Annotated in this window: 52 protein-coding genes (2 of these 52 cut by a window edge); 28 read left to right on the top strand and 24 right to left on the bottom strand. The window is 43.7% G+C overall.

All coding sequences use genetic code 11. From position 1 onward, the window contains the following. Positions 1-373 carry the 5' end (the start) of a Tex family protein gene (locus R7E47_RS10900; RefSeq protein ID WP_005379317.1) on the bottom strand. The gene continues 1,949 nt to the left of window position 1, outside the view, so the window shows 373 of its 2,322 coding nt (coding positions 1-373); the start codon lies at positions 371-373; the stop codon falls past the left edge of the window. A 229-nt stretch (positions 374-602) separates the two neighbouring features. Between R7E47_RS10900 and R7E47_RS10895 the strand changes: the two genes are divergently transcribed. From R7E47_RS10895 to envZ, 5 genes are all read left to right on the top strand, one after another. After that, positions 603-2,483 (top strand): ATP-dependent zinc protease, encoded by a 1,881-nt coding sequence (locus R7E47_RS10895; RefSeq protein ID WP_318084285.1) that lies wholly within the window; start codon positions 603-605, stop codon positions 2,481-2,483. 117 nt (positions 2,484-2,600) lie between these two features. Then, positions 2,601-3,092 carry a transcription elongation factor GreB gene (gene greB / locus R7E47_RS10890; protein ID WP_053307281.1) on the top strand — a complete coding sequence of 164 codons (492 nt, stop codon included), beginning with the start codon at positions 2,601-2,603 and terminating at the stop codon, positions 3,090-3,092. A gap of 105 nt (positions 3,093-3,197) precedes the next feature. Beyond that, the gene (locus tag R7E47_RS10885; RefSeq protein WP_005379332.1) at positions 3,198-3,593 is read left to right on the top strand and encodes a DUF1090 domain-containing protein; all 396 of its coding nucleotides are present in this window, start codon (positions 3,198-3,200) and stop codon (positions 3,591-3,593) included. A gap of 129 nt (positions 3,594-3,722) precedes the next feature. Further along, positions 3,723-4,442, top strand: a complete 720-nt coding sequence (gene ompR / locus R7E47_RS10880) for a two-component system response regulator OmpR (RefSeq protein ID WP_005379333.1) — start codon at positions 3,723-3,725, stop codon at positions 4,440-4,442. Positions 4,443-4,544: 102 nt separating this feature from the next. Next, positions 4,545-5,837, top strand: a complete 1,293-nt coding sequence (gene envZ, locus R7E47_RS10875) for a two-component system sensor histidine kinase EnvZ (RefSeq protein ID WP_025768312.1) — start codon at positions 4,545-4,547, stop codon at positions 5,835-5,837. 72 nt (positions 5,838-5,909) lie between these two features. Here envZ and R7E47_RS10870 read toward each other — a convergent pair whose 3' ends face one another. The 13 genes from R7E47_RS10870 to R7E47_RS10810 form a co-directional block, all read right to left on the bottom strand. Next, a complete protein-coding gene (locus R7E47_RS10870; RefSeq protein WP_025768313.1) occupies positions 5,910-7,298 on the bottom strand; it encodes a uracil-xanthine permease family protein in 1,389 nt (462 codons plus the stop codon). 227 nt (positions 7,299-7,525) lie between these two features. Further along, entirely contained in the window at positions 7,526-9,607 is a 2,082-nt protein-coding gene (gene recG / locus R7E47_RS10865) for an ATP-dependent DNA helicase RecG (RefSeq protein ID WP_318084284.1), read from the bottom strand. A 253-nt stretch (positions 9,608-9,860) separates the two neighbouring features. After that, positions 9,861-10,544: a tRNA (guanosine(18)-2'-O)-methyltransferase TrmH gene (gene trmH, locus R7E47_RS10860; protein ID WP_017820702.1), complete on the bottom strand. Its 684-nt coding sequence runs from the start codon at positions 10,542-10,544 to the stop codon at positions 9,861-9,863. A gap of 52 nt (positions 10,545-10,596) precedes the next feature. Then, positions 10,597-12,717, bottom strand: coding sequence for a bifunctional GTP diphosphokinase/guanosine-3',5'-bis pyrophosphate 3'-pyrophosphohydrolase (spoT, locus tag R7E47_RS10855; protein WP_005379340.1), 2,121 nt, complete (start codon positions 12,715-12,717; stop codon positions 10,597-10,599). 39 nt (positions 12,718-12,756) lie between these two features. Then, the gene (gene rpoZ / locus R7E47_RS10850) at positions 12,757-13,029 is read right to left on the bottom strand and encodes a DNA-directed RNA polymerase subunit omega (RefSeq protein ID WP_005379346.1); all 273 of its coding nucleotides are present in this window, start codon (positions 13,027-13,029) and stop codon (positions 12,757-12,759) included. Between the two features lie 181 nt (positions 13,030-13,210). After that, complete coding sequence (gmk, locus tag R7E47_RS10845; protein WP_005379347.1) at positions 13,211-13,834, bottom strand: guanylate kinase; 624 nt, start codon at positions 13,832-13,834, stop codon at positions 13,211-13,213. Between the two features lie 449 nt (positions 13,835-14,283). Beyond that, positions 14,284-15,507 carry a tetratricopeptide repeat protein gene (locus tag R7E47_RS10840; protein ID WP_054579406.1) on the bottom strand — a complete coding sequence of 408 codons (1,224 nt, stop codon included), beginning with the start codon at positions 15,505-15,507 and terminating at the stop codon, positions 14,284-14,286. Between the two features lie 9 nt (positions 15,508-15,516). Further along, a complete protein-coding gene (locus R7E47_RS10835; protein ID WP_005379353.1) occupies positions 15,517-16,149 on the bottom strand; it encodes an energy transducer TonB in 633 nt (210 codons plus the stop codon). A 4-nt stretch (positions 16,150-16,153) separates the two neighbouring features. Next, entirely contained in the window at positions 16,154-16,561 is a 408-nt protein-coding gene (locus R7E47_RS10830; RefSeq protein WP_005379359.1) for an ExbD/TolR family protein, read from the bottom strand. Between the two features lie 25 nt (positions 16,562-16,586). Then, positions 16,587-17,114, bottom strand: coding sequence for a MotA/TolQ/ExbB proton channel family protein (locus R7E47_RS10825; protein ID WP_005379363.1), 528 nt, complete (start codon positions 17,112-17,114; stop codon positions 16,587-16,589). A 9-nt stretch (positions 17,115-17,123) separates the two neighbouring features. Then, positions 17,124-18,485 (bottom strand): MotA/TolQ/ExbB proton channel family protein, encoded by a 1,362-nt coding sequence (locus R7E47_RS10820; RefSeq protein WP_017634999.1) that lies wholly within the window; start codon positions 18,483-18,485, stop codon positions 17,124-17,126. Positions 18,486-18,488: 3 nt separating this feature from the next. After that, positions 18,489-19,253, bottom strand: coding sequence for a DUF3450 domain-containing protein (locus R7E47_RS10815; RefSeq protein ID WP_005379365.1), 765 nt, complete (start codon positions 19,251-19,253; stop codon positions 18,489-18,491). 65 nt (positions 19,254-19,318) lie between these two features. Then, the gene (locus R7E47_RS10810; protein ID WP_017634998.1) at positions 19,319-21,919 is read right to left on the bottom strand and encodes a TonB-dependent receptor plug domain-containing protein; all 2,601 of its coding nucleotides are present in this window, start codon (positions 21,917-21,919) and stop codon (positions 19,319-19,321) included. A gap of 820 nt (positions 21,920-22,739) precedes the next feature. Here R7E47_RS10810 and R7E47_RS10805 point away from each other — a divergent pair. The 6 genes from R7E47_RS10805 to R7E47_RS10780 all read left to right on the top strand — a co-directional run bounded on the left by R7E47_RS10805 (position 22,740) and on the right by R7E47_RS10780 (position 29,010). Continuing rightward, on the top strand, positions 22,740-23,765 hold the full coding sequence (locus R7E47_RS10805) for an ABC transporter permease subunit (RefSeq protein ID WP_137281642.1): 1,026 nt from the start codon (positions 22,740-22,742) through the stop codon (positions 23,763-23,765). Between the two features lies 1 nt (position 23,766). Continuing rightward, positions 23,767-24,810 carry an ABC transporter permease gene (locus R7E47_RS10800; protein ID WP_005379369.1) on the top strand — a complete coding sequence of 348 codons (1,044 nt, stop codon included), beginning with the start codon at positions 23,767-23,769 and terminating at the stop codon, positions 24,808-24,810. A 37-nt stretch (positions 24,811-24,847) separates the two neighbouring features. After that, positions 24,848-26,674, top strand: a complete 1,827-nt coding sequence (locus R7E47_RS10795; RefSeq protein WP_158157112.1) for an extracellular solute-binding protein — start codon at positions 24,848-24,850, stop codon at positions 26,672-26,674. A 9-nt stretch (positions 26,675-26,683) separates the two neighbouring features. Continuing rightward, entirely contained in the window at positions 26,684-27,541 is an 858-nt protein-coding gene (locus tag R7E47_RS10790; RefSeq protein WP_005379371.1) for an ABC transporter ATP-binding protein, read from the top strand. 35 nt (positions 27,542-27,576) lie between these two features. Beyond that, complete coding sequence (locus tag R7E47_RS10785; RefSeq protein ID WP_005379372.1) at positions 27,577-28,416, top strand: ABC transporter ATP-binding protein; 840 nt, start codon at positions 27,577-27,579, stop codon at positions 28,414-28,416. 168 nt (positions 28,417-28,584) lie between these two features. Then, positions 28,585-29,010 (top strand): phosphate-starvation-inducible protein PsiE, encoded by a 426-nt coding sequence (locus R7E47_RS10780; protein ID WP_025768316.1) that lies wholly within the window; start codon positions 28,585-28,587, stop codon positions 29,008-29,010. Positions 29,011-29,169: 159 nt separating this feature from the next. Here the strand turns inward: R7E47_RS10780 and R7E47_RS10775 are convergent, their stop codons facing one another. Beyond that, positions 29,170-29,859, bottom strand: coding sequence for a GGDEF domain-containing protein (locus R7E47_RS10775; RefSeq protein ID WP_268853807.1), 690 nt, complete (start codon positions 29,857-29,859; stop codon positions 29,170-29,172). A 409-nt stretch (positions 29,860-30,268) separates the two neighbouring features. On the opposite strand from R7E47_RS10775, the gene R7E47_RS10770 reads away from it, so the two are divergent. From R7E47_RS10770 to R7E47_RS25505, 6 genes are all read left to right on the top strand, one after another. Continuing rightward, the gene (locus tag R7E47_RS10770; RefSeq protein ID WP_033905924.1) at positions 30,269-30,598 is read left to right on the top strand and encodes a hypothetical protein; all 330 of its coding nucleotides are present in this window, start codon (positions 30,269-30,271) and stop codon (positions 30,596-30,598) included. Between the two features lie 336 nt (positions 30,599-30,934). Continuing rightward, positions 30,935-31,921, top strand: a complete 987-nt coding sequence (locus R7E47_RS10765) for a WYL domain-containing protein (RefSeq protein ID WP_318084283.1) — start codon at positions 30,935-30,937, stop codon at positions 31,919-31,921. Continuing rightward, a complete protein-coding gene (locus R7E47_RS10760; protein ID WP_318084282.1) occupies positions 31,902-32,294 on the top strand; it encodes a TerB family tellurite resistance protein in 393 nt (130 codons plus the stop codon). The genes R7E47_RS10765 and R7E47_RS10760 overlap by 20 nt, the downstream gene beginning before the upstream one ends. Positions 32,295-32,296: 2 nt before the next feature. Continuing rightward, positions 32,297-33,361, top strand: a complete 1,065-nt coding sequence (locus R7E47_RS10755) for a chemotaxis protein (RefSeq protein ID WP_137281645.1) — start codon at positions 32,297-32,299, stop codon at positions 33,359-33,361. Between the two features lie 61 nt (positions 33,362-33,422). Further along, the gene (locus tag R7E47_RS10750; protein ID WP_318084281.1) at positions 33,423-35,129 is read left to right on the top strand and encodes an ATPase; all 1,707 of its coding nucleotides are present in this window, start codon (positions 33,423-33,425) and stop codon (positions 35,127-35,129) included. Continuing rightward, the gene (locus R7E47_RS25505) at positions 35,126-35,404 is read left to right on the top strand and encodes a YkgJ family cysteine cluster protein (protein ID WP_202640110.1); all 279 of its coding nucleotides are present in this window, start codon (positions 35,126-35,128) and stop codon (positions 35,402-35,404) included. Before R7E47_RS10750 ends, R7E47_RS25505 begins: the two co-directional genes overlap by 4 nt. 44 nt (positions 35,405-35,448) lie before the next feature. On the opposite strand, the gene R7E47_RS10745 is transcribed toward R7E47_RS25505, so the two are convergent. Further along, complete coding sequence (locus R7E47_RS10745) at positions 35,449-36,459, bottom strand: hypothetical protein (RefSeq protein WP_318084280.1); 1,011 nt, start codon at positions 36,457-36,459, stop codon at positions 35,449-35,451. A gap of 432 nt (positions 36,460-36,891) precedes the next feature. Here R7E47_RS10745 and R7E47_RS10740 point away from each other — a divergent pair, with 432 nt between their 5' ends. Continuing rightward, positions 36,892-37,554, top strand: a complete 663-nt coding sequence (locus R7E47_RS10740) for an inovirus Gp2 family protein (protein WP_318084279.1) — start codon at positions 36,892-36,894, stop codon at positions 37,552-37,554. Between the two features lie 50 nt (positions 37,555-37,604). On the opposite strand, the gene R7E47_RS10735 is transcribed toward R7E47_RS10740, so the two are convergent. The 5 genes from R7E47_RS10735 to radC all read right to left on the bottom strand — a co-directional run bounded on the left by R7E47_RS10735 (position 37,605) and on the right by radC (position 40,314). Further along, the gene (locus R7E47_RS10735; RefSeq protein ID WP_318084278.1) at positions 37,605-38,090 is read right to left on the bottom strand and encodes a lecithin retinol acyltransferase family protein; all 486 of its coding nucleotides are present in this window, start codon (positions 38,088-38,090) and stop codon (positions 37,605-37,607) included. Positions 38,091-38,191: 101 nt separating this feature from the next. Next, positions 38,192-38,752, bottom strand: coding sequence for a tyrosine-type recombinase/integrase (locus R7E47_RS10730; protein WP_029834113.1), 561 nt, complete (start codon positions 38,750-38,752; stop codon positions 38,192-38,194). Positions 38,753-38,960: 208 nt separating this feature from the next. Beyond that, on the bottom strand, positions 38,961-39,389 hold the full coding sequence (locus tag R7E47_RS10725) for a DUF2787 family protein (RefSeq protein ID WP_318084277.1): 429 nt from the start codon (positions 39,387-39,389) through the stop codon (positions 38,961-38,963). A gap of 26 nt (positions 39,390-39,415) precedes the next feature. Next, positions 39,416-39,841: a DUF2787 family protein gene (locus R7E47_RS10720; RefSeq protein WP_318084276.1), complete on the bottom strand. Its 426-nt coding sequence runs from the start codon at positions 39,839-39,841 to the stop codon at positions 39,416-39,418. Further along, positions 39,838-40,314: a RadC family protein gene (gene radC / locus R7E47_RS10715; RefSeq protein WP_318084275.1), complete on the bottom strand. Its 477-nt coding sequence runs from the start codon at positions 40,312-40,314 to the stop codon at positions 39,838-39,840. The genes R7E47_RS10720 and radC overlap by 4 nt, the downstream gene beginning before the upstream one ends. Before the next feature lie 225 nt (positions 40,315-40,539). Here radC and R7E47_RS10710 point away from each other — a divergent pair, with 225 nt between their 5' ends. The 9 genes from R7E47_RS10710 (at position 40,540) to R7E47_RS10670 (ending at position 54,163) form a co-directional block, all read left to right on the top strand. Beyond that, complete coding sequence (locus R7E47_RS10710; RefSeq protein WP_318084274.1) at positions 40,540-40,977, top strand: RNase H family protein; 438 nt, start codon at positions 40,540-40,542, stop codon at positions 40,975-40,977. Between the two features lie 160 nt (positions 40,978-41,137). Beyond that, a complete protein-coding gene (locus R7E47_RS10705; protein ID WP_318084273.1) occupies positions 41,138-41,323 on the top strand; it encodes a helix-turn-helix transcriptional regulator in 186 nt (61 codons plus the stop codon). A 219-nt stretch (positions 41,324-41,542) separates the two neighbouring features. Then, positions 41,543-41,737 carry a helix-turn-helix domain-containing protein gene (locus tag R7E47_RS10700; RefSeq protein WP_301660571.1) on the top strand — a complete coding sequence of 65 codons (195 nt, stop codon included), beginning with the start codon at positions 41,543-41,545 and terminating at the stop codon, positions 41,735-41,737. 1 nt (position 41,738) lies between these two features. Further along, a complete protein-coding gene (locus tag R7E47_RS10695) occupies positions 41,739-44,567 on the top strand; it encodes an SNF2-related protein (protein ID WP_318084272.1) in 2,829 nt (942 codons plus the stop codon). 15 nt (positions 44,568-44,582) lie between these two features. Then, positions 44,583-45,830, top strand: coding sequence for an RNA-binding domain-containing protein (locus tag R7E47_RS10690; RefSeq protein WP_318084271.1), 1,248 nt, complete (start codon positions 44,583-44,585; stop codon positions 45,828-45,830). 4 nt (positions 45,831-45,834) lie between these two features. Further along, positions 45,835-47,847, top strand: a complete 2,013-nt coding sequence (locus R7E47_RS10685) for a site-specific DNA-methyltransferase (RefSeq protein WP_318084270.1) — start codon at positions 45,835-45,837, stop codon at positions 47,845-47,847. A gap of 9 nt (positions 47,848-47,856) precedes the next feature. After that, positions 47,857-50,841 (top strand): DEAD/DEAH box helicase family protein, encoded by a 2,985-nt coding sequence (locus tag R7E47_RS10680; protein ID WP_318084269.1) that lies wholly within the window; start codon positions 47,857-47,859, stop codon positions 50,839-50,841. Positions 50,842-50,853: 12 nt separating this feature from the next. Next, positions 50,854-52,827, top strand: coding sequence for an ATP-binding protein (locus R7E47_RS10675; RefSeq protein WP_318084268.1), 1,974 nt, complete (start codon positions 50,854-50,856; stop codon positions 52,825-52,827). A 181-nt stretch (positions 52,828-53,008) separates the two neighbouring features. Beyond that, positions 53,009-54,163 (top strand): hypothetical protein, encoded by a 1,155-nt coding sequence (locus tag R7E47_RS10670; RefSeq protein ID WP_318084267.1) that lies wholly within the window; start codon positions 53,009-53,011, stop codon positions 54,161-54,163. A gap of 78 nt (positions 54,164-54,241) precedes the next feature. Here the strand turns inward: R7E47_RS10670 and R7E47_RS10665 are convergent, their stop codons facing one another. The 3 genes from R7E47_RS10665 to R7E47_RS10655 form a co-directional block, all read right to left on the bottom strand. Continuing rightward, positions 54,242-54,379: a hypothetical protein gene (locus R7E47_RS10665; RefSeq protein WP_318084266.1), complete on the bottom strand. Its 138-nt coding sequence runs from the start codon at positions 54,377-54,379 to the stop codon at positions 54,242-54,244. Between the two features lie 148 nt (positions 54,380-54,527). Further along, positions 54,528-55,751: a tyrosine-type recombinase/integrase gene (locus tag R7E47_RS10660; RefSeq protein ID WP_318084265.1), complete on the bottom strand. Its 1,224-nt coding sequence runs from the start codon at positions 55,749-55,751 to the stop codon at positions 54,528-54,530. A gap of 203 nt (positions 55,752-55,954) precedes the next feature. Beyond that, positions 55,955-56,821 (bottom strand): YicC/YloC family endoribonuclease, encoded by an 867-nt coding sequence (locus tag R7E47_RS10655; RefSeq protein WP_005384776.1) that lies wholly within the window; start codon positions 56,819-56,821, stop codon positions 55,955-55,957. 184 nt (positions 56,822-57,005) lie between these two features. Here R7E47_RS10655 and rph point away from each other — a divergent pair, with 184 nt between their 5' ends. After that, positions 57,006-57,671, top strand: the 5' portion of a protein-coding gene (gene rph, locus R7E47_RS10650; protein ID WP_031780917.1) for a ribonuclease PH. It continues 51 nt past the right edge of the window; the window shows 666 of its 717 coding nt (coding positions 1-666); the start codon lies at positions 57,006-57,008; its stop codon lies beyond the right edge, outside the window.

The following is a 57,671-nucleotide window of genomic DNA, read 5'->3' as shown; positions in this document are numbered from 1 at the left end:
GTGGTTCAAGACCAGCTTCAATCGCGATCTGACCTTTCGTACGACGCTTGGGTTTGTAAGGTAGGTATAAGTCTTCAAGACGAGTTTTGCTGTCTGCCTGCGCGATCTCTTGTTCTAGCTCTGGCGTCAGTTTGCCTTGCTCTTGGATTGATTTGAGGATGGTTTGGCGGCGATCATCCATTTCACGAAGGTAAGACAGACGGCTGTCCAAAGTACGAAGCTGGGTATCATCAAGGCCCCCCGTCACCTCTTTGCGGTAACGTGCAATAAAAGGGACAGTGTTGCCATCATCAATTAGGGTGACAGCGGCGTTGACTTGCTCTGGGCGAACATTCAGTTCTTGAGCAATCATGCGACAGATAGCTTGGCTCATCCGTGTTTTCTCTTTTAATTCAGTTTTGGTTGTATAGAACATTGGGGTCGTTCGAAGAATTTGCAATGTTTTAAATTAACGAGGCAAAAATTTACCGGGCGCTGGTGGACATCAGTCAGATTTATGTCAAAACTGTAATTAAATTGAGAACTTATATCCGCAGTTATCGACTAACCTAATTCCACGGTTGTTGATATCACTAAATGTACCTCGGCTTATACGGATAATCATGATGAAAAAAATGTCTTTGGCGTTAGCGCTTACGAGTGCCTTACTTGTCGCCCCGCTTAGTTGGGCGCAGTCTATCTCAGGAACCACACAAGCTCCCGTTTATCAGCTCGATAACAAATTGGTACTAGGGCGTGTGGAGAGCGTCTACTACAGTGACATTCCGGAACTAAAAGCGGTGCCATTTATTGGCAAGATTGATACTGGTGCAGATACGACATCGATGCATGCGGAGAATATCCATGTCAGTAGCTCACACCCAGATTACCAAGATTTGAAAGATAACGAGTTACTTTGGGCGATTGTCGATGACTTAGGTGGTACGAAGGCAAAGTGGGACGCCGACAGCTTTAAGCCATATCAAGTAAAGGTTAGCTTTACGGTTCCTCACCCTTATACAGGGAAGGAAATACAGATTACCGATGATCTGGAAAGAGTGAGCGCGATTCGCAGTCGAACAAGCAAAAAGCCCATCCTACGCCCGACAATAAAAATGCCGATGACAATCGCTGGTCACACCGTTGATACGGAAGTGAACCTGACCAAGCGTACGCAATTCTCTTCTCCTATCTTGATTGGTAAAACCTATCTCGATGATAACGCATGGGTCTTCGCTGGTTACGATTACCTTCAAGAACAGCCACGCGCAAAAATGATTGGCAAAAAAGAGACGGTTGAAGTCGAAGGTGTGCCATATAAGATCAGCATCTCAACTTCTAGCCGTTATACCAACGTCCATGCACTGGACATCAAGGTAGACAAAAAGCATAACGAAGTCTCTTTTATGTTAGAGGGCGAGAATGGCAAGCGTCATCCAATGACATTACCCTTGGTACGAATGCTGAAAACGACCAAAAGCGAGCGCCCTTTAGTCTATTTACCCGTCAAAGTCGGCGAAAATGAAACTCAACGTTGGTTGGTGTATCTGCGTGATCGCAGTAAGTTCAGTTCGCAAATTCGCTTAGGTCGGGACGTCGCGAGTCAGCACTTTGTTATTGATACGGACAGAGAAAATCTACTGGGTGGCGTAGAAAAAACGTTCAAAAGCGCACTCAAATCAAAACCTCTTGTCGTTTCACCAGAAGAACAGGTCACCATTGATGGTTATACCGTCCCTGCTTACCCCACTTTTATTGTGAAAACGCCATTACTGCGTGTAAATGGGTTTGAAGTAACAGAAAAAGGTAAGGATGAATCCGTCACGTTTTATTTAATGAACGATGAGGGGAAAGAAGAAAAAATCACCAAACCAGTGTTGAAAAAGCTCAAGGTTGGCAGCGCGGTTCGCCCTGTTGTCGAAGGAGACTTTCTTCTCGGTAGAAAAGACACATCAATGAAGTTTGCGCTCGATGTGCTTGATGAGGGTGACACTCAACCCTTTTTCGTCTTTGGTCATGACATAGCCAAGGGGGGTGTGTTGCTGAACACTCGCGCAGACCATCTACTAGATGTAAGGCCACTTTTCAAAGCTGGCCATATCGAAGTGGCGGAAGTTGAGGGGATGTCTTTCCCTGTGAAGTTAGACACGGGTGCAGATGTAAGCTCAATCAATGCTAAGAACATCAAGCAGTTTAAGAAAGACGGCAAAGACATGGTGAGCTTTACCTATGAGAACGATCTTGGCATGAAACAGGCGTTTACCAAGCCTGTTGTTGATGTCATGCGTATTAAAGCTAAGAAAGGCGAGAAAGCGAACGTACGCCCTGTGGTTGAAATGCATGTTAAGCTTGGCGAATTAGAGAAGAAGATCCGAGTCAACTTACAGGACCGAGGTCGCTTCCATTACAGCATGATTTTAGGTAAAAACTTCCTAAAACATGGCGCGGTTGTTTCGAGTGATACGAATTACATCGTGACGCAAAAACCGGATTACGAAAAGTAACACTCTGGCCGCCTTATCACCTTGATACCCAAAGCCTGAACAACATTGGATCTTTGGGTATATCATCTCCTTAATGCTGCCAAAGAGCAGCATTTTTTAGTTGAGATAGGAGTTAATTTGAAAACTAAGCTGATTACACGAGAAGGTTACAACAAACTCAAACAAGAGCATGATTACCTTTGGAATGAAAAGCGCCCGGAAATCACCAAGATCGTCACTTGGGCGGCGAGCCTGGGCGATCGCTCAGAAAATGCGGATTACACCTTCAATAAACGTTTACTCCGTCAGATCGACCGTCGTGTCCGCTTCCTTCGTAAATTCCTGCCAGAAGTCACGATCGTTGACTATTCTCCGCAACAAGAAGGCAAAGTCTTTTTTGGTGCATGGGTGGAAATAGAAAATGAGGCAGGAGAAGTGAAAAAGTTTCGTATTGTCGGGCCTGAAGAGATTTATGGCGATGCGAAAGACTACATCTCTATCGATTCACCTATGGCGCGAGCGATGTTGAAAAAACAAGTGGATGAAGAGTTCACGGTACGCACCCCAGAAGGTGAAAAAGAGTGGTTCATCAACTCAATTGAATATATTCAACCGGCCTCGGAAGACTGAGGCTTTATCACCGATTCAAGTCTCATGAAGTTCACTAGGAGTGACTTGGGTCTCAACGTCAGAATATTTGGTATAAAGGCATGGTGCCTTTCTCGGAGAAGTAAAATGAACAAAGCAGTCATGTGTAGTGCTGCACTAACAATAGGTTTCTCACTTTCAGTTTTTGCTCAAGATGAAGTGAAAGGCTGTGACGCTAAAGAGTTAGCGGTAGAGCAGCAGCTCGAGTATGCAAAAGCGCAAGGTAATGAACATCGAATTAAAGGCTTGGAGCAAGCACTTTCCGCTATCCAGAATGAATGCTCGGAAGGTGAGCTGCGCCAAGAGCTGCAAACAGAAGTGGAAGAAAAGACTAAAGAAGTTGAGGAGCGAGAGGAAGAATTAGTCGAAGCTCAGCATTCAGGGAAAGCAGACAAAATTGAGAAAAAACGTCACAAGCTGGCTGAGGCACAGCAAGAGCTGCTTGAGGCCAAACGTGAACTGGAATGGAATTATGGTCAATAGTAGGTGCTGAAAATACCTGCTAGAGAGAGAATAAAGCGCTTAAGATAAAAAGAGTAACAATTTGCTTGAGCACGTTAGGAAAAACAGTGATACATTTTCGACAATAGACGCTTCTGAAAGGATGTTTCAATGCAAGAAAATCATAAAATTTTAGTGGTTGATGACGATGCTCGTTTACGTGCTCTATTGGAGCGTTACCTTTCTGAGCAAGGTTTTCAGGTACGAAGTGTCGCCAATGGCGAACAGATGGATCGCCTACTAACGCGCGAAAACTTTCACTTAATGGTGCTGGACCTAATGTTGCCAGGTGAAGACGGTTTGTCAATTTGTCGTCGTCTACGCCACGCGAACAATATGTTGCCAATCTTAATGCTCACCGCGAAAGGTGATGAAGTGGACCGCATCGTAGGTCTTGAGGTAGGGGCGGATGATTATTTGCCAAAACCGTTTAACCCACGCGAATTGTTGGCTCGCATCAAGGCCGTATTACGCCGCCAAACTGTAGAGTTGCCGGGTGCACCAAGCACGGAAGAAAAAGTGGTGGAGTTCGGGGAGTTCCGACTCAATCTAGGCACTCGCGAGATGTTCCGCGGTGACGAGGCAATGCCACTCACCTCTGGAGAGTTTGCTGTCCTAAAGGCGCTCGTGATGAATGCGCGTGAGCCAATGTCACGAGATAAATTGATGAACATGGCGCGTGGCCGTGAATATTCTGCAATGGAACGCTCTATTGACGTACAAATCTCACGCTTACGTCGCATGTTAGAAGACGATCCGAGCAAGCCGCGCTACATTCAAACCGTGTGGGGCCTAGGTTATGTTTTCGTCCCAGACGGCAAAGAGGTGTAATCTCTTCACTCCATAGCTAGCACTTGGCTATAGCAACTTCAGCCTTCATTACCTTCCCTTTGAAGGCTGAAATTTCGCGATTAGGACCACTAGGAACGTTCCATGCGCATCCGAAGTTCACTGACACAATCTATTCTGCTGTTCATCTCTTTGCTTCTCGCGAGCCAAGTTTTCTCTTACTACGCCGTTTTTAACTACGCGTTGATGCCGAGTTTGCAGCAGTTCAATAAAATTCTCGCCCATGAGCTCAATTTAGTGCTTGATGATGAAGGACCTTTAAAGTCTGATGCACCGTTAAGACGTCAATTATTAGAAAGACTAGGGGTGACGGTTCATAGTCTCGATAGCGATAAGGCGATTGAATTTCATCACGCAATGTCGATTGATTTGATGTCTGAAGAAATGAGCCAAGAGCTGGGTTCGCCTACAGAAGTGCGCTTATTGCTTGGCGATGAAAGTTACATTTTGTGGATGCACATCGAAAAGTTGCCGAACTCCATCATTCGTATTCCGTTATCTGAGCTGCAAGAAGAAGATTTTGCACCGCTGTTTCGTAACAGTTTGATTATGGCGCTGCTGATCATTGCAGGTGGTTGGTTGTTTATTCGTTTGCAAAACCGTCCACTTTTGGCTTTAGAGAGAGCCGCGAAAGACGTCGGTCGAGGTGAGATCCCACCCCCCTTAGCAGAGAAAGGCGCATCGGAGATTCGCTCTGTAACTCGAGCCTTTAATCAAATGTCGAAAGGTATTCAAGAGCTAGAAGAGGACCGAGCCTTATTAATGGCGGGGATTAGCCATGACTTACGAACACCTCTGACGCGTATTCGCCTAGCGACAGAAATGATGTCTCCTGAGGACAGCTATCTTGCGGAGGGGATCATTAGCGATACGGAAGAATGTAATGAGATCATCAGTCAGTTTATGGATTATCTCAAACCGGTGAACCAAGAATCGTTTGAAGCGGTTGATATCAGTACGATTGCCAGTGACGTTGCCAGTTCTGAAGGTGGCTATGAGGTTGAAATTGAAACAGATCTTAATCTTAACTTGCCACCAGCCAAAGGAAGCGCGATTGCGATTAAGCGGGCGATCAGTAATTTAGTTGTGAATGCGCTACGTTATGGTAATGGCTGGGTCAAAGTCAGCACTGGTGTGACAGCAGATAAGCAGCTAGTGTGGATTTCAGTAGAGGACAACGGACCGGGTATCGAGCATTCTCAAATCGCGAGGTTATTTGAACCCTTTACGCGTGGTGACACCGCTCGCGGTAGTGAAGGCACTGGGCTAGGGTTGGCGATTGTGAAGCGTATAATCAGCCAGCATTCAGGCTCTGTGGTGATACGTAATCGCAGTGAAGGCGGTTTAATCGCTCAAATCAGTTTTCCTACCAAGTAAGTCGATGGCCTGCACCCTTTAAAACAAAAAGCCCAACCTAAATAGGTTGGGCTTTTCTTATTCTCAATAATCTTAAGACTCTTTCGCTTCCTGAGGAAGTTCATCTTCGTCTTCCAGTTTCTCTGGCAGAAGTAGATTTAAAATGATCGCTGTGATGCCACCTGCTGCAACACCAGTTGAGAAAATACTCTTAATAAATTCTGGCATAAATTGCAGGATCTCTGGTTTTTGTGCGATACCAAGTCCCATTGAGAAGGATAAGGCCATGATCAGAATTGCGCGGCGATCGAGCTCAACACGAGAGATAATACGCACACCAGCGGCAGCAATCGTACCAAACATGACAATCGTTGCGCCGCCAAGTACTGGCTCAGGAATCAGCTGAACAAAGCTAGCGACGCCAGGAAACAAGCCAAGAATCACTAACATGCCAGAAATAAAGTAACCCACGTAGCGGCTCGCGACTCCTGTTAGCATGATGATGCCGTTATTCTGGCTAAACGTTGAGTTCGGGAAGCTGTTGAAAACGGCTGCGATTGCAGAGTTTAAGCCGTCTGCTAACACACCGCCCTTAATGCGTTTCATGTACACTGGGCCTTTTACTGGCTCACCAGACACTTCAGATGTTGCGGTAATATCACCGATGGCTTCTAGTGCGGTAATAAAGAAAATCAGTACCAGCGGAATGAACAGAGACCAGTCAAACGATAAGCCATATTGCATTGGTACGGGCAGTGCTACGATCTCGGTTGCGCCTAGCTGAGAAGTATCTACCATCCCCATAAAATACGCCATGATGTAGCCCACTAGCATCGCAATCACGATTGAAGCCACACGGATGTATGGGTTTTTCGAGCGGTTTAAAATCACAATTAATCCAAGTACCGTCCCAGCCAGAGCAAGTTTGTCTAAGCTGCCGAAGGTTCCTTCATTTAATGCTGCGTAGCCACCGCCCATTGATACTAAGCCGACTTGAATCAGTGTGAGACCGATAAGAGTGACGACGATGCCTGAAACAAGCGGAGTGATGATTCGGCGGGCATGCTCCAACACGCGAGATAGAAAAATTTCTGCAAATGATGCGACTAAAATCGTACCAAAAATGGCAGCCATCATGGTACTGATGTCTGCTCCACCGGCTTTCAGCGATAGGCCTGCACCAATAATAGGACCTAAAAAGTTAAAGCTGGTGCCTTGAACAGAGAGCAAACCAGAGCCAATTGGGCCAACGGTGCGAATTTGAATAAACGAAGACACGCCTGACGCAAACAAAGACATGCTGATGATGGTATTCGTTTGGTCTGCTGGTACACCCAAAGACTGACAGATGATCAGTGACGGAGTGATAACCGCGACGAACATCGCCAATAAGTGCTGAAGTGCGGCAAAAATGGTTTGAGGCAAAGGTGGTCGATCGTTGAGTTGATAGACCAGTTCCGAAGATCGGTTTGAAGTTGTCATTGTTTGTCTCGCTAGTCGCAATATTTCCCTAGTTCTCGCTGAATGGGAGAGCAGGGTGGAGTTGACGTCGTTATCTGTGATTGCTGTTAATCAGAGTCAACTCAGGTTGGTGGAGTGTGATCTAACACACTTAAAAATTTGTGCGCGATTATAGAGAGATTTTCTCAAAAAGCAAACGTTTGCTTTTGGCGTATTAAAAAACGAGCCATTTGGCTCGCTTTCAATCATTACGCTTTGGAGTAAATATCCCGCTCACCCAACCAGCGATCGATAATCGCTGTTGCGTTAGTCGGGTAATTGTCATGAATATGACGCGCAATACGCTGAACTTCGGGAATCAGGCGTTGATCTCGAACTAAGTCTGCGATTTTGAAATCAGCAAGACCTGTCTGCTTTGTACCCAATAGTTCTCCAGGGCCGCGAATTTCTAGGTCTTTCTGCGCAATGACGAAGCCATCGTTACTTTCACGTAGTACTCCGAGACGTTTTTGCGCGGTTTTTGACAGCGGAGAGTGGTACAGCAGCACACAATGGCTAGCAACGGAACCTCGGCCCACGCGACCTCTTAACTGGTGTAATTGTGCCAAACCAAGACGTTCAGGGTTTTCTATGATCATCAAGCTAGAGTTTGGCACATCCACACCAACTTCAATCACTGTCGTTGCGACCAGCAAATGCAGTTTATTGTCTTTGAAATCTTGCATCACCGCTTGTTTCTCTGCCGGCTTCATTCGTCCGTGTACTAGACCAATTTTTACGTCCGGTAGCTTACGTTGAAGCTCTTCTGCGGTATCTGCCGCGGCTTGCGCTTCTAATACTTCCGACTCATCAATCAGGGTACACACCCAATATGCCTGCTTGCCTTCGTTTAAGCAGGCATTTCGGACACGTTCGACGATATCATTGCGTTTGGTATCTGGAATCGCGACAGTCTGGATTGGTGTTCGACCTGGCGGTAACTCATCAATCACCGACGTTTCTAAGTCAGCATAAGCAGTCATGGCTAACGTTCGCGGAATCGGCGTTGCTGTCATGATGAGCTGATGTGGATAGGCGCCTTGTTTTGCGCCTTTTTCACGCAATTCTAATCGCTGATGGACACCGAAGCGGTGCTGTTCATCAATGATGACCAAAGCAAGGTGATGAAATTCAACGTGCTCTTGGAATAGCGCGTGAGTACCCACTACCATTTGCGCTTCACCACTGGCAATACGAGCCAGCTCGGCTTCCTTTGCCTTACCTTTGAGTTTGCCCGCTAACCAACCGACTTGAATGCCCATTGTTTCAAACCAGTTTGCGAAGTTGATAGCGTGTTGCTCGGCCAATAGTTCGGTTGGCGCCATGAGTGCCACCTGATGGCCATGCTCAATGGCTCTAACAGCGGCCAAAGCGGCAACCAATGTTTTCCCCGAACCAACATCGCCTTGCACTAATCGCATCATTGGGTGCGGTTTTTCTAGATCGGCTTCAATCTCTTGTACTACTCGGGTTTGAGCGTTTGTAGGAGAGAAAGGCAGTTGGGCTAAAAGCTGCGTTTTTAGTTTATGACAAGGACCGAGAGATAGCGCTGAATCCTTCTGACCTTTGCTACGCACCGCCAGCATCGATAAGTTTTGTGCGAGCAATTCTTCCATGATCAAGCGGATTTGGGCAGGATGTTTGCCTTCGTCAAACTCATCTAAATTAATGGTTGGTGGTGGGCGATGAATGGTGTGCAGCGCTTGCGACATCGTGATTTGATGGTCATACAACCCAGCTGGAAGTAATTCCTGCACTGCGGTTTTATCAAGCAGGGCTAAAGCTTGTTCGGTAAGGTTGCGCAATGTGATTTGACGTAAACCATCGGTGGTGGGATAAACAGGGGTTAAGCTCTGTTCTACATCGGGCTTTTGCTCGCTAACGTAAAACTTGTAGTCAGGATGAACAATTTCCAAACCCATGCCACCGCGCTTAATTTCACCGTAAGCATGTACTAACTTACCTTGCGTGAAATTGTTCTTCATGGCTGCGGTAAAGTTGAAAAAGCGCAGCGTGATAGTGCCATTACCGTCGCTGATTTTTACCGTTAGCATTTTGCGCTTACCGAAGATGGTGTCGACTGCCATGACCTTACCTTGCACGGCCGCCCAAAGGCCAGCATGCAGTTTGGCAATAGGGTAAATACGAGTACGATCTTCGTAGCGTAACGGAAGGTGAAACAGCAAATCTTGAACGCTATGTAAGCCAACTTTGGCGAGTTTTTCTGCGACTTTCGCGCCAACTCCAGAAAGGGAGGTTAATGGGACGGCAGATAACATTTGGGCGGGCATAGAGGGCTCAAGAAAATGGTTAACATAGCAGTATGTTAACCATGGAGCTGTGTTTTTGTACAGGAAAAAATAGTCATGCTTTAGTTAGTGTCATGATTTGACTGATAACCTATCATTCCGAGGAGCTTTAGCGACATCACGATTCTATTTCCAACAAGTATGTCGCTGAAGTTAACACTATCAGCATCTGTATATTTGAGAATTAGATCCTGAACCACGCTCCTTCGCCGCCGTTCAGGATGACGAAAGTCTGTTACTTGCTTTGCATCTCTTGCCACCACGCGTCATCGGCGATGATTTGACCTTCTTCATCGAGTGGTGGGTAAACGAGCCCTTTTCGTTTCGCGACCTTTGCCAGCACTGGGTGACCACGTTCAAAGAGAATACGGTTGATTGTCTCTTTAGGCAGAGCGCTTTCTTCTCGGTCGTACATGCCTGCGGCTTCACGTTGACGTTGCGCTTCATACAAAATTACGGCACTGGCAACCGATACGTTTAGTGACTGCACCATGCCCACCATCGGGATAATAATGTCTTGATCGGCAAGCTGTTTGGCTTGCTCCGAAGCGCCAACCTTTTCGCTGCCTAAAATGATTGCCGTTGGTTTGGTGTAGTCGATTTCGCGAAAATCGACGGCGGTGTCCGAAAGATTGGTCACCAAAACCTGCATACCTTGCGCTTTGAGTTCGGTAATCGCAGTTTCAATCGAATCGTGAGTATCCACTTCAACCCAGTTACGCGCGCCAGCTGAGGTATGGCTCAGCGTACGCATTTTGTCTGGCCAAATTGCGTGAACTTTGTGTAAGCCTGTCGCGTCAGCGGTGCGGATCACAGCAGAGACGTTGTTTGGCTTATGTACTTCTTCGAGACAAAGTGTCAGATCAGTTTGGCGAGTTTTTAGGACTTGGTGAATACGGTTGTAACGTTCTAGGTTCATATTTATTGAGGTATAAAAAATCGCCACCTAACAGAGTAGGTGGCGATAGAGGTTAGTTCTTTCTGCGTCTGACTCGGGTTGCTTGAGGCATTGCCTTAATCTTACGCATGATACCAGCAAGGTGGACACGATCTTTCGTCGTCAACAGCACAGTCACAGTGTATAGACGACCATCACGTTCTTCCGTTGAAAGGCCATGAATGTTTGATCCTGTTTTCGAGATCACGTTGGTCAGTTCTGCAAGAGCACCTTGGTTGTTAAGCATGTCGACTTTAAGTTCAGCAATGAACTCTTTATCGTAGTCTTCAGACCAAGCGACAGCCATATAACGGTCTGGCTCTTTCTGATAACCACGAACGTTCGGACATGTTTCTCGGTGAACAACCAAACCACGACCAGGCGATACGTGAGCAATAATGTGATCATCTGGGATAGGATGACAACAATTTGCAAACGTCAGCAATAAGCCTTCTGCGCCACGAATCGGAAGCTTCTTCTTCGAGTCCGTTGGGATTGAACTTGTTGTCGTGAGCTCTTCGGTGTCACCAAGGAGACGACGTGCGATCACAATGCTCATCAACTCACCCAATCCAATAGCAGCCAATAAATCATCGATGCTTTCTAGGCGAAGATCATTCAAGACTTCTTGGATATTTTCTGGATAAATTGAATCAATCGAGTGACGGCCAAGTGCGTGATTAAGTAGGCGACGACCTAAAGTAATCGACTCTTCACGACGCATCGTTTTCAGTACTTGTCGAATCTTAGTGCGGGCACGAGAAGTCACGACATAGTTTAGCCATGCCGCATTCGGACGCGCACCAGGGGCACTGATAATTTCCACCGTCTGACCGTTTTTCAATGCCTTACTCAATGGGTAAGGGTTACGATCAACACGAGCACCAACACAAGAGTTGCCTACATCGGTATGTACGGCATAGGCAAAGTCGACAGCCGTTGCGCCTAAAGGTAATTCAACGATACGACCTTTTGGTGTGAAGACGTAAATCTCATCTGGGAAAAGATCGGATTTTACGTTTTCAATGAATTCGAATGAGTTACCCGCGCTTTGTTGTAGCTCTAACAGGCTTTGCATCCAACGCTGAGCTTTCACTTGCGCAGTGGTACCAGACTTGTCGCCTTTGTCTTTGTAAGACCAGTGTGCCGCGACACCTTTGTCCGCCATTTGATCCATATCTTCAGTACGGATCTGAACTTCAACAGGTACGCCGTGTGGGCCAACCATGGAAGTGTGTAGCGATTGATAGCCGTTCGCCTTTGGTACCGCGATGTAATCTTTCATGCGACCAGGACGTGGCTTATACAAGCTGTGTACTTGGCCTAAAACGCGATAACAAGTATCAGCGGTATCAACAACGACTCGGAACGCATAGATATCCATGATGGTGTGAAAGCGCTGTTCTTTGGTTTTCATCTTGTTGTAGATAGAGAACAGGTTTTTCTCACGACCAACGACGCGAGCATTCAAGCCAAAATCTTGCAGACGGCCTTCTATTTCGCTGTGAATGCGTTGGATCATCTCTTTACGGTTACCACGTGCGGCTTTAACCACTTCTTTCAGTACGCGGTAGCGGTTGGGATATAGCGCCTCAAAGCCCAACTCTTCGAGTTCGGTTTTGATATTGTGAATACCAAGACGATGAGCGAGGGGCGCGTAAATTTCTAACGTTTCACGAGCAATACGACGCTTTTTATCTGGTCGAAGCGCGCCAAGCGTACGCATGTTGTGCGTGCGGTCAGCAAGTTTGATCAGAATGACGCGGATATCTTGCACCATGGCCAGAACCATCTTACGAAAGTTCTCAGCCTGAGCCTCTTTCCTATCGCGGAATTTGAGTTTGTCCAGTTTAGATACACCATCAACCAATTCTGCGACAGTGTTGCCGAATTTCTCTTCGAGATCTTCTTTAGTTACATCACAGTCTTCAATGACGTCATGCAGCAAAGCAGCTTGGAGGGTTTCGATATCAAGGCGCATTTCGGCCAAGATACGAGCCACTGCGACAGGGTGGATGATGTATGGTTCACCGCTAGAGCGGGTTTGCCCTTCATGGGCATCTCTCGCTACCACATAAGATTGACGCAGAGCCTCAATCTGAGGCTCTGTTAGGTATTCTTGGGCAACGTCTTTGAGGCTATCGAATAGATACAAATTATAGGCCCGGGAGGTTGTTGAATTCTAAAGTCAGAATTAACGGTTGTGAGCGATGCTGCTTACTGCCGCTAGCTCTGCCGCTTCTTGCTCTTGCTGTTCTTGACGTTCACGAGCGTCTAGAACTTCTTTAGTAATTAAACCTTCTTCGATTTCGCGTAGAGCGATAACCGTTGGCTTATCGTTCTCTTCTGGCACTAGTGCATCTTTACCGCCAGTTTGCATTTGACGAGCGCGGCGAGCCGCAATCAGTACTAGGTCGAAACGGTTGCCAACTTTTTCAACAGCGTCTTGAACAGTTACGCGTGCCATGAGGACTCCAAATAGTTAACTAAAATTTTAGAATGACGAGAAAGTATACAACCTAACTACTTTATTTACTAGCAATTAGACAAGCCACCGTTTGTGGACTTTCTCAGGTAGTTTATTGTGTTTTTCGCACTGGGCAAAAAACGGGAAATTCTTTATGTTTTACAGCGTGACTTTTTTGAAGTTACTCTGCTAACAACGCGTCAAGCATACCTTTATATTTAGCAGCTTGCTTTTCTTCCTTCAATCTTTCAGCACGCAAGATAGCTTTAAAATCCATCAAAGCGGTATCAAAATCGTCGTTTACGATCACGTAGTCGTACTCGTTGTAATGAGAGATTTCCGACTTGGCTTCAGCCATACGCTTTGCGATCACTTCATCGCTATCTTGACCACGAGTGTTCAAGCGACGCTCTAACTCACCGTTTGATGGTGGCAGGATGAAGATGCTTTTGGCTTCTGGCATTTGTTCACGGATTTGGCGTGCGCCTTGCCAGTCGATATCTAGAAAAACGTCGATACCTTTATTTAGTGTTTCTTCAATCCATACACGAGATGTGCCGTAATAATTACCAAACACTTCTGCGTATTCTAGGAAGTCACCTTTAGCGATCAGGGCTTCAAACTCATCTTTCGCTACAAAATGGTAGTGGACACCATTTTCTTCACCAGGTCGCATGTTGCGCGTGGTGTGAGACACAGACACTTTCATTGCGTAGGTTGGGTTGCGTTCCAACATCGCTGAGATCAAGCTAGATTTACCTGCGCCGCTAGGTGCAGATACGATATAGAGAGTACCTTTGCCCATTGTACTGTTCCACTTTTGATTGGATTGATTGAGTGCCGAAGGAAAGTTCGACATTCTTATAACGATAGCACTGGCATTGAGAAATCAACCACCAAAGGGGTGGATATTGGTGATAATCCCGCCAGAAAAATGGAGGCGAAGAGTATCATGATCTCTATTTTGTTACCAGTTGATCTTTCTGTCTGTGATCGTCCCAGATGAAATAGTTACTTACGCCAGAGTGTTCCTAAACAGCGAAGAAGGAGCGTGATACCAGGACTTACCATCCGCGCACTCTGTTATTAAAACCATTTCTACAACCGTTTAGTGTGCTGATTTTAGGTTTAGAGTCCCGATTTGGCTTGCGTGAGTGACTCTGGTTAAAAATAGGGGTTAATAAAGATAAAACGGAAAAAAGGGGAAGCTTTCACTTCCCCAGGCGTGCGACTGACTCACACTTAATCTTCGAATTATCCTTGAGACTCTAGGAAATTTATCCAAGGGCTAACGGTTGACCTGAATTTTGGCGATTGAGCAGCGCCTTTCATCGCCTGCAAGGCCTTTTGTGGCTGCTTAAGCTCGAAATAGGCCATCCCGCGAATGTATTCAAGTTCTGCCTTTTGCTCTTTAGAGGCACTGGATGCCGCGCTTTCTACAAAACGAGTTGCTTCAGAATACTGCTTGTCTTGTATCATTAAGCGAGCAATCTGAATTTGCGTTTTAGCAGAAGGAGCGAGGTTATATGACTTTTTATAAGCGAGAATTGATTTATCTAGCTCTTTAGCTTGCTGCCAGAAGCTGGCTAGGCGGTCATAGTTTTCCTTCGTCTTTTCAATGTTTCCAGCTGCCATTTCCTTTTCAAGAGTTTTGGCTGCTTTATATGGAATACCTTGATAAGCCAAGAAGTTTACAAAGCGTAAATATTCCTTCTCTCCTTCTAGTTTCCCCATTTTGTAAACCATTTCTAGGGTGGCTAGAGAGTTGCGCTCTTGACCTAGCTCCATGTAGACACCAGAAAGTTGCATCCAGTAACGCTTTTTCTGAGGGTACTTTGAAGTCAGAGTTTTGAGTACACTGGCAACGCTTTTCAGCTGGCCTAACTCGTAGTGAGATGCAACGAGAATTAAGTACCAAGACTCACTTGGGCTCTTGCTCATCGCGATGGCTTTTTTGGTTGGCGGGATTGCATTTCTGTAATCTTCCAACTGAACATAAGCGCTCGCTAACGTGATATAAGCATGAGCTTGAGGCTTCTCTTTGGTTGTTTCTGCAACCTTGAACCATTCCTTCATCGTTTTTACAGACAACGTATACTTTTCTTCAGCTAGGTAAAGCTGAGCCAAGCTGTAGCGAACTTGTTGAGCAACAGGAACGGGAAGTGCGTCGAGCTGTAATGCTTCGGCAAAGTATTTTGCTGCTTGCACATAATTGTCTTGTAGCGAATACAAAAAGCCAGTCTGCTGAAGTAAAACTGCTCGGTCGTATTTTTTCGAACTTGTGCTTTCTAAAGCGCTTGCTAGTTTTTCTTTCGCTGCTGAATATTTTTCAGTTGCGATCAACTCTTGCACTTTGTTAACGGTTCGAAATGTCCGATCTGATAACTGAGGAGCTTCTTTTGCCATCGTAGGAGCGGCCATTGCCACTCCTACGAAGAGAATTAAAGAAGCCACTTTGCTTTTCCATAAACTTTTCATCGTGACTCCTTAATTGGTTGAGAATTCTATTTCTTGCGATAGGCGCGAGCTAACAGGTTTCCCGTCAACCAATTTTGGTTTAAATGTCCATTTAGAGACTGTTTTTCTTGCCGCTCGACCGAGGCCTAAGCGTCGTGGTTGCTCTTTAAGAACTTTGATGTCCTCTACGGCACCACGTGCGTTTACAGTAAACTCTAATAAGACGACCCCTTTTTCTATTCCTGCTTTCGCAGCCTTCCTAGGCATTTGAGGTTGGAATGTCGCTAGAGGTGTTGGACCTCCGCTACCCGCGAGTTGCGCACCTCCACCCTGGCTATAATGTCCAAGCACCGAACCACCTGTAACATTTACGGGTAGGTCAAGCTTTGGCATATCCATTGGGGTCTGCTCCATCACCGGTTTTACTGTCGCTGTCACTTTCATTTCTGGCGGTGGCGGCGGACGCTTAGGCGGTGGTGGTTTTGGAAGTTCGCGTTTTTTCTCCTGTATTTTTTCGTCTGGTTTAATGCGAATAAACTCGACCATACGCAGGTCATCATTCGACACTAACTCGTGGCGCTCTTTGTTTACTAGCTTGTCCATCCCCCAGAACAACCCGAGGGAGACAATGAGCGCCAGTGCAATTGAGGCCAGATACCGCATAAGCTTAATCCTTATTGGTTGCGGCAATGGAGATGCTTTCTACACCTGCCATTTTGATCTGGTCCATAACCTTCACGACTACGCCAGCATTTGCTTCAGTGTCGGCTTGGATAACAACTGCGCCATCAGGGCTTTCTGCACGAAGACGTTCAATATTCGCGCGAACCGCGTCCACTTCGATGCGGCGTTTATCAACCCAAACATCACCCGCCGCACCAACTGCGACCATGATGTTACCTTTTTTCACGGTTTGCGCAGAGCTTGCTGTCGGGCGGTTTACTTCTAGACCAGCTTCTTTTACGAACGATGTTGTTACGATAAAGAAGATCAACATGATGAATACGATGTCGAGCATCGGTGTCATATCGATAGCGGTTTCATCACTGCTATCACTGCTATAGCGTCTTTTCATGACCTATACCTCTAATTCCATTTACTCAGGCAATATGCTTTAGCTTATCTTCCAGCTTTTGCGTTGTGACTTTGGCTAAATGATCAAGACGTGAACTAAAGAACAGTCCTGATAGAGAAGCCACCATCCCGGCTAACGTTGGGATTGTTGCCTTTGAGATCCCCGAGGCCATTGCTCGAGGGCTTCCTGTTCCTGTTACCGCTAAGATGTCGAATACTTGGATCATGCCAACAACGGTGCCGAGCAAACCCAGTAAGGGACAAAGCGCAATCAACACTTTCACGATTGGCAGGCCCTTTTTATTCTCAATGTCCTGACGAGAAACAATTTCTTGTCGGATCATCTTAGCGTTCCAGCTCTGGTGCTCTGATCGCCCCTGCCATGAGCCAACGGCTTTTTTCATGGCTTTTGGAGCGACGGCAGCAAAATAGAACCAACGTTCTAACAATACTGCCCACAGCATAAAGCTGAGGATGAAGATGGCGACGAGTACATCGCCACCCATTCCCAAGAAGCGCCTAATTGATTCAAGTTCTCCAACTAACCACCACATAACGCCTCCTTAGCTTTCGGCTTTATGTAGTTTTTCCTGATAGCGAGCGATGAAGCCTGCACTCTGTTCTTCAAGAGTTTGAACCAAACGACGACCTTTACTGTGTACGATGGTGTAAAGGAACAGCAATGGAATTGCGACAACCAGACCTAGCATGGTTGTAACAAGAGCTTCAGAGATACCGCCAGCCATTAGCTTAGGATCACCTGTACCAAATAGTGTGATTGCTTGGAACGTACCGATCATACCCATAACCGTACCCAGTAGACCTAGAAGTGGTGCTACAGAAGCGAACAGTTTGATTGAGCTGATAAAGCGTTCAATGCTCGGTGCGTTACGTAGGATGATTTCGTCCAGTTTCGCTTCAAGATCTTCAAGGTTGTCACCTTTGTGCTCTTGGTAAGCCTGGATAACTTCACCCAGAGGGTTACCAGGAATCACGGTTTCTGATTTCGCTTGCTTACGCATTTTACCGCCAATCACTTGAAGGCGTAGGAAGCAAACTAGAGCAATGATAGCGCCAACTGCACCCATACCAAGGATGACGTAACCTACAATGCCACCTTGATCAATACGTTCTTGAACGGTAGGGCTTTGTACAAGTAGAGACAGAATTACACCACGGGATGGGTCAATAAACAGTGGCTCATAGCTGTTTGACGCTGACTCAAAGCCCGCAACATGACGTGTAATATTGGTGCGAGGCTGTCGAGAGAGTTCTTCGAACTTACCTGTTTGAGGTACATAAGTAACGTACTTACCATCGGCAATCGCGTTAAATTCACCGACAAGAGTAACATCGCGAACCGCTTCTTTACCTTCGCCATAAACAACCGTTGCTTGGGTTGTTGCTGTCTCGCCTGAGGCAACCACTTGTTGAAGAATGGTATGCCAGAATGCTTCTAGCTCTTGTGTTGATGGCAGTTCTTTACTTTCAGCCAGTTTCGTTAGTAGAGCGTCACGCTCTGGGAACTGAACTGCGTTTTGAGAGGCTGCAAATAAGCCTTTAAACTCGCCCGCATATTGGCGGACCACACCAAACATTTCGCCCAAAGTACCAGAGCGAACACGTAAGGTTTCTGTTAGTTCAGTCAGCTGCTTATCGTTTTCATCAAATGTCGCTTTAAGTTGATCGCCCAGTGCTTGCTGTGAAGCTAGCTCTTCACGAGCCTGTTGCAATAATGCTGCTTGCTTATCTCGGTTGTTCTTGAACTCAGCTTCACGGGCTTTGTTCTCTTTTGACTCAACGATGCTTTCTGATTTTACGTTTTTGAGTAGTTCAGATAGGTTTTTAGGCGTTTCTGCTTGTACGCCTGAAGCCATAAATAAGCTCGCTAGTAGACCAGCGGCTAGAGTTTTGAATCCTTTCATCTCTTATTCCTCCCCAGCATATACAGGCAATTTGATTAGCGCTGGTGGCGCTTGCTTCTTCGCGATACGAAGGCCTTGCTGCACCGCTATGCGGTAGCTTTCCGGTAATGTTTCCCATTGACGTGTTTGTTGGTTCCACATACCTGTCTCACCACCGTCTGGAGATTGGAATAAAAGCGCCGTGCGACCAATACGTAGGAAGTCGTAAGTCACGGTTTCCCCATTTCTATCTAGGCTAGCTTTGTAAGATTCAATTGAGCGAGAGAAGCCTTCTTCAATTTGGTAGGCTTCCATAACTTTACGGAATTTCTCAGAAGTCGTTACGTCGGCGCGATCCATGAGACGACGCAGTTCTTGGACACGTTTATTACGTTCTTTTTTCTGGAAAGGCAGATCGAGAGTCACAAACTCATCGAGTGCATCGATCATTTTAAGTGTTAGTGGCACTACTTCTGTTGCCGTTTGATCGATCTGAGCAATTTGGTTATTTAATGAGTCCAATTCACCTTGCTGTGATTGAACCATACGGTTAATTTGCTCGTTGTAGACTTTCATGCTGTCGATTTGACGTAGTAAGCCTTTGTATTCTGCCAACATGCCTTCAGTACTTTCGGCATAATTGTCGATTTTTTGTTGCGAAGCTTCTGAAGATTGATTTGCTTTTGCTTGTGTGGAAACGACAGCACCAGAGTTGGCCGCTATAGAGCTACTACTGATAGTAAGCAATGCTGCAGCTATGGCACTGAGACCAAATTCCTTGAATTTCATGGTTGCATCCTTGTCAGTGTTTTAGTCAGTCGAAAAGGGCGCGGAAAACCCGCGCCAAATATTTTTTAGAAGTCGTATGATGCCTCGACGTATAGCTGACGTCCGATTGGATCGTCATACCCAGTTGCATAGAATGGAGAGGTATCGCTTAGAGGATCTGCAGGCGGTACTTTGTCAAACATGTTGATAGCACCAAGAGTTACACGGCCACTCTCGTTGAATTGGTAAGAAGCCGTTAGGTTCCACGTTGTCATACTAGCGATTTCTGCTTTGTAACCCGCTTTTTTAGCAGAATCACAGTCATCAAAGTAGTAACGGTTTGCGTAGCTTGAACACATACGGTCGCGGTATTTACCAAATAGGTTGATAGCGACATCTTCATATGCCCAGCCAAGATTTAACGTTGCGGTGTATTCAGGCATGAAATCTCTTTCATCCGTTACAGGTTCGCTGTCGTTTTCTTGATATTCAGCAATCAAGATCTTCGTTACAGCAACACGCGTGTTAAATGAACCGAACTCATTAGTGTCGTATGCGTATTTGATCGCTAGGTCAATACCAGAACGCTCTTCATACGATTGGTTCACTGGACCATAGGATACCGACTTAATGGTGCCATCTGGGTTACGAACGACTTCAGTACCTGGGTATTTACCTGGATCGTTAATTACGTCTTGGTAAGTTGGTGCTGTTACGACGTCTTCCATCTTGATGTGGTACCAGTCAACAGTTACACCAAGATCATCCACAGGCTCCCACGCTAGGCCCAAGTTAATGTTTGTACTTGTTTCTTCTTTCAGCTCAGAGTTAGGGCCATTAAGCGTATCGAAGTACTGAGTATCACACTCTGGGTACTTATCTTTATCTTGTGGGCCGCTACCACCAGCGTTGGCACAAAGCACAGGGTCAAAACCAGAACCAAAGCCTCGAGTTTGATCACCAAATAGTCGCTTCAAGTCTGGAGCTCGGAAGCCTAGACCGTAGCTACCACGCAGCAATAGGGTGTCAGTAGGACGGTATGCTAGGGCTACTTTAGGAGTGAATGCGCCGCCAGTTGCCGAGTCGTCGAAGTAGTGGTCGTAACGACCAGCGACAGTCATTTCTAAATCTTCAATGATAGGAATAAGAGCTTCAACACCAAGACCAATCTGATCGCGGTCACCGCCGCCTGACGTTCCACCTAGACCAGAGAAACCACCAGCTGCTGTTGTAGCATCAATCGTCTCATTGTAGTCAGTACGGTTCCATTCACCATAAACAGCAAAGCCAGACATACCTGCAGGAAGTTCAACCAAATCACCAGCCAGTGAGCCGTTAACAGAGTAAAGCTTTGAGTAAGCTTCTTTGCTTGAAGTGCCGCTGTATTTGTCTACAACGTCTTGTGAGATAGGCCCTAGAAGATCGACATCACCATTTTGTACAGCTTGGTCGAGAGTTAGAAAGATTGCTGGGTTGCTTGTTTCAACGCTTTGCTCAGAGTAACCAGCGGATAGGTCCCAATCATACGTATCAGCAAGCAGGCCGTTCAAGCCCAAGGTTAAGCCAAAAGAATCGGCTTCAGTGTTACTTTCGCGTGGTCCAAATTCGACCATACGGCGAGTGTATTCGCCTTCGCCGCGGAAGTGAGTGGCATCAACTTCAACGCTGTAAGGGTTAGGTTCGAATTCAGATTCTGTAGACTTGTAGCCAAAACGGGCTTCTGCCATGGCAGTGACATTGTCGTTAATGTCCATTTCACCACGTAAAAGTAGGTCTACTTGTTTGTTTTCTGGTTTTAATGTTCGGTATGCAGAACGGTTAACACCACACTTTCCATCCGCTCGTTCAATCGCGGCATCACCAACGACTTCTTTACATGAAGAACCAGCATCAGCTGGTGTTAGAAGTGTTCCGTTGGCGCCTTCAAAGTTTGCACCGTAGCTAGAGTAGCCACTTAGCTGAGAACGGCTAGAACCGTCATCGCCAGCCCAATCATCTCGGTCAGATTGCTTTAGCATTTCGTTGCCCGCAAATTGGCCAACGAAGAGAATACGTTTGTCGTCAAAGTTTTTGCCAGCCACAACGTCTAAACGGCCGTTTTGGTAACCACCATCCGTCGCGTCACCCGCGCGTACTTTTACAGAAACGCCATCAAAGTCTTTCTTTAAAATGAAGTTTACGACACCACCGATTGCGTCGGAGCCGTAGATAGCAGAACCTGAGTCGGTCATTACTTCAACACGCTCAATAGCGGCGACAGGGATTTGGCCGATATCTTGGAAGTTAGATGTACCATCTTGTGCTAGCGGGTATTGAGGAAGACGACGGCCATCAATAAGAATCAATGTGCGTGACGCGCCAAGGCCACGTAAGTTGACTGACTGCGCTGCTGGTGTAAACGAGAAAGAGTCTGTTTGAGCCATTACACCACCTGTGTTTTGGGTCAAACTGTTCAATACGTCTTGCGCGCTGTTAAAGCCTTTAGACTCAATGTCTTTACTATTAATAACAGTAACTGGTGAAGGACCTTCCATATCCGTCGTGGAGATACGCGAACCAGTAACTTTCATCTTTTGAAGTTTTTCAACTTGCTGCTCTTCTGCCAGTGCTGTTGCTGGGGCTGCAACTGCTGCTGTCCCCAAAGCAAGGCTTATCGCAACAGATAAAGCGGTTGTGTTTTTATACATCCTTGTTGCTCCGATTATTATTATTTCCTATGTCTGGCCGCATAGCGGCCAAATGTGACGTTAATATTTCGTTAACGTTCGGCCAATGTATAACCGAGATGAAAAAAGGAAGTCAAACCAGTGGTAAACGGGGATGCTTAAATGTAAAAAAGATGTAAATAACCAGGCTTTATTTAAAAGGCGGAATAAAAAACCGAATAAGGTTTATGAATCGAGATTAAATTTCAATAAAACACCGTATTTTGTGTTTCTTATAAACTTTAATGACTTATCTTGCCTATGGTTTTTTAGTGGGTAATTGAATCTGGAAAAAGATATTTTTCCAGTGAATTGTTCTGAGATGAGTTTTATATCGAATCCATACTTTGTTAGCTCGAACTTATTAGGTGGTATCAAAATATGATACCCATTGCGGTTAAAGGGCTCACTCGTATTTTTAGGTCAAATATAACCTTGGATTATGTGTCTATTTATGTGTGTAGGGTGCATTTTTATGTAGGGTTTTGGCTCTAAACAGCCTAGATTGATATTCTGTATGAATTATTTTTGTGGTTTTTTATAATTTTTTACAAAAACATTTCTGTTTTTCGACATCGAAGGAAGTTTGTCATGTTTTGATTTCAAACACTTGAAGCTGATGTGGATTCAAGATAAATATGACGCTGAAATTATTGCAGTAGTAGAAAAGTCTAGCTCTTGAGGCGCAGGGAGTGTGCTTCAACAGTTTTAGTTACTACGAGATAAATATGCACCATTTTGGGCGGAAAATATTCTCTTTCACTCCGTTTGAACTGGACAGTAGACAAGGAGCAAGTTGTATATGCTGTCGTACTTTTTACGCCGTTTGGCGTTGGTTATCCCAACGTTTCTCGGGATAACTATTCTCATCTTTGCTATCACTCGTTTCGTGCCTGGCGGACCTGTTGAACGCATGTTGTCACAAATGCAGTCCCAGGGGGACGGCGCCGCATCAATGACGTCTGCGGGTGGTAATACGGCCCTTTCTGACGATCAAATCGCGGAGCTGAATGCGTTTTATGGCCTGGATAAACCAGTAACGGAAGCGTACGTCGAGTGGTTAAGTCGTTTGGTAATGCTAGATCTTGGCGAGTCGACGCGTTACTACGAGCCTGTCTCGGACATGATCGCAGAGCGTTTGCCAGTGTCGTTGTTTTATGGCGGCATGACCTTCTTTATTAGTTATTTTATCTCGATTCCTCTTGGTTACTATAAGGCACTCAAGCACGGTTCTGTGTTTGATTCCGCTTCTTCAGTACTCATTTTCGTAGGCTACGCGCTACCAGGTTATGTGGTGGGTGTATTGCTGATCACGTTATTTAGTTATCACTTGGAATGGTTTCCGATGGGAGGTTTTGTCGGCGATGACTTCGACGATTACGAAACCTTCTTAGAACGCGCTAAAGACATTATGTGGCATGCGGTGTTGCCTTTGATCTGTTACCTCATTGGTGATTTTGCCACGCTGACGATGACAATGAAAAATAACCTGATGGAAAACCTTTCCTCAGATTACATACGCACCGCAATTGCGAAAGGATTACCTTTCAAAAAAGCAGTTCGTAAGCACGCGTTGCGTAACAGCTTAATTCCAATCGCGAGTCACTTTGGTAACTCTTTGTTGTTCTTCATGACCGGTGCTTTCCTGATTGAAGTTATCTTCAATATTGATGGCATTGGCTTATTGGGTTACGAATCAATCATGGAGCGTGATTACCCTGTTGTTATGGGTATTGTCGCCATTAATGCGTTGTTACTGCTCATTGGTAACATCATTTCAGATATTTGTGTTGCTTTAGTCGACCCACGTGTGAAGTTTGGAGCGTAACATGATTAAAGTTAGTCCATTAACTCAAAAGAAAATTCGTCACTTTAAAGAGATCAAACGAGGCTATTGGTCGTTTGTTGCTCTTTCTATCATGTTGATCCTTTCTCTATTCGCCGAACTTTTGATCAACAGTAAAGCGCTAGTCGTCAAGTACGATGGTAGCTACTATTTTCCTGTTGTCAGTGACGTACGTTTAGGTAGCGAATTCGGCCAAGAGTCATCCAGTGAAGCCGATTATCGTGTACTGCAAAAAGCGTTTGAGGCTGAAGGGGGCGACAACTTTGTTATTTTGCCGCTTGTGCCGTGGAACCCATACGAACAAGATTTTAGTGGTGATTTCCCGCCAACAGCGCCTAGTGCCGAAAATAAGCATTATTTAGGTACAGATGTGATAGGTCGCGATATTTTGGCGCGACTCGTCTACGGATTCAGAACGGCGATGGGATTTGCGTTGCTTACGATGGCCATTTCCTACGCGATCGGTACTGCAGTCGGTTGTGCTATGGGTTTTTGGGGCGGTAAATTTGACTTGTTTGTACAGCGACTTATCGAAATCTGGTCAATGGTCCCGTTTTTGTACGTCATTATGATTCTTGTCTCAATCGTTCAGCCGACGTTCGCTCTCTTTGTCGCTATTAACGTGCTTTTCACTTGGATGGGTATGACATGGTACATGCGGACCATGACCTATAAAGAAGCGGCACGAGAATATGTAATGGCGGCTCGTGCTTTAGGGGCATCGACCGGACGTATCTTGTTTAATCACATCTTGCCAAATACGATGGTGATGATTGTAACCCTAGCGCCTTTCACTATTGCAGCTAACATCACAGCACTGACTGCTCTCGATTACCTAGGATTAGGCTTGATGCCACCAACGCCAAGTTGGGGTGAACTACTGCAACAAGGTAAGTCAAACTTAGATTCGCCATGGATTGTTGCGTCAGTAGTGACTTCTATTGTTCTGGTTCTGGTAATGGTGACCTTTATTGGTGAAGCCATTCGAGCGGCTTTCGACCCGAAAAAATTCACACGCTATGTTTAAGCGAGCATTGTGAGCAAAACATAAAAAGGGAAGTTTTATGAAGAAATTATTTTTAGCGTCCACGCTGAGCGCCCTGAGTTTTGGTGCAATGTCAGCAACGCTTCCGACTGACTTAAACTGGCAAACAAACTGGGATGAGCCTCAATATGGTTCGCCAGAAGCGAAACGTGGAGGGACTTATCGCACCTTTATGTCAAGTTTCCCACAGACGTTACGTAGTGTTGGTCCAGACGCTAATGCAGGGCTACGTTCTTTTATCTTAGATGAAACACCAGGCTTGGTGGTCCGCCACCCAGATACTTTAGAGTTCATCCCTGAGCTTGCTAACGAGTGGGCGTTAGCAGGTGACAACAAAACGGTCTATTTCAAACTCAACCCTGAGGCCAAATGGTCGGACGGCAAACCTGTGACTGCCGACGATTTCGTGTTCATGCTGAAGTTTTATCGTTCCAAAGATATCTTGGAACCTTGGTACAACGATTACTACAACAAAACGATTGCGGATGTTATCAAGTACGACACTCACACGTTTGCTGTTAAGGCGGCGAAAGAGTTCAATCCGGAAGAATTGCTGTTACGAATGGGGGCTCTGCGCCCACGTCCCGCACATTTTTATGCTAACCCTTCAAAAGATGAAAATGGTGACGGTATACATGACAACTTTGTCCGCTACTACAATTTTAAAAGTGAACCAACGACCAGTGCATACTACCTAGATGACATTAAAAAAGGTAAAAGTGTGACCTTCAAACATGTCGGTGAAGACTGGTGGGGTTACAGCAATAAGTATTATCAACATCGCTATAATGTCGACAAAATCCGCATCACAGTGATTCGCGACAGTGATATCGCGATGAAGCACTTTGAGAAAGGGAAGCTGGATGCATTTGGTCTTGTTTTACCAAGCTTATGGCATGATAAATCGAATACGGAACCTTACCAAAAGGGATACATTCACAAGTTCTGGGGTTACAACCAATTTCCAGTTGGGGCTGGTGGTGTATGGATGAACACCGCGATGCCTTTGCTGGATGATTTAAACATTCGCAAGGGCATTACTTACGCGATTGACTTTGATGGCATGATAGAGAATGTCATGCGTGGCGACTACTCCCGTAAACCGAACCCGACCGGTTATGGTCATGGTAAATACACCCTACCAGATGCTAAGGCACCGAAGTTTGATCCCGCAAAAGCGGCCGAGGCATTCGAAGCCGCAGGCTTTAACAAAATTGGTTCTGATGGTATTCGTGTCAATGATAAAGGTGAGCGCTTAAGCTTCGAGCTGACCTACGGAACACCTGTTCATACTCCTCGTATTGCCTTTTTGCGTGAGCAAGCCAAGCTAGCAGGGCTGGATATTGAGCTCAAGTTAGTTGATGGCTCATCCATGTTCAAATACGTACGTGAGAAAAAGCACGATTTGGCTTTCTTAGATATGGGTACGTCTGAGATCCCAACGTATTGGGAGTATTTCCATTCAGTCAATGCGAACAAGCCGCAAACTAACTCTTTCACAAACTACAGCACGCCTGAACTGGATGAAAAGATCATCGAGTATCGTTTTGGCATGGATATGGATAAAAAGATCCAGCTAGGTCATGAGATTCAGCGTGACATCATTGATGCTCACGTTATCGTCCCAGGCTACATGGTTCCTTATGTCCGCTATGGTCACTGGCGCTGGTTAAAGTTTCCAGATAAGCCAATGAATCGCATGACAGAGGCGCTGTTCAGTGGTGCAATCATAGGCGATGGCACTTACTGGATTGATAGTGATATCAAAAAAGAAACGAAACAAGCGATGAAGTCAGACAAAGCTTTTGAACCTGTCGTTGTCGTAGATGACACTTATAAGCTGTAAGGATTGGTTATGGAAAACGATGTAATCCTAAGTGTTAAAGATCTCGAAGTTGAATTTACCACCGATGATGGGCCAGTGAAGGTTCTGCATGGTGTGAACTTTGATGTGCGAGCTGGACGTACACTCGGCCTGGTGGGAGAGTCAGGTAGTGGTAAGAGCGTAACCTCAATGTCGATCATGGGGCTATTACCTAAGCCATATGGCAACATCATTAAAGGTGAAGTGAATTATCGCGGCACCAACCTAGTTGATTTGCCTGCGGAAGAGATGTACGCCATGCGTGGCGATCGCATTTCGATCATCTTCCAAGACCCGATGACTGCGCTCAACCCAGTGCACACCATTGGTCGTCAAATATGTGAAGTGCTTGAGCTCCATCGACCTGAGCTCGACAAAAAGGAGCGGGAGGCGTACTCGATTGAGATGCTGGCAAAAGTAAAAATTCCAATGCCAGAGAAGCGATTGAATGAGTATCCCCATAACCTATCTGGTGGTATGCGCCAGCGTGTCATGATCGCGATGGCATTGGCCTGTAAGCCGGATATTCTGATTTGTGATGAACCGACTACAGCGTTGGATGTTACGGTTCAGGCGTCTATCCTTGAACTGATGAACGAGCTTCAGGAAGAAACAGGCATGGCAATGATCTTCATCACTCACGATCTCGGGGTTGTGGCAGAAGTGTGTGATGATGTTGCCGTGATGTATGGTGGGCGTATTGTCGAAAAAGCAGAAATTTTTGAGTTGTTTGATAACCCGCAGCACCCATACACAGAGCGTTTGATGGGGTTGATGCCGAGCTTAGATAATGAGCCAAAGCAGATGATCGATATCAAGCCTATTGATGCCAGTATGTTTGCCAGTTAACTGAGCAAAGTGAACCAGTCATAAAAGAGGATGTTATGGCAAAAGAAGTATTAAGAATTGAAAATCTTAAGCAGCACTTTGTTTCTGGTAAAGGGCTGTTCAAGAAAGGCTACACCATCAAAGCGGTAGACGGGGTTTCACTGTCTGTTTCTGAAGGTGAAACACTGGGGCTAGTTGGTGAGTCAGGTTGTGGTAAAAGCACCCTTGGTCGCACGATCTTAAAGTTATACGAGCCAACGGAAGGTAAGATTTTCTTTGAAGGTAAAGACATCACTAAATTGTCTGTTAAAGAGATGCGCTCGCTGCGTAAAGACATGCAAATCGTCTTTCAAGACCCAATGGAGTCACTCAATCAGCGTCATACCATCGGTATGATTCTGGAAGAACCGTTTGTTATTCATAAAATTGGCACGCCAACAGAGCGTAAACAATGGGTAAAAGAGCTTTTAATCAAAGTGGGATTACCAGAAACGGCAGTAAACCGTTATCCACATGAATTTTCAGGCGGACAACGGCAGCGTATCGGTATTGCTCGCGCGATTGCATTGAAGCCTAAACTACTGATTTGTGATGAATCGGTATCTGCGTTAGATGTGTCGGTACAGGCGCAAATCTTGAACCTATTGCTACAACTGCAACAAGAAATGAATTTGGCGATCATATTTATCTCTCACGATCTCTCGGTGGTGAAACATGTCTCTGACAAAGTTGCCGTGATGTATTTTGGTAAAGTGGTAGAAGCAGGCAGCGCTAAAGAAATTTATGCAAACCCGCAAAACGAATACACCAAAAAACTCCTATCTGCGATTCCGATCACTCACCCTAAATATCGGAAGAAAAAGCGCGTAGCTGAAAAAAAGCAGCAAGTGGCGTAAGTGATGCCACAGGTCCTATAACACAAAAGCGCTCCGCCAAATAAGCGGAGCATTTTTATAAGCAAATGCCAGGACTTGGAGTCGATTCGCACTGATGTTTATTCTGATTGATTGAAGATCGTTGCATGCTAAACTCAAGGCCTATTTTCTTTGTTTGGATAATGGACCATGCCGTCGAATTTACCGAAATCCTTTAGTCGACCTTTCCTGAAAATCTTCCATATTTTGGAGGCGGTGTTATTAGTCTCTATTACCTTGGCGACGTTGTACGCCATGATGCAAGAGTTTGTGCACGTATTTGTAGAGAAGCGTGTCTTACTCACAGATATTCTTTTGATGTTTATCTATCTGGAAGTGCTCGCCATGGTGCAGCAGTTCGTGATGAACGGTAAAATTCCGGTACGCTATCCTATCTATATCGCGATGATGGCAATCGCCCGCTATATCACTCTCGGAATGAAAGAGCTGGATGCAGTTTTGGTTGTGTGGTTATCTCTGGCTGCGTTTATTTTGGCTGCGGCTACTTTGCTGATCAGAATTGGGCACCATTATTGGCCCTACGTTGATAACAGTACCTTGGAAAAAGACGAATAAAAGAAAGCCCCGTATTAGCGGGGCTTTTTTGTTTCAATACTCGATGACTTTTAGATCATTCAATGTTTTGGATCTGAATGTTGATTTATTTATTAAAATTCATTTATATCAATAATTTATTTAATTTAAGTCATTATTTTGTATTTTTTAACCACCACATTACCCACCGATTGGTGCTTTATAGATATAACTTTTGAGTGAGTCGTTTTTACTTTGTTTGTTTTTATACATATCTTTGTCTGCTCTCTCTATTAGTTGCTTTGCATCTAAATGTTCAGGCTCTCTTGCCTTATGGTACACGTAAGATCCAACTGAAACAGAAAGGTAGAAATGCTGTCCATCAATACGTATTGGCTCCTGAAGCTTAGTTCTTTTTTGTAAGCAGTTACACCAACTCGTGGTTTTTTGGTGGTCGTAGTTTGGGAGGATGGCAATGAATTCATCTCCTCCAAACCTAGCTATCGTCTGCTTTGGTAGTTGCATTTTTTTCAAGATATTACCTAGTCTTTCAATCATTCTATCTCCGACAACGTGACCAGCAGAGTCGTTAATTTTCTTCAACTGATCTAAATCGATAAATACCAGTGAGAAAGTTCCAATATCATTGTCTTGAATTAGAGACTCTATGTGTGTAATGCCTTGAGCACGAGAAGATAAACCAGTCAAAAAATCAACACTTAAACGCTTCTCTAAGAGTAAAACTCTATTTGTAAGTTTTTGATTTTCAATCTCTAAGTCTGAAATTTTTTTTAGTATGTTTTTAAGTCCAACATTATTAGGGAGGGACATGTTTTGTTCATCAATAAGAGAAATGCTACGGGCATGAGTGTTGCCTTTACTTTTTGACATATCGTTACCTTCAATATCTTGATTGATATTAGGTTACTTTGTTATGCGGCAAGTTATGTCGTAGTAGGTGGTTAAATGAATCTATTGCTGGAAACATTTTGGCTGCGACATGATGTGTCGCATTCAATCGTAGACAGTAGCATTAGTAGTGGAGTTTTATTGTTGATTTTATTAATTTATATTTCACTTATCTATGTAAGTTATCTAAGTGTAAGAAAAATTAATAATCTTTATTGGTAGCCTATTGGTGATCAAAAGTAACTTTTATAGTCGATCATTAAGAGTATTCAGTTATGAGTGCAATGATCTCAGAAGCATGGCTTTTAAAGGTTATCTGTTTTAGTCGTATTGATAGATTGTTTAACTACAAAATAAACAACGTTGAATTAACAGTTGGTAAGGAGTCATTATGGGATTTTTCGATTCATTGGTTAGTGCAGGAAAATCGGCAGTTAAGGCAGTGAATGATGCTGCTTTAACTCAAACCTTAGAACAATGGGAAAAGGTAAATCGAGCTCCAAGTGAGCGCGTCAGAGATTACTATGATAGAAATAATCAGCAAGACAAAAATTCGCCTTTAAAAAGGGCTCTTGCTATTGCTGCATTACAAGACGGTAATCTATTTGCAAAAGATCAGGCAGCAAAAAAAGCCCTGCTTAATCTTAGAGAAAAAATAGCTTTTGAAAATGACCGGAAAGCACAAAGCTTGATTAGAGCTATAGATAATTTAGAGCGATAATATTATTACTTTTCGCTACCCTCTCATGAGCACAAGGTTATGGGAGGGATAACGACATCAACTTAGCCCCCTCCTCCGATGTTTCGATCTCATTCTCCTCTAACGTGCTGACTTTGTAGCTGACGGTCGCTAACTTACCTCTGAGATCAGTATACCGAAGTAAAATTCGTTATTTTTTGAACTTTTTCTGGTTGATATTTGTGCGACACAACTTGTCGCTGGAATCAAATATAATTTGTGTGCATTAAGTCACATGATGGATTAGTTTCACATGTATAGTATCGATGTTCTCATTTATGGAACGAATGTCACGATAGATTTAAACAACGGAATAACTTGGCTTTGTCGAAAAGAAAAAGTACACAAGACTCATTAGTTCTTGTGCTTGAAATACTTAAACGAATCCCTAAGCACAGAAAGATAACGGCTCTAGAAATACGAGAGCAATTAGAAGTAATAGGCATTTCGAGAGATATAAGAACAATACAACGCAATCTAGAGATGTTGAGTGAACACTTTCCCATAGATAGGGATACTCGCTCTAAGCCTTATGGGTACAGTTTTGATAGAAATAGTCACGCACTAGGAGTGAGCTCACTTAATGCTCATGAATCTTTACTCTTGGCTTTAGCAGAGAAGCACCTAAAGTTACTGCTACCAAAAGATGTAATGCAGTCACTAAGACCTCACTTTACAGAGGCTAGGTATAACCTCGAGTTTGACCCTAAAAACCATAAAGATCGTGTGTGGAAAGATAAAATCAAAGTAGTGCGAGAGTCTCAACCTCTTCTAGCGCCAAAAATTGATAACAAAGTTTTGGAAAATATAAGTAAGGCATTGTATGAAGATCGTTTATTGACCGTAACCTATCACAATGCCAATAAGCAAGTTAGAACATCTACAGTTATGCCGTTCGGCCTTGCACAGCAAGGAGTTCGACTTTATCTAGTGTGCCGGTTTGACGGGTTCAACAATGAAAGAAGCTTAGCCGTTCATCGTATAAATGATGCGATAGTTTCGTCATTTAATTTCAAGAGACCGGAGAGCTTTTCGTTGGCTAAATACGATTCTGACGGAAGATTTGGTTTTGGCGAGGGAGAGTTGTGTCGAGTTCAGTTTGATATAGATAAACAGGCTGGATACCACCTTGTTGAGACACCGTTGTCGGAAGACCAGGTCATAGAAGAGTTGGGAAGTACCTATAGAGTGTCAGCCACAGTCATTGATTCATTCTTACTTGATAAGTGGCTTAAGAGCTTTGGAACAGACGTCTGTAACATCTATAAAAAGAAAGGAAATAGCAATGTTTATTCAGCACCTTAATGATGAACAACAAGCCGCATTATATTACTTCTCTAAGGAGTTAATTGCAGCTGATGGATACGTTGATGAACGAGAAACTCTACTTTTGGAGGGAATCACTGCTCAATGTAACAACAGTGCAAATTTAGATAAAACGTTTGATATTAAAAAGCTTTCTGAGATCTTTTCAGAAAAGGCGCAGCAAATGGCGTTTCTAATTGAATTAGTTGGTGTTGCTTACGCGGATCAGGTAATTGCAGAAAGTGAAGACAATTTCATAAAAAGTGTAGCGGAAAGCCTAAATGTGGACTTGTCAATCATTGAAGAGTTAAAGGATTGGGTTCAGCGCCAGATGGCTCTTGTGCTCGAAGCAGAAAAATTTTTGGAGAAATAAACATGCCATTACCATTTATTTTAGCAGGTGCTGCTGTTGCAGCAGCAAGTTATGGAGCTAAAAAAGGCTACGACGGGTATCAAGATAAGTCTGAAGCAAACGATATTATTGAGTCTGCAAAGAGAAAGTACGATGAAGAGAGAACTGTCTTTGACAAACAGAATGAACAGACAAATAAAAGTTTAACCAGCCTCGGTGAGTTTCAACTACAAGTTGGTAACGATTTTAAAGAGTTCAGAACAATTGCAGAAAAGCTTTTAGTTAAATTGAACCAATCCAACTCTAAGGACCTAGAAATTGACTTCCCTCAGCATAAGCTTGATGAGATAGATGGTCTCGCGTTATCTACAACAGCTTACATGAGTAAGGTCGCTGGAGCTGGTGCTGCTGGTGCTGCCGCTGCATATGCTGTATACGGTGGCGTTATGGCTATGGCTGCCGCTTCAACAGGAACACCGATTGCCGCTCTATCTGGCGCTGCTGCATATAACGCAACTATGGCCGCTATTGGCGGAGGTTCCCTTGCTGCTGGTGGCTTTGGTATGGCTGGAGGTGCGATGGTTCTTGGTGGTGTTGTTGCAGCTCCTATTATGGCGATTGCTGGGTGGGCTTTTGCCTCTCATGCGGAGGAAGCATTAAGCGATGCAAGAAAAACTCGAGCAGAAGTTAACGAAGCTGTAGGTAAGATGGAGAAGGGGCGCAAACAACTAGCCAAAACTAAGTTATATGCCGATAGAATTTACAAAGAGATAGAACGCCTGTATTCAGTATTTAAAGAATACTTTGATAGCCTAAAAGCTTTTGAACAATTGCTATCGAACAAAGCTGACATTTCCAAGTTCGAAGATGACGTTATTCGTCTAATTCAAAATGGCTACCAAATTGCCGCTATTCTCACTGATATCATTACAACACCGCTGTTTAAACCTAAAAAAGACGCACAGGGTAATGTGGTATTAAATGATGAAAACATTGTTCAAATTGAAACTGATAGCGATGGAATGCAAGTGATCAATGAGCCTGGAATAAAAGCTACGCTTGCAAAGTCGAGTAATACTCACAAGTAAGTATTGTTCTCGAAGAGATATAAAGGGAGGTTTTTCTCCCTTTTCAATGGAGCTGTATGGTATGTCAGAAACCAATTCACAACATTTTGCGCTAGTCGATGAGCTAAATAAGACGGTTACTAAAAGTCTAGTAACGACGTTCGGTTTGGACTTTTTACTTTTTGAAGACAAAAAAGGTGGCGATGTTGCAACCGTTCACAATGTTCGCCAGCACCAAAAAGGTGATGCTGAAATCTATGTCTCAAAGAGTGTTCAAGCAGAGTATGCGAATAAAGGGGATTACAAACCAGTTAAACATCATGCTGACGGAAGTATCGTAACTGATAGAAAGAACAAACCCAAAAGAGAAGATCGTTACCACTCTCATCAGAATTATAAGGCGAAGGGAAAGGAAGACAAAAAGCTGCAACATGATGGTAATTTGCCAGACGAATATCGTAACCAGCTTATGTCTCAGGATGAAAAACGCCAACTAGACCACATCATTTCATCGCATGAAGTCCATAATGATGCGGGAAGAGTGCTTGCAGGGCTAGACGGCGTAGAACTTGCTAATCAGAACTCAAATTTTCAATCGACACATTATTACATCAACAACCTCAAGTCAGATCATTCTATGGATGATTTCTTAGGAACCGTTGTACCAAGGACAATTGAGAACAAGCGTAAAAATATTGAAAGAGATAAACTGCGTTTAGCTTCTATGCCCTCGGAAACTAAACAGCAAAAGCATGAAAAACGTAAACTAGCAGATAAAATCACCAAGCAAAGTGAACAGGTTGCTGTTCTTGAGAGTCTTGATGAAGACAAAATGCGTGAGGCGGATAAGAGAGCAAGACAGCAGTACGATAAGCAGATCAATTTCACTTACTATACCAGCAGTAAGTTTTTTAAGAGTACTGCTATGGCGTCTAGTAAAGCTGGTTTCGCTATGGGGGTTAGACAAGCATTAGGGCTTGTTCTTGCTGAAGTTTGGTTTGAAATAAAAGATACAATTCCTCAGCTCTTTAAAGATAAAGAAGAAAACTTCACACTTGATAAGTTCCTAAATAAGCTAAAGGTTACCGCACTAAAAATTTGGGATAGGGTCAAAACTCGATTCAAAGATATTCTGGAAGAGTTTAAAAACGGGGCTTTAGCGGGTGCCCTGTCTAGCTTAAGTTCGACCATAATGAACATCTTTTTCACCACTCAAAAGTTGATTGGAAAACTCCTCCGTGAAACTTGGTCAAGTCTAGTTTCGGCTGCTAAAGTCTTGTTCTTTAATCCGCAGAGACTTAGCCCTGGTGCTTTGGTGCGAGAAGTTACACGTATTTTATCTACTGGTGTTGCGGTTGCAATGGGAGTGATGCTTAACCAACAGTTAGCCTCGCTGATGACATTTCCTCTCGGTATTGAACTAGCCTCGTTTGTTAGCGCGGTGGCTACGGGCATAATGACTATTGGTATCACATACTTTTTAGATCACAGTAAATTAATGCGAAAAGTATGGGATTACCTAGATCAGTTTAAGTCAGTAGAAAAGAGAACCTTGGAATACTTCCAGACGGTAAATGCTGAACTTGATCGATACTTGATTGAGCTTTCCAAAGTTGAGTTTAATCTTTCACCTGATGAACTAGCTGGACTTGTCGACAACTTAGAATCTGTTAGTTGTGAATACGAAAGAAGTATGATGTTGTCGAAAGAAGTAAGTCGAAGAGAGATAGAGTTACCTTTTGAAGACAACAACCTAGATAGTACTAGAGCTTGGTTGATGAGTTTATGAACCAAGTTACCCTAAATCTTTTCCCTTGCTATTCATGCGGTAAATGTTGTGCGAATGTTGATTTATCCGCAGAGACCAAGAACTTGGACCGAGGTGACGGCATTTGCCGTCATCTCAATGTGGAAAATAAACAATGTCGTATCTATGACACGAGACCGGATATTTGTCGAGTAGAACTACAGTATAGAAGGCATTATGCTTCTACTTATACTTGGCAAGCGTTTGTTGATATAAACCTATCAATATGTGAGAGCTTGCCTGATAAATTTGCATAAACATAAGGTGTTCTACAAAACAGCATATCTATGGCAAGTCTCACTTACTTAAGCTTAAGCTGATCATACTTCTCATCGATAAGTTTCTTGATTACATCGCTGATATTGGAGTCATCCTGCTCCACCAACCATGTTAGCCGTGTTTTAGTTCGGTCTGTCATAGAAACACTATAGGGGCGTTTGCCCTTCGTTTTCTCTCGAAACTTTTTTTGATTCCAAGATGCTTTCATTTTTTGGATTACTAATGTTGTCTCAGCTGGTTTCATTAGTAATTGATAATCGAAATAGGCGACTAGCGCTTGGTACTTTTCACTAGTAACTACTGGTTGCCAAGGTAAGATAAACCCATCTAAATTTCTTTTCAGGTACTTTATACAGCTTGTAATTTGATCTTCACTTTTATGGTCAAGCCAATCGATAAACTTTTGGTTTTCGCTGGATTGATTAGTACATTGAGCCCATAGATCGTGAATCAAATTTACCAAATAGAGCTGCCCTCCCAAGTCAACATTACTATGGTGTAATGTTTCAATAACATAGCGAAAACGCGCGTTATGGTCGACGAATTGTCGTAGTTCATCTGTCCGCGTAAAAAACCTCAAAGGCACAGGATGCTCTCTAAATTCGTTGGACGTTGGTCTTGCTTTTCTACCATAAGAACTCGATGCGACTGGTGAAAAGTTATACTTTTCTTTCTGTGCAAAACGTGAGTTTTCATTATTTGAGAAGAAAGCTGCTGAGTCAGGTTCCGAGTGAAACAAAAGGAACGTGATACAGAAACCACAGGCTCTTGGATTGTCCTTTAGGAAACGCAACTCGTCTTCCGAGATTTGATCATTGGCTTCGAACTTTTCACGGACCTCTGCAATTAGTTGTGATTTACCTTCACATTCTTCTAACTCGGATAGGTATCTGTTGAGGTACTTATTTGCTTGTACCAAAGTATTACAAGACTCAATAAAGCTTGTATCAATGGAATGTTGTTTGCGTATTTCTCTTGCAAGGTAAATAGCTTCACGCCACGAGTGAGCCTGTAACATATCAGAATCATTCATTACTACTTCTCTAATTAAAAACATAATCACGTTAGTAATAGATTATCATTTCAATAACAGTTACTCATTAATTTAATGTTGTTTTAGTAATAACTTAATAGTGATTACATAGTAATTTATTGTTGATGGATTTGGCTTTTGAAGTGTTGTTTGGTATGGCTTTAATCGTGATTACGCTTTGTTTCAGTGATGATTTTCGTTTCGTTCTTGATAACTTGAGAGTGAATTTCATACTTTGTGCGATAGATGGAGTGTTGTCAGAGCTGGTTTGTGACCGAGTAACAAGCCAGGTTTAAGTGACGGTATGGTTAATATATTTAGTCAAAGGAGTTAGTTAGAAGAGCTATACCTACCTCAAGTAGGTTAGGGGCATACGGTAAAAAATCATATGAGAAGAGATTCCTGTAGATAAACAACACAGGAATTAATCTCATGAAGAAACCTACCTACCAAGGATTACCCACATTAGGCTCATCATATGATCTTAACTGCGATTATCTGGAGGTTATCCGCGTACCAATGGATAACGCTGTCGATGAGTACCCGACGGTTTTTGCTGTTCGATTTGATCTTCGCCAACCTAAAGGTGATTTTCTTGATTGCCTTAGCCGTGATGAAATCTTGGGCAATGAGGCTTTAGCCATTCGACGTACAGATTTAGCTACTCGATTTGTTCAGTCGTTCAAGGCCAAACTTAAGGCACATGAACGAAGATGTCACCGCAAAGGGATAAGAGTTTATCCTTGTACCGTTAGGTTCGTGTGGGTTAGGGAGCGTGATAAATCGGAACATGACCACTATCACTTTGTTTTACTCCTAAATGAGGATCGTTTTGGGAGGTTGGGCAGTATTACAAGAGAAGGCTCTCTAGCATGGACTATCACCAGTGCTTGGGCTAGTGCACTTAACTGTGATGTTGAGACTATCCGTCGCCTTGTGCACTTCCCTGACAATGCATGTTATGTCCTTGAGAGAAAAAGCGAGGACTTTATTGAACAGTTTAACGACTTATTCTGTAGACTCAGTTATTTTGCCAAGTATGCTACAAAGCATAATGACGAGGGTAATCGCTGTATAGGTCGAAGTATTCGTTAGGTTCGAACCAAGGTCGTTATCTAGAAAGCAAAAAAGGGGAGAGAATCCCCTTATCCTTTATGACGATGCCTTAAATCCCATACACGCCACTGATTCGCTTGAATGTGCGCATAAGCGTCACCTTTAAGCTGAGTTAATGTGAAGGTGTTGGAGAATATGTCACCACCTAGACAGTAGCTACAGAACTGATGGCAGTTTTCATTTAATAGGGAATAGTCTGTTTGTACACCAAGCATAGCTTCTGCTAGTTGAGCGGTAAACTCACTGCCAGTAGAGTTGCCGTGAGCATTGCAACTCACGTAAATGGAAAGGGCTGTGGTATCTGCTAGGAATTGATGAATTGATACGGCCTCGATAAGACCTTTGCCATTACGATGGATGATACGTCCGTCTCCCACGTAGACACCTGAATGTTCAGCATATCCAAATGCGAGATCGCAATACACAATGCTACCTCTGATTGGGTGATTGGTTTTCCAGAATAAGTTTTGGATTAAACTTTTCGATAAGCTGCCTATTGCGTGATATGGGTTCATGTTATTTGCTCTCAAATGTATTAATTGCGAAACTCAAAAAGGCTGTGAGCCTAATGTTTATAAGGGATTGACGGTCCCGCCCCCTCACTAAATGATCCGGTTTAAAGTTCAAGAGAAACAAAGTCTTTATCGACTTCATCTTGAGTGATACCGATATAGCGAAGCGTGACGCCCTCAGATGTGTGACGAAGCATTTTCATTACACGGCCTATATCTTTTGTGGATTGGTAAAGAAAGTAGCCTCGCGTCTTTCTCATCGAATGAGTACCTAAAGCGATATTTAGCTCTTGGCCTACTTGTTGAAATGCCATGGACACAGCACGTCGCGTGATTGGCTGCGGTGGTTTGTTTTTCAACTGTTGGCATCGGTGGGATTGAAATAAGTAGATGTGGTCGGGATGCTGCTCCCTTAATCTAGCAATGTGCTGCTGAGCTTTGGTATTGAGCTGAATGTTTGCCAGCTTGCCAGTTTTACTTTCACGAATAATAAGTCGGTCACCATGAATGTCTTCAAAGCGAATCGATAATAAATCAGAAATCCTCAGTGCTAGGTTTAATCCGATATGCCATACATCGGCCATTTGCGGATTACAACGAATACTCAATAGATGACCAACCAGGCGTATGGTGTCATCATCTTTGATTGCTTGGACCTCAGCCATAATCTGCTTCCTTTTTTGTCTGTAGAAGGATGTTTTGAGAAGCACAGAGCCGACGATATCAAGAAACCCTTGTGCAATAAGGGATTGAAGCTTCCCGTTTTAACAATATGGGAAGCAGGTATCGGTGTAGCTCTATGCGAGTGGTTTTGTTGAATGTTTGGTTACGGAGGGGAGTGTTCCGGTGTGGTAAGTGGATTGGCTCTGGTTACTAGCCACACTTAATCTGAACTTGGTTGTAAGCATCCATTGCCACATAAGCTAGAAAGTTACACTCCCACATTTCATACAGCTCTGTGGTTTCTTGTAGGTGCATGCCCAGCCAGCCGCTAAAGCGCGCGAAAGCGACGTTGTTAGCAAAATCAAAAGTCAGGTCGGGAACCAGTTCCGGCGTTTCGTCGCCCACATAAACGCGGTCCGTTATCTCCCTAATGGCTATATGGCGGTCTTTCATATCGATAGTGATAGAGATAGGATGAAACCCTCCATCTTTCGGGTGGTAACTGGTGTCCTTAAATCGGATAGTTAACCGTCCTCGGTAATTAACATCATGAATAGAGCGTTTGATTAAGTCTTTGAGTTGGTGTGAAGGCTTTGCTCGCTTGCATGCGAACATAGCCAGGTTAGCAGCTTGATTCATAGCGACCTCTTTGACGGAAATGGAGATTAGCGAATGGGGGTAATGTCGATTGAGATTGCAGAGTGTGCGATGAGTGAGTGAGTTACTGCTTTAAGCCAGCTGGCGAGTAAGGTTTGTACTTCTGGCCGTTGTAAGCTGCACTGCTTAATCTCAGGGTGATAGAACCAACACCCTGTGAAGTTGAAATACAGCGATAACTCTTTTTGTGGCGTGCCTGTGACGACAATGTCAAAGGTTGCGATAAAGCGAAGCTGCCAGGGCGAATCACTGGATGTGCGTTCTAGTTGAATTTCAATGGGCTGAAATCGTTGGTCAGTCTCTTGAGAGCGAATGTTTAACGCCAATCGTTCAACTGTATTGGGAATGGTGTTGTCCAATAACAGGGCATCGAGAAAGCAATGCATCGGAGTAACGAGCTCATCATTAAGCCCGGAAACAATAAACTCACTCATATCAATCCCTTTTCAGCAAATGAGACACAGTCTTCACCAACAACGATGTGGTCTAAGACACGGATATCCACGAGCTTCAGAGCGTCGATAAGTCGCTGTGTAATGCGTTTGTCGGCTTGGCTAGGCTCAGCAATACCGGAAGGATGATTGTGGGCAAAAATCACAGCGGCAGCGTTGTGGTTTAGTGCTGTCTTCAATACTTCACGGGGATAAATCGAAGCGGCGTCAATCGTGCCAAAGAACAACTCTTCGAAACTGATCAATTGATGTTGATTATCAAGAAACATTACAGCAAACACTTCTCGGTCATGTGCTCCTAATTTGAGCTTTAAGTACTCTTTGACATTGGTGGGGTTGGTGAACTTGCCTTCACGTTTGTATTTCACAGCCAGCGCCTCGGCTGCACGCTCTAGCAGTTCATTGAGTTCTGAAGTCTCAAAGGGGTAGTCATGGTCAGTATTTGGGGTACGCATAAGGGCTCCTTGGGCTATCTGTTTGGTTATGCGTACTGATGAAATATATCTGGAAGGGTTTTAAATCGGCTTGTTAGGGCTGGAAGGGAGAAAGCAAGCGTGCCAGAGACAGGTAAAAAATAACTTACTTGCCGTTGTTATGTAGAAATCGCTGTAAAGCAAGTTATTAACAACCAAGCCGAATCAGAGGATGTATCGGCTTTTTAGTCTCTGGAGAGTATGACAATGAATACAGAAATTTATGTAGAAGCGGCCATGGTGAGAAAGCAAAGAGGTCGTCTTGTTGGTGGTGTTGGCTTAATCGTGATCGATGATGATGCGTGCATTGAACATGAAGATTGGGAGTATTTTGGCTATGTCGCAGACCAAACTTACCTAGAGCTGTCAGCGCTTGCTTTTGGGTTAAAGCATGCGAGAGATGGCGATATTATCTATTCAAGCAGCGATTATTGCGTCAAAGGCTTTAATGAGTGGTTAGATGGCTGGAAGCGACGAGATTGGCGTAAAGCAAATAAAGAATCGATAGCTAATGCAGAGCTCTGGAGGCTGGTGGATGAGAGAAGCGCGGAGAAACGTGTTGAGGTGAGAAAAGTCGCAGCCTGTTCAGCAGGAAAAGGTGCAGCTTATAGATACGCTCTCGCAGCGGCGAACCGTCAGTTGTAAAGATAATGAATCACTTGCTGGTACTGCCAGCAAGTGATTCATCTTATGCGCTGCTTTGTTCAGGAATTGTTAGCTGTACCCTCAGGCTAGGCGTACAGGAAAAGTAAAAAATAACGCCGCGGCCTTTGTTATGAGTTGAACTACATAACAAGGTTTTAAAATGTTGAATTTTCTTAACTTAGAGCAAGTGATAACCAAAACAACACTATGTAAAAGCACTATTTATGAGCTAATGAAAGTTGGAGAGTTTCCAAAAAACTTCACTGTATCAGGTAAGCGTAAGGCTTGGCTTGAAAGTGATGTAGAAGATTGGATGATGAGCAAAATTGAGCAAATAGACTCTTGATAACGAATAGTGGCAACGAGGTTTGAGCTATTCACTTAACTTAATGATTTTGATAGCTCAAGATTTTGTTTTACTGCAACATTACTAGAGTGACCCCCAAAATCTACATACTTGTTAAGAGCGCTTCGGTGGGCCATATTACAGAGCATTTACCTACTTGATTATTCTTAATAAAAAGCCTAAATTTCCAATAACTGTTAATAATAGATAAATTCTGCCATGAATGATCAAGCGGACGAAGTCATGACTCTTGAAGAGCTCTCGATCTACCTAAAGATACCCAAATCGACGGTTTATAAGCTGGTACAGGACGGCCGTATTCCGGGAAAAAAACTGGGTAAACAGTGGCGATTTGGAAAGAAAGCAATTAATGAATGGCTAAATAACCAACCACAAAAGGTGGGAGATAATTAACATGTTTACACCTCATCAAAGCGCCTATTTTGCTCACTGGCTAACACAAGCGGGTAAGGTTGAAAATCAGGTCTCAAAGGTGATGGCTTCTGCAAGGGTAGACATGAACCCTCATCAAGTTGATGCAGCATGCTTTGCTCTACAGTCTCCTTTATCTAAAGGGGTATTATTAGCTGACGAGGTTGGTCTGGGTAAAACCATTGAAGCCAGCCTTGTGATAGCTCAAAAATGGGCTGAACGCAAACGTCATATTCTTTTAGTTGTGCCGGCTTCGCTTCGCAAACAGTGGAACCAAGAACTACAAGACAAGTTTGAACTACCTTCGGTCGTATTGGACAGTAAGGTTGTTACTGAACTCAAAAAACAAGGCCATCGAAGACCATTTGAGCAAAATGATAATATTGTCATCTGCTCTTATGATTATGCAGCTCGACAATCAGATTTATTAAAACTTGTAGATTGGGATTTGGTCGTCTTTGATGAAGCACACAAGCTACGTAATATCTACCAAAAGAACGGAGCCAAAAGAGCTAAAGCTGTTGTTGAGGCAATAGCTCACGCCGATAACAAGGTGTTGTTATCGGCAACGCCACTTCAAAACAATCTTATGGAGCTTTATGGACTGAGTAAGGTTATAGACCCTCACTATTTTGGAGATGAGAAGTCTTTCAAGTCGCTTTATGTCAATCGTCAGAAAAACCAGAACACATTAGATGATCTAAAGCAACGTATTGTTCCTTTTTGTCATAGAACTCTGCGAAGGCAGGTGCAGAAAGAAGGAGGAATAAACTTCACCAACCGCTATTCGCTAACTCAAGATTTTATACCAACAGATGAAGAGTGGGAGCTTTACAAAGAGCTTTCTGCCTATCTTCAGGCATCTGGAAATATAGCAATTAGTGCACAAGCAAAGCACTTGGTGAGTATTGGTCTCAGAAAGATTCTAGCGTCTTCCTCCTTTGCTGTTGCTGAAACATTGAAAGGTATGATTGATAGGCTTAGGTTGAAGCAGCAACTAGATGAAGATTCTTTAGGTGATCTAGAAGAAGCCGACAACTGGTTGGATGCTGATTTGGGTGAACAAGAGGAACCAACTACCAACAAGGAACCGACAAAGTTAGAGTTGGAAATTGAGTTGCTTAGCAAGTTTCAAAAAATGGCTGAGAACATTCGAAGCAATGCTAAAGGAGATGCGTTATTAGTCGTTCTTGAGAAAGCAATGTTAATGACTGAATCGCTTGGAGGACTTCGTAAAGCTGTTGTATTTACAGAGTCTTGTCGAACTCAGAAGTACCTTTCAAATCTTCTGGAAACAAACGGTTATGCAGGGCGAACGGTCTTGTTGAATGGTTCAAACAATGATGACAGGTCACAACAAATCTATTGCGAGTGGCTACGACAGCATGAAGGCTCAGCCCGAATTAGTGGTTCCAAAGCAGTCGATATGAAAGCAGCAATAGTGGATCACTTCAAAAGTGATCAGGCTGATATTCTCATCTCAACCGAAGCTGGTGGTGAAGGTATCAACCTCCAGTTCTGTTCAGTCCTTGTCAACTATGACTTGCCTTGGAATCCTCAGAAAGTTGAGCAGCGGATCGGGCGTGTACACAGATATGGCCAGAAAAATGATGTTGTGGTTGTTAACTTTGTAAACCGTAAGAACCCAGCGGACCAGCGTGTTTTTCAACTGTTAAATGAAAAATTAAAACTGTTTGAGGGTGTTTTTGGTGCCTCTGATGAGGTTCTGGGGGCTATCGAAGATAGTATCGATATTGAGAAGCGTATCTACGAAATCTATCAAAAGTGCCGAAGTGATGAAGAGATTGAAGAAAGTTTTAATCAGCTTCAGCAAGATATGGAAAAAGAACTTGGAGTTAGAGAGCAGCAAGCCCGACATACGCTGTTAAACAACTTTGATCGAGATGTCGTTGCAGCGCTAAAAACAAGACGAGATGAGAGTGAAGACTTTTTGCAGGAGTACGAGCGAGTATTGCTTGATTTGGCAAAGGCAGAGCTACCGCAGGCAACCTTTAATACCAATCATTTTGTCTATAATGGAGAGCGATATGACCTAAGTTGGTCATTAGCCACTCAAAATGACTCAGAGTTCTTTCGGTTACAAGCGACAGAGCACTATTTGGCTTGGGAGCTTGTTCATAGAGCAAAAGCACATGATCTAGCACCTGTTCACTTAACGTTCCATTACGATCAGTTGGTGGGTAACTACTCAGCGTTACAATTACTTATCGGTCAATCCGGAAAGCTTTGCGCTATCGAACTTGTTTTCTCATTCAACAATAATAAAACTAAGCAGAGCAAGACTATGGTATTGGCCATTACTGATCAGCATCAACGATTGGACCTAAAGAGTAGTGAGCAATTGCTTTTTATTCCCGCACAGTCTTCTCCGCTCCAAGGAATTGTTGAGAATCAACTTTTTGAGCAGTGGAAGCAAGAGGAACTTGAGCAGCAGCGTGCTCAAACGGAAGAAGAGTTGGATCAATATCTAGAGCGAGAGTCTGAGAAGCTTGAACGGTGGGCTCGAGACAAGCGGGATAGTCTATTTGAAACAGTTGATCAGCTTGATCAAGAGATCAATTTGTTGAAAAAAGAATCAAGACGTTTAGCCTCCACACGAGAAAAAATTGAAGCTAAAAAAACGCTTAGGAAATTGGAGCGGAAGCGGGATGATGCTTTGAGCGAATATCATCACTCGAAAAAGCTCATTGAAGAGGAAGAAGATAGGTTATTGGACGAAGTGAGTGATAAGTTAGAGCTCACCTGTGAAGTTCGAGAGTTATTTACTGCAACCTGGACACTTACTCACTAAGCGAGACAAATTAGAATGGAAAGAGAAAAGTTAACCAAAGAGCTGCTGTTTCATATTCGCTTAGGCGAGGACTCCAGCATTGAATTTAAGGCCGTCACTTTTGATGGCAACAAGCCAAAGAATCCAAATAAAGACAAAATGGCCCATGAAATCGCTGCTTTTGCAAATGGCAAAGGAGGGAGGATTCTACTGGGCGTAGATGACAAAACTCGCGATGTAATAGGTATTGAAGAAGAAAAGATAGATAATACAGAGCTATGGATTGTCAATATTAGTCAGCAAAATATCAATCCTCCTGTTCAGTTGGATACACGTATTTTGCAACTGCCTAATCAGAAAGGTGACCTAAAAACGGTCATCTATGTTGATATTCCTAGAAGTATATCTGTACACCAAAGTGCGGGGCGCTACTATCAGCGAGTTGGTTCAACCAAGCAAGAGATGAAGCCAGAAGTTTTAGCACGTTTATTCCAGCAGAGGTCTCAGGCTCGCCTTATTCGCTTTGATGAAACCCTAGTCCCAGGGACTAGCAAGGGAGATATTGATGTTTCTCTTAAACGGCGCTTTTTAAAACCAGTTACCCCAGAGCATGAGCAGTTCTATAAACTTCACCTGACAGCCAAAGATGACTACGGTGATGTAGGGCTTTCTGTCAGTGGTGTACTGCTTTTAACTGCTAACCCTACCCAGTGGCTACACAACGCATATATACAGTGTGTTCATTACAGTGGTATTGAGCGCGATGCGAATGATCAACTGGATGCTCAAGACTTAGTGGGTCCTATTGATCATCAGATTAATGGAGCGTTAGAGTTTGTTAAGCGCAATATGAGAATCGAAGCCACCAAAGTAGTAGGTAGAATTGATATACCTCAATACGACCTTGGTGTCTTGTTCGAGGCTATCGTTAACGCGGTAGCACATCGCGATTATTCAATGACTGGGCGACGTATCCGCTTGCATATGTTTGCCGACAGGCTAGAGCTGTTCAGTCCAGGCCAACTTTCTAATAGTTTGACCATTGATGGCTTAATGGAAAACACGGTAACTCGTAACGAAGCATTAGTGAATCTACTAAGTCGTTACTATCAGGCAAGAGAAGAGGCTGGGCGACAAGCTCTAATTGAACGCCGGGGAGAAGGGGTGCCTAAGATAATTAACACCAGCAAAGAGCTAAGCGGCAAAGAACCAGAATACCGCTTGGTAGATGATTCAGAGCTACTCCTCACCATTTATGCGGCAAGCAAGAAGGAACAGGACTAATCAAATGACAACAACGATAATGGATGGAAGCTCTTTGGACATTAGCGCACAACGCAAGCAAGAGCTGAAGCAGCTATTTCCCTCAGTATTTACTGAAACCAGAAATGATGCCGGTGAAATCGTAGAAACCCTTGATTTTGAGCGCCTCAAAGCAGAGCTAGGCAGCTTTAGTGAAGTTTACGATAATCGCCGTGAACGCTACAGTATGGAGTGGCCAGGTAAACGAGACTGCTTGCGTCTGATTCAGGAGCCAAGCCATGCAACCCTAAAACCTTGCCTTGAAGAGTCTGTTGACTTCGATAACACCGAGAACATTTTTATTGAGGGTGATAACCTGGAAGTACTTAAGCTGCTACAAAAGAGCTACTACGGCCAGGTGAAGATGATCTACATAGATCCGCCATATAATACTGGTAAAGAATTTATCTACCCAGATAACTTCTCAGAAAATCTGGATACCTATCTTGAATATGCAGGGCTAAAAGAGGTTGGTGGCGAAGGCAAAAAGTGGAGTAGTAATAGCGAGAATGAAGGCCGCTTCCATACCAAGTGGCTCAATATGATGTATCCACGCCTCTATCTCGCTCGTAACCTGCTTCGAGAAGATGGGGTTATTTTTATCTCCATTGATGATAATGAAGTGGAAAACCTTCGGAGGCTTTGTGATGAAATTTTTGGAGAAGAGAACTGCCTAGCACAATTCTCTTGGAGAACAGACGGAAATTTTGATAACCAGGCAAAGATCAAAAACTGTCACGAGTATATTTTGATGTATTGTCGTGATGCGGTGAAATTTCCTCATCCTCCAGTGATCGATCCAAACACACGTGAAAATAGTAAGCTTTTTAATACGCACATTGTTAATACAATTGTAAAAAATGGCCCCAAAAACCCAGTTAGTGAAGTAGTCCTTCCTAAGGGATTTCCTAGTAGGTTTATAGATGGCTCGATAAGTGCTCGCACGGACTCTTGGCCTCACTATAAGTCCGATGCAACCTTTCAAGGAGGAAAGTTAACAAAAGATGTTGCGGTACAAAGCGGGTGGAGTTCTAAGGAGCTTCTGCTGGAATTTATTCAAAATAACTTTTTACCAATCACCGATAGTAAAGGCCAAAAAACTCGTTTTGAAGTTACAGCGACTGGGGCAATTGAGTATATAAAAGAGAGAAATGACGTTCAAAGTCATGTGATATCAAGCTTAAATGGCTTTGGCGGTTCTCAAAAAGCACAGTCCGAAATAGAAGAGCTTGAGGTGATATTTGACGATTACCCTAAGCCAACCTCTTTAATCGAGTATTTTATTAGGATGCAGGGCGAAAGTGAATTCATTGTTTTGGACTTCTTCGCAGGCTCTGCAACAACGGCACACTCAGTTTACAATGTTTCTGTTTCTGACAACCAAGACATAAAGTTTATTCTCGTTCAGTTGCCAGAACCGACTAAAGCAGGGTCAAAAGCAAAGAAAGATGGCTTCAATTACATTTCAGATATAGCAAAAGAACGTATCCGCCGTGCAGGACAAAAGATTCGCACTGAGTTAGAAAGGCGGCCTGATTCTGATAGCAAGCCCCTGCCCGATCTCGGCTTTAAGGTGTTTAAACTTGACCAAAGCAATTTTAAACAATGGCAAGCGCCAGGCAAAGATGTGAGTGATGAGGAGCTGTTAAGTCAGATGGAGCTATTGGTTGAGCATGTAGAGCCAGATGTTTCGCAAGAAGACTTGCTTTATGAACTGCTAATAAAAGCAGGGATTATGCCTACCGAAAAAGTAGAGACCATTGAGCTTGCTGGGCAAAGTCTGTTCTCCGTAGCTGAAGGTGCATTATTGATCCACCTAGCTGAAACCATTAGTAAGCCACTGATTGATGCCGTTTTAGAGCTGGCTCCAAGTCAGTTTATTTGTCTTGATTCTGCATTCCACGGTAATGACCAGTTAAAGGCTAATACAGTGCAAACTTTCAATGCATACAATCAAAGCCGCGACAAAATCGAACAAATTGAATTTAAAACGGTATAGGTGGGGGAAATGAAGCTTAAATTTAATCCTAACCTTGACTACCAGCAGCAAGCAATTCAATCGACATTAACACTGTTTGATGGGCTATCCAGTGATGGAGATACCTATGTGGAGCATGGTATTGCTAATACAATAGATTTGAATCCAGAGAAAATTCTAGCCAATCTGCATAAGGTGCAAGAGCAAAACTTTATTGAAAAATCGGCTAGCCTGCTCGATGATAATGATGTTTATCCCTTCCCTAACTTTTCAGTGGAGATGGAAACAGGTACTGGTAAAACCTATGTTTATCTGCGTACCATCTTTGAGCTAAACAAAAATCTAGGTCTGCGAAAATTCATAATAGTCGTGCCTTCTGTAGCCATTCGTGAAGGTGTTCTTGCATCACTAGCCAGTATGCGAGAGCACTTTTTGGGGCTTTACAACAGAGTTCCCTTTGACCACTACGTTTATAGCTCAAAAGATCTCTCCAAAGTTCGCCAGTACGCTACGGCAAATACCATGCAGATAATGGTGATCAATATACAGGCATTTCAGCGAGATGCTGGAGATATCGAGAACTATGAGTCACTGACACCTGAGCAAATTAAAAAGCTTTCAGTGATACACCGTGAGCAAGACAAAATGTCGGGCATTCGCCCGATCCAGTTTATTCAAGAAGTTCGCCCTGTGGTAATAATTGATGAGCCTCAATCGGTTGACACTACAGCTAAAGCTAGGCGTGCTATTAATCACTTAAAGCCGATGTTTGCTTTGCGTTATTCTGCTACCCACAAAAATCCCTATAACGTGCTTTATGAACTTGGGCCAGTAAAAGCCTATGACATGAAGTTGGTAAAACAGATCTCGGTAGCTTCTATTAAGGCTGAACAGGATATTAACCAGGCCTACATTAAGCTCTCTGACATTGGTTACGCAGGTAAAGCTAAAACACCTTCAGCTACGGTCATGATCTTTGAAGACTCTTCGAACGGAACCAAAGAAAAAGCAGTAAAACTTAAGCAGGGAACTGACCTCTCAGACCATACCAATCGTCAGGGTTATGAGGGTTATGTTGTGGATGAAATCTACGCAGAACCAGGTGCAGAGTATGTACGCTTTACTAATAAAATTGTACTGGAGCCAGAGGAGGAAAAAGGCAGTATCCAGGACGAAGTAATGAAAGAGCAGATTCGACAAACCGTTCTCGCACATTTCAACAAAGAGAGAGTGCTTCTGAAGCAGGGACTTTCAGTTAAAGTCTTATCGCTGTTTTTTATCGATAAGGTTGCAAATTATCGCTTTTATGATGAGCAAGGTAGCCGACAAAAAGGTAAGTTGGCACTTTGGTTTGAACAAGCCTATCAGGAAATATCTCAACTTCCTCAATTCGCACAGTTACCAAAACGTAGTGTAGATCTAGTCCATGATGGCTATTTTGCGGAGGTGAAAAAACGTGGAAAGGTGGTTGATGTTAAAGACACCTCCGGCACAACAAAAGATGACGCTGAAGTCTATGAGCTGATCATGAAAAATAAAGAGCGACTGCTAGATGAAAATGAGCCACTGCGCTTTGTATTCAGTCACTCAGCACTTAAAGAGGGATGGGATAACCCCAATGTCTTTCAAATCTGTTCCTTACGAGAGTTTGGTAGTGAAAAGGAGCGTCGACAAACCCTTGGTAGAGGCTTGCGTTTAGCGGTTGACGCTAATGGCGAGCGCCTTTATAACCCTCAGGTGAACCGCCTGACGGTTATAGCTAGTGAGTCCTTTGAAGATTACGCTAAGAACTTACAAACTGAGATGGAAAAAGATATTGGCGGCGGCTTTAAGTTTGGCCGAGTACCATCTATTGCCTTTGCGTCTTTGGTTGGAACAAACGATGAAACTCTAGGGCAAGAGCGTTCTAAACAGCTTTGGCATGAGCTCAAACGAGAGGGTTATATTAACAGCAAAGGAGATATAGAGCCTAAGTTCAATCCAGATGATTTGTACTTTGAGCTTAAGCTTTCTGATGAGTATCAGCCGATGGAAAGCGAGATCATCGACAAACTCAGAAGTTATATGTTTGCAGGGCGAGTTCAGAACGAGCGTAAGAGAGTACCGATTAACTTTAATAAAAACATCTATCTAAACCCTGATTTTAAAGTTTTGTGGGAGAAAATTTGCCAAAGAACCCGCTACTCAATTCAGTTTAAAACAGATGAACTTATCGATCTTGCTGCTCATAAGCTAAAAACCATGCCTATTGTTCCTCCAGTTTCGCTAACAATAGCTCAGACACAAGCAAGTGTGACGGATGCTGGTGTGGGAGCGGATCGAGTAATACAAGCTCCCAAAGTTCAGCATATCACGTCACATAAACAACTACCTGACTTGATTAGTGCCTTACAAAACAGAACAGACCTAACCCGAAGCACCTTGCTGGCTATTATTAAAAAAGGTGCTCGCTTGGGTGAGTTTAAAACAAACCCTCAGGCATTTATCACTGAGGCGGCTAAAGAGATCAACAAGTCGCTAACCGAATTGTTAGTTGATGGAATTCGTTATCAAAAGATAGCTGGTGAACAGTATCAGATGGAAAAATTTGATGAAGCTGAATTGGAAGCCTATTTGGATAAAGCTTATCACGTTCAACATGCTGATAAGGGCGAATATACTCAAACGCCCTATGACTACATTCAATATGACTCAGATATAGAACTTAAAACTGCGAATGCCTTGGATGGGGCTGAAAATGTAAAATTTTTCTGCAAGCTCCCTAAGTGGTTTACTATTCCTACGCCTGTTGGTGAGTATAACCCAGACTGGGCGGTTGTACTTGAGGATGATAAAAAGGTCTATTTGATTCGCGAAACCAAGACAACCCATGACTCAGACAAACGCCGCATGGAAGAAAATCTGAAGATTCTCTGTGGAGCTGCACACTTCAAAGCATTGGAGAATGTGGATTATGCTGTCGCAACATCTGTGGCAGAGGTTCTGACTCACACGGATAAGTTAAAGCCCTTCTAGGGAGGAAGAACTATGAGCAAGCAGATAGAGGTCGAGGTTCAAGGCGATCACTTAGATAAGGTGTCTAAGGCTAATGCATTAACAGCAATTTCAGAATTGGTTTGGAATGCGGTTGATGCAGATGCCACAGTTGTCGAAATCGCCATTGATGATGGAGAACTAGGTATTGATGCTATTCATGTTAAAGATAATGGGCACGGTATTGATTTCGCAAAGGCCGACATGTATTTCCGAGGATTAGGGGGTTCCTGGAAAGGTTCAAAAGGTATCTCTCCTAAAGGGCGTTTTTTACATGGTAAGGAAGGTCAAGGTCGCTTTAAATCTTTCTCTGTGGGCAGAGTAGTTGAATGGAATACTCGTTACAAGGTACAGGAAGACTCTGTTGTTGGTTATTGCATTAAAGGGTTAGCTGATAACAAGAAATTTTTTGATTTGGGGGAACAGGTTGATACTGGGCTTGTTACTACCGGAACAACAGTCTCAATTTATGAGCTGCTCAAAGAATTCCCATCTTTGGCCCAGGCAAAAATAGTTGAACACTTGACGTCAACTTTCGCGATCTACCTCTCGATGTATCAAGAGGTGTCACTAATCGTTAATGGTGAAAAAATTGACCCTGACTCACTGATTATCAACTCGGAGTTGATTGAGTTACCCAAAGTTACTTATGAAGGAAACAACTATAGTTACGAGCTTCAGATCATCGAATGGAAAAATTCGAAGAAGAAACAGGTTCAACTTTGCAATCAGGCTGGTTTCCCTCTTCTTCCTATCGATAAAAAGATCAGAGGTGGTGCTGAGTTTTCTTTTACCGCCTACCTTAAGTCTGAGCATATTACGGAGTTAAATCGACAAGGAAGATTAGGCCTTGGGGACTTAGAGCCTTCTCTCAAAGCTCCAGTTGAAGAAGCAGCCCGCCAAATAAAAGACTATTTAATGAGGCGAAAGGTAGAGAACTCTGCCCACCTAATTGAAAAATGGAAAGGCGAGGATGTATATCCATACAAGGAAGTAGTGTCGAGTCATGTTGAGCAAGCTGAGAAGCAAATGTTCGATATTCTGGCTATCAATATAAACGAGTTGATGCCAGAGTTCGATAGAGCCAGCCTTCAGCTAAAGAAACTCCAATTTGGCCTGCTGAAACAGATCGTTGCGTCACAACCTACAGACCTTCATGCAATCTTAATTGAGGTCTTGAATCTGTCGGAAGATAAACAAAGAGAGTTCGCTGAGCTACTCAAAGACGCTTCTCTTTCTGCAATCATAAGCGCTACTAAAATTGTTACAGATAGGCTGAAATTTTTAGCCGGGCTCGAGGAAATCGTATTTAATCCTGAGATTAAGAGTGTCCTTAAAGAACGTAGCCAATTGCATAAAATTCTTGAGGAAAACACTTGGATATTTGGGGAGCAATTTTCTCTATCGGTAAGCGACAAGTCACTGACTCAAGTTCTCAGAAAGCACCTAGAGAGTAAGGGTATTGACTTGATTCCTGACTCGCCGGTTAAGCGGCTAGATGAGTCGGTAGGAATTGTAGACTTAATGCTGACCAGGAACATTGCTAAAAATCATCCAACCCAACGTGAGCACCTTATTGTCGAGCTGAAAGCTCCAAAAGTTAAGATTGGTCAAGATGAACTCAATCAGATTAAGTCATATGCCTATGCTGTAGTGGAGGATGAGCGGTTTAGCTCCTTAGATACAAGCTGGAACTTCTGGCTAATTTCAACTGACTTAGACAGTTTTACTCGTCGAGAGCTCAAAGAAGATCGGCAACAGAAAGGACTGTTGTACAATGCCGAAGGAGTTAAGATTTGGGTTAAAACTTGGGGAGAGATAATCAACGAGTGTAAGCATCGAATGGAGTTCATTAGGCAACAGTTGGATTTAAATGTCGATAGCTCTGATGGTCTTGAATTCTTACGTAAGCACTATGGTAATTATACCAAAGGAATTGAAGTGGAGAGTAAGCCTAAAATTGCATAATGAATAATACAGAACAGCTACAAGAGTTTCTTGGCAATAATGAGGTTTGTCTTCATTCCTTAGTTAATGTTATACGTTGGCATGCTGGAGGAGTAGTTGAACTGGTAGCTATGGGCGCAGGAAGTCACAACCTTTAGAACTAGTTGTGGAAAATGGGGATTTTACTTATCTGTTTTGAACTATGAACAAAGAAAAAATCGTTATACAACCCCTCCTTCAAGGAAATCCTTTTCTGAAAACTCCTGATGAGGTGGTTAAGCTATTTGGATTTAGTACATCAGTTCGGAGTAAAGTAAAATTAGCTGCGAGAGCCATGAAGCAGGAGGTAGCACTTAGTGATCGTAGCCTTGATAATCTTGCTAGACGAGGAATATCCAAGAAAAAAGCGGAAGATGCACTAGAACCTATTTTCAAGGCGTTCTCGGAGCGGATCAATATCGATTTCGATGATTTGATTCCCGATGGAACAAAAACATCTGATGTTCATGTTTTCTGGAAAGCTTCTATTACCACATTTGTACTTGGAGCTAAGTTCTCTGATGAAGAAAAGTGCTGTTTGCAACCTTTGGTCGCTTTTATCGAAAGACGGTGTGCAGAGTATGAACCTCAAAGAGAGTGGATTACGCGATACCGTGGTATGGAACCAGAAGAGATTCTCTGTTATCTGACGGATTTTTATCAGCCGGTTATCGACAAAACTTTACTTGATTCAAAACAGATAGTCATGGTGAGGGAGGTGCTAGATAAGGTATCTCTGGGAGAGGGAGTTAAGGTCGATCAAGATGAAATTAAAGCGCTTACTCTTTTCTCACATGATTTTAATTTATCTTTGTTTGCATCGCTTGACTTAGTTGCACGCAATTTAGCGTTGCTAGTTTATGATGATGTGGTCAAACAAGATGAGAGTTTCTTCACTCAGTTGCTGGAAGCTGAAGGACAGTGTTACTTCGGCAAACTACTCGCTCTTATAAAGATAAAGACAGGTTGCAGCTATAGCAAATTAGCGCAGCTTATTCCGATACAATATCAAAGTACTGATAGTGGTAGAACAGAATCAGAAGCTAAAGTAGAGCGGCTAAAAGAATGGCGAAAAGGAAAAACTAAACCTAGCTTTACCGTAATGGATGAGTTTTTTTCTCATTTTGATGTAGGTGATCAGTTTCCTTTATTGATCTATGGGTTTATTTGCCAGGCTATCGACCGGATGATGGATAAATGTAAACGTAAAGATGATCGAGCGCTTCTACGAGAGATTTATTCAGCAGAAAACTACTCTCGTTATTACGACAAAGAGAAAGCGGCCTGTGTTACGGCCGCTGTTAAGATTACTTTTTAGGTGGATTATTACCACGGTTCTTACCCGATGGATTACTGGTGCCGTTTTTAGTTGGCCAGTTACGATTTTTTGCTGTCATTATTGATCCTCCCAATCATCAGGCCTTTCATCTTCACCACGTGATTGCCAATATGCATCATTGTTAGGGTTCAGTTGAGCTGAGTGATTATCGAGATCATCCTGTGTTGGCTCATAGCCGTTTTTGAATCCAGACATAGTAGATTTCCTTTTTAATCGCAGCACCATTGCTGCTGTAAAAGAAGATTACTATTAGAAGGTTTTAAAAAATAAGGGGGGTGAGAGCGCACAACTCAAATTAATCGCGAAATAGATAGCTATACCCATCTCGTCACCCCCTCAGCTTTTAGTTATTTACTAGATTAGATATTTGTAGAGCTAGCTTATCCAAAGCCTCTCTCCGCTCTTCAAAATAGTCATGTCGGTCATAAATCCCTTCAACACCTTTTAACTTGTGATTTAAGCACCTCTCGGCCACATGGCCGGGGGTGCCTTGTTGTGCCAATAAGGTTCGGCACGTACGGCGTAGGTCATGAACAGTAAAGCGAGGCATATCCCCCATAAGATTTGGCGGCTGTTTCTTTTTACCAGGTTCATGCCCAAATAGTTTGGTAATCGCACGATTAAGCGTATCTGGCCCCATATGTGGATTTTTACTGGATCGGCGGCTAGGGAATACATACTCAGAGCCTAAGCTTCTCACTTTCAGTTCTTCCAGCCATTCTAATGCTGGTGTAGCTAAAGGGATAGTAAGAGCGGCATTGGTTTTGCTGCGTTCTTTTGGGAGTTCCCACACTGCTTTTTCTAAATCAAACTCTTTCCATTTGGCTTCGCACAATTCGGATTTACGCACACCTAAGCACACTAGTAAGGCACATGCTAAATAGTTGTCACGGGTAAAGCTTATCGGGTTTAGTTTAGCGGTATTAAAAAACTGCTTGAGCTCTTCGGTAGTTAAGGCTCTATCTCTGCTCTTTTCCACACCGCCAGCATCCCGAACCGTAAATGCAGAAGCAGGATTACCTTGCATGAGGTCGAGCTTCATTCCATGGTTGAACAGTTGTTTACAATAGTTAAGGGCGTCATTCGCGATTGCGGGTTTTCCAGCAGCAGTAATGGCATTAATAGTGGTGCGAATATCACGAGCGTTGACTTGATCGAGAGGGATATCGCCGATATGAGGGGCAATATCTTTTAAGAAGACACGTTTCGGAATGTTAGGGTGCTTTAAACGTTTTTCTAGGGATGGATACCAGTCTGAAAACAAGTCGTTAACGGTTTTAATTTTTTCTTGCTCTGCGCGCTTACGTTGTATAATCGGATCAAGTCCTTCACGAACTTGTTTCATTTTTTCGGCAGCTAGGAGTCGGGCGTCACGCAAAGAGATGTCACTGACTTTGCCGAGTGTCATTTCGCGGCGCTTTCTGTTCGATGTGAAACGTAACATCCAACTAGGATAGCCAGAGTGGGGAACAACCAAATACAAACCACCACCATCACCATAGCGCTTTGTTTTATCCCCACCAGCTTTAATTAATGCTTCTACTTTCTTAACTGTTAACTGAGACATCCTACCCTAACTCCATACCCATTAAATCGGCGGAATCTTACTTTACCCACCACCATGCTCTAATGGTAGTGTAACATACCCACCAATTTAACCACCAGTTGGTGGTGGTTAAAGGTGGTTCCCTATGGACCTGTATGGAATCTAATTCTAGTTAAGTTTTTGATATTTATTTCTTTAAATAACAATATAGAAGAGTGTGGAAGTTATTCAATATTCTGGATCTGCTCACGCATCTGTTCAATTAGAACTTTCAGTTCAACGCCCGATGCGGTGATGTCGGTGCTGATGGATTTCGACGCTAGCGTGTTCGATTCACGGTTGAACTCTTGCATCATGAAGTCCAGACGACGACCGACTGCGCCACCTTTTTTCAGAATGTTTGTGGTTTCTTTTACGTGAGAATCAAGACGGTCTAGCTCTTCTGCTACGTCTGATTTCTGTGCCAGAAGGATTAGCTCTTGCTCAACGCGAGATGGGTCTAGCTCTACTTTCGCATCTTCAAATTTAGAGAACAGACGCTCACGTTGCCACTCTAGTATTTCTGGCATGCGTGCGCGCACTTTCACAACTTCTGATGTGATCGCTTCTAGGCGTTGCTCAATCAGCGCCTTCATGTTCTCGCCTTCACGAGCGCGCGCTTCAATAAATTCATCCATTGCGCCATCAAATGCTTCTAGTAGCACTTTATTTACCGCATCCATGTCTTGCTCTGGCGTTTCCATTACCCCCGGCCATTGCATGACTTGAAATGGATTGATTCGGCTCAGTTCACCAGTCATGTGCATGACTTGTTCAGCGGCTTTAATTACCTGGCTAGCAAGCGCTTCATTGATGCTAAGCTCACCTTTTGCGGCAGGGTTTGCTTCAAAACGCAGATTACATTCTACTTTGCCTCGCGCTAAGCGCTTACGAAAGCGCTCACGTAAAACGGGCTCTAACCCGCGAAATTGTTCTGGCATGCGGAAGTATGTTTCTAAATAACGCTGGTTCACGCTGCGGATTTCCCATACCGCAGAGCCCCAATCGCCTTTTACTTCTTTGCGTGCATACGCTGTCATACTGTAAATCATCGAATTTTCCTGTCTTCATTTTTTGAAAATTACTTCAAGAGTGTATCATGCTGCGTCGATAGGTGCGCGGGATGTATGGATTGTTTATGTTGTGCCAGCGGCGTAACCTATGAATCCGGAATCGATTCCGTTATAATCTTCGCCCAACCAAATCGTCTTCTCCTCATATTTAAGGTAGATGCCCATGCGTCCAAACGATCGCAAGGCGGATCAAGTTCGCCCTATCAAAATTACTCGTAACTACACAGCTTACGCTGAAGGGTCAGTGCTAGTTGAGTTCGGTAACACCAAAGTGTTGTGTAATGCGACCGTCGAAGAATCTGTGCCACGTTGGCTAAAAGGTCAAGGTAAAGGCTGGGTTACAGCTGAATACGGCATGCTACCTCGAGCAACACATTCTCGTACTCGTCGTGAGGCGGCAAGTGGCAAACAAGGCGGCCGTACGATGGAAATTCAGCGTCTTATCGCGCGAAGCCTACGTGCTGTTGTCGATCTAAAAGCCATGGGTGAGTTCATGATCACCGTTGACTGTGACGTTATCCAAGCAGACGGCGGCACTCGCACTGCATCTATCAGCGGCGCAAGTGTTGCAATGGCCGATGCGTTCCAACACCTAGTAGATAGCGGCAAGCTAAAAGCAAACCCAATGAAAGGCCACGTAGCGGCAGTTTCTGTCGGCTTACTAGGCGACGAAGTATTGTGTGATCTTGAATACGTTGAAGATTCAGCGGCAGACACAGACATGAACGTAGTAATGACCGAAGAAGGCAAGATGATTGAAATTCAGGGCACCGCAGAAGGTGAACCGTTCAGTCACGAACAGCTGATGGCATTGCTCGAGTCGGCGAAA

This window comes from Vibrio sp. Vb1026 (assembly GCF_033338745.1).
Taxonomy (GTDB): Bacteria; Pseudomonadota; Gammaproteobacteria; order Enterobacterales; family Vibrionaceae; genus Vibrio; species Vibrio alginolyticus.
The sequence above is the reverse complement of the archived record's forward strand: the minus strand, read 5'-3'. Positions and strand labels throughout refer to the sequence as shown.

What these genes read in the sequence shown, in the direction of transcription:
- R7E47_RS10735 (WP_318084278.1), bottom strand. Translation starts at nt 38,090, where the DNA reads ATGAACCCATATCACGCAATAGGCAGCTTATCGAAAAGTTTAATCCAA.
- R7E47_RS10870 (WP_025768313.1), bottom strand. Translation starts at nt 7,298, where the DNA reads ATGACAACTTCAAACCGATCTTCGGAACTGGTCTATCAACTCAACGAT.
- R7E47_RS10695 (WP_318084272.1), top strand. Translation starts at nt 41,739, where the DNA reads ATGTTTACACCTCATCAAAGCGCCTATTTTGCTCACTGGCTAACACAA.
- R7E47_RS10810 (WP_017634998.1), bottom strand. Translation starts at nt 21,919, where the DNA reads ATGTATAAAAACACAACCGCTTTATCTGTTGCGATAAGCCTTGCTTTG.
- ompR (WP_005379333.1), top strand. Translation starts at nt 3,723, where the DNA reads ATGCAAGAAAATCATAAAATTTTAGTGGTTGATGACGATGCTCGTTTA.
- R7E47_RS10710 (WP_318084274.1), top strand. Translation starts at nt 40,540, where the DNA reads ATGAATACAGAAATTTATGTAGAAGCGGCCATGGTGAGAAAGCAAAGA.
- R7E47_RS10790 (WP_005379371.1), top strand. Translation starts at nt 26,684, where the DNA reads ATGGAAAACGATGTAATCCTAAGTGTTAAAGATCTCGAAGTTGAATTT.
- envZ (WP_025768312.1), top strand. Translation starts at nt 4,545, where the DNA reads ATGCGCATCCGAAGTTCACTGACACAATCTATTCTGCTGTTCATCTCT.
- R7E47_RS10675 (WP_318084268.1), top strand. Translation starts at nt 50,854, where the DNA reads ATGAGCAAGCAGATAGAGGTCGAGGTTCAAGGCGATCACTTAGATAAG.
- R7E47_RS10835 (WP_005379353.1), bottom strand. Translation starts at nt 16,149, where the DNA reads ATGCGGTATCTGGCCTCAATTGCACTGGCGCTCATTGTCTCCCTCGGG.
- radC (WP_318084275.1), bottom strand. Translation starts at nt 40,314, where the DNA reads ATGCGTACCCCAAATACTGACCATGACTACCCCTTTGAGACTTCAGAA.
- R7E47_RS10830 (WP_005379359.1), bottom strand. Translation starts at nt 16,561, where the DNA reads ATGAAAAGACGCTATAGCAGTGATAGCAGTGATGAAACCGCTATCGAT.
- R7E47_RS10760 (WP_318084282.1), top strand. Translation starts at nt 31,902, where the DNA reads ATGTTTATTCAGCACCTTAATGATGAACAACAAGCCGCATTATATTAC.
- R7E47_RS10720 (WP_318084276.1), bottom strand. Translation starts at nt 39,841, where the DNA reads ATGAGTGAGTTTATTGTTTCCGGGCTTAATGATGAGCTCGTTACTCCG.
- R7E47_RS10690 (WP_318084271.1), top strand. Translation starts at nt 44,583, where the DNA reads ATGGAAAGAGAAAAGTTAACCAAAGAGCTGCTGTTTCATATTCGCTTA.
- R7E47_RS10780 (WP_025768316.1), top strand. Translation starts at nt 28,585, where the DNA reads ATGCCGTCGAATTTACCGAAATCCTTTAGTCGACCTTTCCTGAAAATC.
- R7E47_RS10730 (WP_029834113.1), bottom strand. Translation starts at nt 38,752, where the DNA reads ATGGCTGAGGTCCAAGCAATCAAAGATGATGACACCATACGCCTGGTT.
- R7E47_RS10755 (WP_137281645.1), top strand. Translation starts at nt 32,297, where the DNA reads ATGCCATTACCATTTATTTTAGCAGGTGCTGCTGTTGCAGCAGCAAGT.
- R7E47_RS10745 (WP_318084280.1), bottom strand. Translation starts at nt 36,459, where the DNA reads ATGAATGATTCTGATATGTTACAGGCTCACTCGTGGCGTGAAGCTATT.
- R7E47_RS10680 (WP_318084269.1), top strand. Translation starts at nt 47,857, where the DNA reads ATGAAGCTTAAATTTAATCCTAACCTTGACTACCAGCAGCAAGCAATT.
- R7E47_RS10785 (WP_005379372.1), top strand. Translation starts at nt 27,577, where the DNA reads ATGGCAAAAGAAGTATTAAGAATTGAAAATCTTAAGCAGCACTTTGTT.
- R7E47_RS10825 (WP_005379363.1), bottom strand. Translation starts at nt 17,114, where the DNA reads ATGTGGTGGTTAGTTGGAGAACTTGAATCAATTAGGCGCTTCTTGGGA.
- R7E47_RS10895 (WP_318084285.1), top strand. Translation starts at nt 603, where the DNA reads ATGATGAAAAAAATGTCTTTGGCGTTAGCGCTTACGAGTGCCTTACTT.
- trmH (WP_017820702.1), bottom strand. Translation starts at nt 10,544, where the DNA reads ATGAACCTAGAACGTTACAACCGTATTCACCAAGTCCTAAAAACTCGC.
- R7E47_RS10805 (WP_137281642.1), top strand. Translation starts at nt 22,740, where the DNA reads ATGCTGTCGTACTTTTTACGCCGTTTGGCGTTGGTTATCCCAACGTTT.
- R7E47_RS10750 (WP_318084281.1), top strand. Translation starts at nt 33,423, where the DNA reads ATGTCAGAAACCAATTCACAACATTTTGCGCTAGTCGATGAGCTAAAT.
- R7E47_RS10795 (WP_158157112.1), top strand. Translation starts at nt 24,848, where the DNA reads ATGAAGAAATTATTTTTAGCGTCCACGCTGAGCGCCCTGAGTTTTGGT.
- R7E47_RS10800 (WP_005379369.1), top strand. Translation starts at nt 23,767, where the DNA reads ATGATTAAAGTTAGTCCATTAACTCAAAAGAAAATTCGTCACTTTAAA.
- R7E47_RS10655 (WP_005384776.1), bottom strand. Translation starts at nt 56,821, where the DNA reads ATGATTTACAGTATGACAGCGTATGCACGCAAAGAAGTAAAAGGCGAT.
- R7E47_RS10725 (WP_318084277.1), bottom strand. Translation starts at nt 39,389, where the DNA reads ATGAATCAAGCTGCTAACCTGGCTATGTTCGCATGCAAGCGAGCAAAG.
- R7E47_RS10820 (WP_017634999.1), bottom strand. Translation starts at nt 18,485, where the DNA reads ATGAAAGGATTCAAAACTCTAGCCGCTGGTCTACTAGCGAGCTTATTT.
- R7E47_RS10885 (WP_005379332.1), top strand. Translation starts at nt 3,198, where the DNA reads ATGAACAAAGCAGTCATGTGTAGTGCTGCACTAACAATAGGTTTCTCA.
- R7E47_RS10660 (WP_318084265.1), bottom strand. Translation starts at nt 55,751, where the DNA reads ATGTCTCAGTTAACAGTTAAGAAAGTAGAAGCATTAATTAAAGCTGGT.
- R7E47_RS25505 (WP_202640110.1), top strand. Translation starts at nt 35,126, where the DNA reads ATGAACCAAGTTACCCTAAATCTTTTCCCTTGCTATTCATGCGGTAAA.
- R7E47_RS10775 (WP_268853807.1), bottom strand. Translation starts at nt 29,859, where the DNA reads ATGTCAAAAAGTAAAGGCAACACTCATGCCCGTAGCATTTCTCTTATT.
- R7E47_RS10700 (WP_301660571.1), top strand. Translation starts at nt 41,543, where the DNA reads ATGAATGATCAAGCGGACGAAGTCATGACTCTTGAAGAGCTCTCGATC.
- R7E47_RS10770 (WP_033905924.1), top strand. Translation starts at nt 30,269, where the DNA reads ATGGGATTTTTCGATTCATTGGTTAGTGCAGGAAAATCGGCAGTTAAG.
- rpoZ (WP_005379346.1), bottom strand. Translation starts at nt 13,029, where the DNA reads ATGGCACGCGTAACTGTTCAAGACGCTGTTGAAAAAGTTGGCAACCGT.
- R7E47_RS10685 (WP_318084270.1), top strand. Translation starts at nt 45,835, where the DNA reads ATGACAACAACGATAATGGATGGAAGCTCTTTGGACATTAGCGCACAA.
- recG (WP_318084284.1), bottom strand. Translation starts at nt 9,607, where the DNA reads ATGCCCGCCCAAATGTTATCTGCCGTCCCATTAACCTCCCTTTCTGGA.
- gmk (WP_005379347.1), bottom strand. Translation starts at nt 13,834, where the DNA reads ATGGGCAAAGGTACTCTCTATATCGTATCTGCACCTAGCGGCGCAGGT.
- R7E47_RS10815 (WP_005379365.1), bottom strand. Translation starts at nt 19,253, where the DNA reads ATGAAATTCAAGGAATTTGGTCTCAGTGCCATAGCTGCAGCATTGCTT.
- R7E47_RS10670 (WP_318084267.1), top strand. Translation starts at nt 53,009, where the DNA reads ATGAACAAAGAAAAAATCGTTATACAACCCCTCCTTCAAGGAAATCCT.
- R7E47_RS10705 (WP_318084273.1), top strand. Translation starts at nt 41,138, where the DNA reads ATGTTGAATTTTCTTAACTTAGAGCAAGTGATAACCAAAACAACACTA.
- R7E47_RS10840 (WP_054579406.1), bottom strand. Translation starts at nt 15,507, where the DNA reads ATGAAAAGTTTATGGAAAAGCAAAGTGGCTTCTTTAATTCTCTTCGTA.
- R7E47_RS10740 (WP_318084279.1), top strand. Translation starts at nt 36,892, where the DNA reads ATGAAGAAACCTACCTACCAAGGATTACCCACATTAGGCTCATCATAT.
- R7E47_RS10665 (WP_318084266.1), bottom strand. Translation starts at nt 54,379, where the DNA reads ATGTCTGGATTCAAAAACGGCTATGAGCCAACACAGGATGATCTCGAT.